This window comes from Vibrio qingdaonensis (genome assembly GCF_026191675.1).
GTDB lineage: Bacteria > Pseudomonadota > Gammaproteobacteria > Enterobacterales > Vibrionaceae > Vibrio > Vibrio qingdaonensis.
The window spans coordinates 1-50,935 of sequence record NZ_JAKRRY010000037.1; the positions used below are offsets into that span (position 1 = coordinate 1).

Here is a 50,935-nt window from a genome sequence, read left to right on the forward strand (position 1 = left end):
TGAATACGCACGTAACATCATTGAGATCTCTCGTGAGTGTGGCGTGCAACCTTTCCAATGTGACCTAGGCGGCGGTTGGCCACGTGAGCGTGAGCCAGAGTGTCGTAGCAAAGAGCACATGATGAACTCAAACACTATCGAAGACTACGCGAAAATCGTGTGTGCCGGTATGCTTGAAGAGTTCAACAAAGAAGGCTTTGAAGTCCCACAACTGTGGCTAGAGCCTGGCCGTTACATTGCAGGTAACATCGGTACGCTACTGACGTCTGTTTACGTAGTGAAAGATGACCAAGAGATGGACTACACGTACACCATGGTGGACGCGTCGACTTACCTAGCAACGCTAGTGGAATCTCAAGAGTCTAAAAACCCAGTGCTTCCAGCGAACAAGATGACACAACCGCTTGTTGATAGAACCACTGAAATCGCAGGCCCTATCTGCATCCCATCTATTTGGGAAAGCGGCGCACGCATGCCTAAGCTGGTACCAAACGACGTACTTGCTATCATGGATGTGGGTCACTACGCAGAGTCTCAAGCAAGCCAATTCAACTCACTGCCACGCCCTGCAACGGTACTGGTTAAAGACGGCGAAGCTGAGCTAATCAAACGTGCTGAAACAGTAGAAGACGTATTTGCCACGCAAATCCTTCCAGAGCGTTTTGTAAAAGCAAAAGCTGAGATTGAAAAGAAAATGGCGAAGCCAGCAGCGAAAAAAGCGCCATCTAAGCGCAAAGTAGCCAAAACGCCTAGCTATGCAAAAGCGGCAAAAGCAGCGAAAAAAACCAAGTAAGTCACTTAGCGATCAGTACTAACACGACGTACTGAACTTATGATAAAAAGCGCCCAATGGGCGCTTTTTTGCGTGTAGGTATTCAATGAAGAATGAGTTCACTCCGATAAGTCCCTTAGATTTTCCAAGTCAATACCTACATAGCAACACTTGTTAAAAATGAACATTTTTTACCACCAGCATACAACCAATCACTAACAAGAAAATATGAACAATTCGATGGTAATCAATTTTGTATTTATGCAGAAAGTGATAGCCAATCATGCCGCCCGTTAAACCAATGATAAACGCAGGCATTGCAGACATCACCAACGACAAAACTTCTGCGGTGATCAGCCCTTCATTCCAAAAACTGACATTGGCACCAATCATTTGCAACATAAAGAAAAACGCTAATGTTGATTTCGTCTGATCAGCCGTCCACGGCTGCATTGACGTATATGCGATAACGGGAGGACCTGACTCACCTACGCTTGCCCCCAAAACGCCAGAAGTAAAACCCGCTCCCACCGTCACTGGAATAGATGTCTTCTTAAACAAAGGTTTAGTGGAGAGCAATGAATGTAAGCTAGAAGCAACTAGCACCACTCCCATCGTTAAAAGAATGTAATGAGAAGGCATAGTGGCCAACAGTTTTGCGCCAACAAAAGATGCAGGCACAGAACCAGCAAAAAGAATTAGCCCTGTTTGTCTTTGGATAGAATGACGCATTTTCCACACGATCGGTAGCGTGACTAACCAGCCAAAAATCCCAGCAATTGGCACAGCAGTTTGCGCGCCAACGATAAAAGAGAGTAGTGGTACTGACACAAGTGCCGAACCAAACCCCGTCAATCCTTGAGTAAAGCCAGCCAATGCAATGATCAGCGAAACGAATAGTAAAGTGGTGTCCATATGTCCTATTACTTAGCGGAAGAAGGTTAAGCACACTATAAACTCCACAGATTAAATAACCATTATGCATGTCACATTTTGTTGTTTTATGTAAATTTACTTTCACACTTGTGATATTTTTCTCAGATATACTTAAAACCCTTCGTATAATGTAAGTATTCATACAAACACCAAACAATATGATTTGCACCTAGCTCACTTACCAATTTTAGATATTGTCCTAACGTAAGACCCTCCCATAGGCGGTTAATTTGGACCATTCCACTTAGATAATCAGCAAAAGCTTAGATAACCAGCAAGAGCTTAGGTAATCAGCAAGAAAGCCGTCGTCAATCTGGTCGCCCTTGGCTCAATTTGACCAAAGTATCCGCTTTTCTATCGAAACGGGTAACCAACAAACGACTCCAAGAATTTCATCATTTTCATACATTATTAACGCTTTAAAATTTGAGAGGTAAACAATGGAGAACTTCCAAGCAGGAAATGAAAGCATATTTAGCATAAAGGCAAGCGGTCATACTCTGGCAAAAGGAGTCGACGAGTTCGATAAGATCTATGGTTTGGGCTACAAGGTTGGACATGAAGACTGGTCTCCCTACCCTCGTGTCAATTATTTACGACAAACCTTCCTCAATCGATCCTACGATATTGACGTTGAAAGGCTTCGGTTGGTCACTGAAGCGTATAAAAGATACGAAGCAGTACCTCGTATACTCCAGTGCGCCTACGCGTTTGAAAACATTCTTCATCACAGTACCTTATACATTTACGAACAAGACTTAATCGCGGGTGAGATCGCGGCGCCCGCTAAGGCCTCTCCGATCTATCCCGAGTTTTCAGCGGACTGGATCATTGACGAGATCACGCATGCCCCGTTTGAGGAGCGCAGTAACGACCAGTTCTATATTCGCAATGATGAGGATCGAGCCGAAATCCTCGAGTTATGTGCGTATTGGAAAGGGAAAAGTGCCAACGAAATCATCACTGCACATTTGGATGAAGACCAAAAGAAAGGCTCCCATATGGGAGAGAAAGTATTTCAAACCAACAACTATCATTTTGCTGGCATCGGTCACTTTGCCATGGATTTCAAAAAGCTTATGACGCTGGGCTACGATGGGATCTTAGAGCAGACAAGAACGTCATTTTCCAAATTATCAAAACAAGACCCTGACTTCTGTGACAAGAGAGATTACTACAAAGCAACCATTATCACGCTTGAAGCAGCAAAAACGTACATTTCGCGTTATGCAAGTCTTGCCAACACGTTGGCTAAAGAAGAGTCCGACCCGATAAGAAAACAAGAACTAGAAACGATGTCAACGAACTGCTATCAGATTTCCGGAGGTGTTCCAAAGAGCTTTTGGCAGGCGGTCCAGCTATTTAACTTTGCAGTCACACTCACTCAAATTGAAGGGAATGGTCATTCCATTTCTTATGGTCGTATGGATCAGTGGTTATTGCCCTTTTATCAAAAAGACATCAACGAACGTGGTGTGCCAAAAGCCTTCATTCTCGAATTGATTGAAGTGCTTTATGTCAAAATGAACAACCCAACGAAGTTAAAAGACAAAGGCACGGTGAAAGTGCGTAATGGGCGTGGTTTTGGCGGAGAAAGTCTTACCATAGGCGGCGTTGACGAAGCCGGGCAAGACGCCACCAATGACCTAACCATGCTAATGCTAGAAGCTTCCGCGCATACCAGAATGATGAATCCCTGGGTTTGTTTGAGGATGCATGAAAACACGCCTTACGAGCTAAAAATCAAGACCATCGAGTGTATCCGTGCTGGTTACGGACACCCTAAGCTCTTCAATGACGGTCCAGCAATTAAAGCCATGCAGGGAAAAGGTGTCACATTACAAGAAGCTCGTGATTATGCCGTGGTCGGTTGTGTTGAACCTACCATTCCCGGTAAAGAGCACGGTTGGCTTGACGCGGGGTATGTCAACACCGCAAAAATGATGGAAATGGTCATCAATGGCGGCCGCATTCTTTCGGGCCCAAATGCAGGTATGCAGTTGGGGCCCGATACTGGCAGCTTGGAAACCTACAAGACATTTGATGAGGTATTGGCCAGTGTCGACAAGCAGTTCGCGTATTGGTGTGATCAGTTGTGTAGCTGTCTAAACGTCACTGACAAAATCCATCGAATGATCAAACCAACCCCCTACATTTCAGCGTTCTTCGAAGGCTGCATTGAGTCAGGGCGCGATATGACCGCTGGAGGTGCGAAATACAATGGTACGGCGCCACAAGCGGCTGGAATCGCGACCTGCGCCGATTCATTAGCCACAATTAAAAAGTTAGTTTTTGACGATAAGAAGTACACCGGCGCCCAACTTCTCGATGCGGTTAAACATAACTGGGTGGGCTACGAAAAGCTGTACGCGCTCATCAATAGCTCGAAGATCCCTCATTATGGCAACGATATTGATGAAGCGGACGCGCTATTTGCGTTTATGTTTGAGTGCTACTGTCGCCATATCAAAGGACGAGAGAACCCACGAGGCGGTAAATTTAGCCCAGGGGTGTATACCGTAAATGCCAATGTAGGGATGGGACTTTATACCAATGCCACGCTTGATGGCCGTAAAAACAAAGAGCCTATCTCTGACAACATGGGACCAGTTCATACCGCTGGAGGCTCTCATGATATTCACGGCCCGACCGCAATCGTGAATTCTGTGACCAAAGTTGATCACAGTCTCGCGACTAACGGCACGCTACTCAACCTCAGATTCCCTGAAGATGCGGTATCAGGCATTGAGGGGAGAGACATACTTGGCAGCTTTATTGACGAATACATATCCAAACAAGGCATGCACGTTCAGTTCAACATCATGAGCTCTGAGAAAATGAAATCAGCGCAAAAGAACCCTGAACTTTATCGAGATATGTTGGTTCGTGTCGCGGGATACAGCGCTTACTTCGTCGAACTTGGCAAACCACTGCAAGACGACTTAATTCAGCGAACAGAACTTAGGTTCTAGTCAACACACACTAATAGTGTCAATGAGGTGGGTGCTTTGCGCCCACCTACCCACGATACCGAGGTTATTTGTGTCAAACCTAGCAACCGTTCTAAACGTACAACGATTTACCCTGCACGATGGTCCGGGTATTCGCACTGAGTTTTTTCTCAAAGGATGTCCGCTGCGCTGTGATTGGTGTGGAAACCCCGAGAGCTTTAACCGACGCACCGAAGTCGGTGTTTTTCATAACAAATGCATCACCAGCCAGCACTGTGGTTCGTGTCTTGATGTCTGTCCTTCCCCTAATGCGCTTATCTTTTCCGATGCCAGCGTTCAAAAAGTAGCTCGAGACCAATGCTCGTCATGCCTTGCTTGTGCGGACGAATGCCCTTCAGAAGCCATCAAACAATGGGGGCAATCCATGTCCATTGATGAATGTATGCGACTGATCCGAAAAGACAAAGGGTTTTATCAACGTTCTGGAGGTGGCGTGACCGTTTCAGGCGGCGAGCCTCTATTACAAAGTAACTTTGTGTTAGAGCTCTTTAAGCTCTGTAAACAAGAAGGCATCCATACCTGTGTCGAATCGAGCTTCTTCGCCAATTGGAATCGAATTGAAAAACTACTGCCTTTTACCGACCTGTTTATTTCCGATATCAAGTTAATGGACAGTCAACGTCATAAACAGCACACAGGGGTCGATAATCGAAAGATACTCAACAACTTAAAAGCCCTGTCTCAATTCGATAAAGAGGTCATTTTAAGGATCCCAGTCATTCCATCGATAAACGATGACGATGACAATATGGAGGCCACTGCTGATTTCATCGTCAATGAATTGAATGGAAAAGTGAAAACGCTGCAACTTCTAAGCTTTATGCGCCTTGGCGAGGAAAAATATCATTCATTAGGGCTCACCTATCCAATGAAGGATCTGAAGTTTGAACGTCAAACCTTTCAAACACGGGTCAACCAGATCGCGGAGTATTTCATTCAACGAGGGGTCCATTGCACGGTAGGGACCAAAGAAAAAGGCGATTAATCTCCCGTTGTATAACGATAAGGCAAGTGATGAGACTTGTCGTTTCGCGTTTCACTCAACAACAATGGCATCAATAAAAAAGCCCAAACTGAAAAAGTTTGGGCTTTTCTCATTGCCAAGTTGCTCTAAGTACTAGGCACTAACAGCTTCAAGCGCACGAACGGTTTGCTTCAACGCTGGCAGCAAGGTTGAGCTGGCACTGAACTTACGAAGGCCAAGTGCCATCAACAACTGAGTCGCTTTGACGTCCCCCGCCATTTCTCCGCACATGCTGACTGAAATACCCGCTTTATTGGCTGACTGTATCGTCAATTCAATCGCCTTTAGTACCGCTGGCTCAAAATAGTTGACCAACTCAGACACCTCGGTATTCCCTCGGTCTGCCGCCATCACATATTGAGTCAGATCATTCGTACCAATAGAGAAGAAATCCACTTCCGCCGCCAATGCATCGGCATTAAATACTGCCGCAGGAACTTCAATCATGATACCAACGGATAGCCCCGCTTGCTCGACTCCTAACGCTTTACACTGTTTTGCAATTAACGCTTTTACCGCCCGAACTTCCGCGACAGTCGCAATCATTGGAATCATCAATTGGATGTTCGGCTGTGCTGCATGAGCTCTAATGAGCGCTCTCAATTGAGTTGCAAACAACGCTTCATGCTTTAGGCAGAGGCGAACACCGCGTTGACCTAAGAACGGGTTTTCCTCTTCAGGCATAGGGTATGCTGCCAAAGGCTTGTCACCGCCAACATCTAGGCTTCGAATCGTGATTGGATTGTCGCCAAACGCACGAGCAATTTGTGTGTAAACCGCATATTGCTCTTCTTCTGTCGGCAGTTCGGCTTTGTCTTGAAACAAGAACTCTGTGCGAAACAGCCCTACACCTTCAGCTCCATTTTCAAGCGCCGATTCTATATCTTCAGGTCCACCGATATTGGCAAGAGCTTGAATCTCAATACCATCTTGTGTCACAGCTTTGGTTTGTGCATGTTGCAATGCCAACTCTTGGGCCGCTAACCATTCATGTCGTTTGCCATTAAGCTCTTCTTGCACCGCCTTTGACGGCGCAAACCAAAGTAAGCCACTAAAGCCATCAATGGTTATTTCATCGCCCGCTTTTACCTGCTCCAGGCAACCTTGCACTTTGACAACGGCTGGAATACCCATAGCACGAGCAAGGATTGCACTGTGAGAGGTTTTCCCACCCTCACTTAAACAGATCGCCACCACTTTCGACTTATCCAGACCTGCCACATCAGAAGGCATCAAATCTCGAGCAAGAAGCACGCTAGGTTCGTTGATGGTAATCGCTTTAGGCTTTTCACCGGTTAAAACGATCATCACCTGGCGGCAGATGTCATAGACATCCGCTTCACGCTCACGCATGTACTGACTGTCAGCAGCCTGATACTGAGCAGCTAACGCCGTCATGACCTCTAACCAAGCTTGCTCAGCAATGACTTCAGCTGCGATTTTTGCCTCAACTTGCATCGCAATTTCTGGGTCGGCAAGCATCATGGCGTGGGCAGCAAAAATGTCACCGTGCGGAAATTTAGCCTGAGCTTCAAGGTGCTGATTAACCTCTGAAATTGCTCGTTCAACCTTGATAACTTCTTGCTCGGCGTTAACAAAATCGCGATTTGGAACATTGGGCATTTCCTGGATGAAGATAATCGCTGGTGCGGTCACAATGCCGCCGTTCACACTGATACCCGCCAGTGCCCCTTCGATATCAGTGTCGATGATTGGCTCCTCGCCAGACTCATTACTGTTATCGATCCCTTTTTCGACTTGCTCTGCTTCACCAAAATGTTGATTCGCCAGAACAACAAACGCATCTAATGCTTGTTGCGCCTCTGCGCCACTGGCGTAAAAGGTGATTTCGTCACCGCATCGCACACCAAGTTTAGCAATACTGTTAAGGCTCTTTGCACTCACTTGTTGCCCTGCTTTCTCTAACTGAACATCACAAGAGAATGGGGCAACACAACCTACAATGGCCGCGGCGGGTCGGGCATGAATACCGTGAGGGTTTTTCACAAGCCACTTAAAGGTCAACGCGTGAGTATCAGTCACGATGCAGTCAGGAACCCCAACCGCTTCAACGGCTATTATTTCTTCACCTAGGTGTTCTTTTTTCACATCTAGCGCACTGCTTGCTTCTGCGATAACCGCATCAATTGATAGCCCCGCAGCCGCAGCCACTGACGCAGCCATCGTCCCTTCAACAATCGGGGCTGAAACCAATGCGACTTTGTTGCGAATCTCATCATCTAGCAGTTCAAGTGCCATTTCTGTACTTAATAGTGCACTACCAAGATCCATCAGCACCACTACACCATTTTGGTCACACACTTCTTCAATGGCGCCCATTACCGCAATGGCATCTGTGCCGATTGGGTTTTCAGGATCATCGACCCCAGCTGCGATCGCGAGTTTAGCTTTGCCTTGCGTCATTTGAGTGGCCAATTCGGCCACTCCTTCGGCTAATAGGCGGCTATGCGATACGACTACAATGCCTACCATGCTTACTTCCCTGCTATTGCCTGTCTTAGTGCTTTGATCATGAGTAGTGAAGACGTTGCACCCGGGTCTTGATGACCAATGCTACGCTCACCTAGATAACTTGCGCGCCCTTTCCTCGCTTGCATTTCAATTGTTGAAGTTGCGCTCTTTTCTGCCACTTCAACCATTTCATCAAGTAAGTGGTCTGGGCTCGTGCCGTTTTCTAAAGACGTTTTCATCTCATTGAGCACGGGTAGCCAGACGTCACACATCGTCTTGTCGCCCTGCTCAGCTTTACCGCGAGAGATAACACCATCTACACCGCTCTTAAGATCATCAATCAGTTCTTGGAAGGTCAATGACTCGCGACTGCCCACAGAAGCTGCCGTGCGGATAAAGAGGGTACCGTACAATGGACCACTGGCACCGCCAACACTGGAAAGCAGCGTCATACCCGTGTTTTTCAAGATGGTTGAAATGTTTTGTTTTTCAACCTTTGGCAGGGTTTCTTTCACCTTCTTGAAGCCACGATTCATGTTTAAGCCATGGTCAGCGTCACCGATATCACGATCTAGATCCGTTAGAAAATCTTGATTCTCTTCATACGATACGGCGCAAAGCTCTAGCCAGTTGATAATGTGTTGTTTTTCAATTTGCATCTGTTTCTCCTCGACTACCACTTCATTGCTGCTGTATCTACCGGAGCGTCAAACAGCTCTAGCATCTCTTTGTCCGCTTTAAGAAGTGTGATAGAAACACCCTCCATGTTCAGCGATGTACAATAGTTACCAACCAGGTTACGGGCGATACGGTACCCTTCTTTCTCGCAGTTATAAGCCAGACGGTTGTAGACACCGTACAACTCAGATTCAGGCGTTGCACCAAGCCCATTGACAATAGCGATGTAGTCATGATTAGTAACGAAATCTTCAACCGTTGACTCAACTTCATCCCACTCGCCTTCCACACGATTCCAAAGACGTAAAGTGCGGCTGTATGAAATATTTTCTTTAAGTTCTAGGAACATTTTGTCAACCAGTTCATCAGCACTCGTGAATTTTATGCGCTCAATACCCGGCTCACCGTGAATGCCAACACCAAACTCCACTTCATCGTCAGCAAGCTGGAATGACGGTTTGCCTGCAGCTGGAACCACACACGCATCAAGGGCCACACCGAATGAGCGACAGTTATTATTAATACGATGTGCCAGCGCTTCACATTTCTCTAGCGAATCCCCTTTATCGGCAGCGGCACCTACGATCTTTTCAACCAGTACCGTACCAGCAACGCCACGACGTCCAGCGGTATAGAGGCTGTCTTTCACCGCTACATCGTCATCAATCAGCACTGAGCCAACTTTAATCCCATCAGAGTGAAGCAGCTCCACAGCTGTTTCAAAGTTCAATACATCGCCAGTGTAGTTTTTAATGAAGAACAATACGCCTTCGCCCGTGTTTACTTGATTGCCACACTCATACATTTGGTCTGGTGTTGGTGACGTAAACACCTCACCTGGACAAGCCCCCGTCAACATCCCTTTACCAATGAAGCCGGCGTGTAGAGGTTCATGACCTGCACCGCCACCTGAAACAAGGGCAACTTGCCCTGGGGTTTCTTCATGCCACATATAACGTGGTTCGTAGTTGGCTTTTAATTGCGGGCGAGAGGCAGCAAGCCCTTCCATTTGCTCTTTTACAACGTCTTCAACACTATTGATTAGCTTTTTCATACCTTTTTCTCTTTTGTAATTTTAATGTTCGTTTAATTGGATTTATGTAACTTTTAATACATCATATGAACAAAACAGTCGGCAACAACGAAAATAATTTATGTTTCACATTGAAACGTTTTACTTTTTTTATTGTTCCACTTTGAAACACAAACCCATATATTAAAAGCTTTTAGTGATCTACTCCAAGGTATAAATACCGACCATAATCTTGATAAACCACGCTTTGCTAGCTATGTCATAAAAACGACACTCACACTTGGGAATGGCTTAGTAAATGAAGATTTTCTACCTATTATGGGCTCAACGTTGAAACAAAAAATAACCATTAACAGAAGGTCTGAAAAAATGGACAAAATAATTATTAGCCCGAGCAAATATGTTCAGGGTGAAAACGTATTAGGCGCTATCGCTAGCTATGTAAAAGCACTCGGTGCAAACCCACTTGCTATCGCTGATGAATTCGTTACCGATCTAGTGGGTAACACAGTAAAAGAAAGTTTTTCTCAACAAGAGATGCCGCTCGCGATGGATGTGTTTAACGGTGAGTGTTCACGCGTTGAAATTGACCGACTGACTGATATCTGTGCCACTCAGAAAAACGACGTCATTATAGGTATTGGTGGTGGTAAAACTCTAGATACCGCTAAGTCGGTTGCTTTCTTCACCAAGATCCCTGTCGTCGTGGTACCGACGATCGCCTCTACAGACGCGCCAACGAGCGCACTGGCTGTCATCTACACGCCTGAAGGCGAGTTTGCAGAATACCTATTGTTCCCGAAAAACCCAGACATGGTGGTCATGGACACGAAAGTCATCGCGGGAGCTCCGGTTCGTCTACTCGTAGCAGGTATGGGTGACGCATTGTCAACTTACTTCGAAGCTCGTGCAAACATGACTTCTGGCAAACCAACAATGGCTGGTGGCGCACCCACACGCTCAGCTCAAGCGTTGGCAAAACTGTGTTACGAAACACTCCTAGAAGATGGTCTAAAAGCTAAAGTCGCGGTTGAGAATGGGGTAAGTACCACAGCCGTTGAGAATATCATTGAGGCAAACACTTATCTAAGTGGTATTGGTTTTGAAAGTTCGGGCCTTGCCGCGGCGCACGCTATTCATAATGGTTTGACGAAGCTTGAAGAATGTCATCACCTCTACCACGGTGAAAAAGTCGCGTTTGGTACTCTTGTGCAGCTTGTGCTCGAGAATGCACCGATGGAAGAAATCAATACGGTGCTCAACTTCTGTAAAGAAGTCGGTCTACCAACTAACCTATTCGACATGGGCGTGAAAGAAATCAACAAAAACAAGCTGTTCGAAGTCGCCGAAGGAGCAACAGCAGAGGGTGAGACGATTCACAACATGCCATTCCCGGTAACTGCGGACAGTGTGTTTGCCGCTATCTTGACTGCACACCAGTTAGGGCAGTAACCATGAATTGGTAACACGTAAAAGGCTAGCAAATGCTAGCCTTTATTCATGACACGAATAAGAATTAAAAATCTTTCAGAGATCATCCAGTCCATACTTCTGGACTTTTCTCCATAACGTTGTTCGACCGATATTTAAGGCCTTCGCCATATCCTGCATTTTGCCATCAAACATGTTCCACGCTTGAATAATGGCTTTTTTTTCCACGTCTTCTAGCGTCAATATGTGTTTGCCATTTTTAGCTGCACTGTCATTAGCACCCGACTTAATCTCTTCAGGAATATCGCCGAGGGTAATCATATTGGCACTACGATTAAGAAGAATTCGTTCCATTCGGCTTTTCAGTTCAGAGTTATTTCCTTTCCAATTAAACTGAACTAGAGCCTCCATCACGGTTCGCTCTATGGTAACGGCGACATTATGACGTTTTTCATAATTGCTGATCATCATCATCACCAAATGCTCAATGTCCTCTTTCCGCTTTCTAAGCGGTGGGATATTGAGCTCATTTGATGAGATTTCATAGTACAACTGGCGGCCAAAAGAGCGCTGGGCAACATACTCACTAATATCAGATGTCGTGCTGGTGAGCAGCTGAAAAGCCACTGGGATTAAGCGTTGGCTATCGCTTCGGCTTACCAAGCCGGTTTTAAGTAACTTTAGAATCACAGCCTGAAGCTCAGGGCTCATGTACTCAATCTTCTCCAGATACAAAGTGCCATTATGGGCGAGTTCAAATTTAGAAGGCAGCCCATGCCCATCTTCATCATCGTAGCCGAGCATCTCGCGAATCATGGCTTCTGAGGTCAAGGAACGACAGTTAATACTTATAAACGGCCCGTCTTTTTGATCACTTTCATTATGAATAGCCATGGCCAAATCGGACTTTCCTACCCCTTCTTCACCAGTAATAAGGATGGGAGACTTGGACTTTATAGCGCGCTTGGCAACCGTGATGATATGCTTCATACCTTTAGATTGAACGTTCAAGTTAGCAAAGGTATATTTGGCGCTCCCCCCGATTTGTTGCTGCGCCAGTTCTCTTATCTTATCAATCGGGTGCACAAACAATAATTTAGACCCATCCACAAGCGGCCGAAGAGTAATAATCGCTTCAACGAATTCACCGCTAATCTCTACCGTTGTTTGCTTACGACGAATAGTATTATTGTCTTCTATACTGCGCAAAATAGTGGGTGCAAAACGAACCACCGAAAAGATGTCTTTTTCAATCACATCCAACGTTTTGAATTTAAGCAAGCGCTCAGCCTGATGATTAGCCATCGTAATCCGATTTTCATCGTTCCAGGCCAACAATCCATCATCCATACACTCAAGCGTTGCATTGTGTGCATTGAGTAAACGATTCATGCTTTCTTGCTCGTTTTGAATATGAATTTGTAAGGCAATTTCTTTAGCACAGGAAGAAATAATCACGTGATTTTCTTTGCTGTATTCCTTTGCTCGTTTAAGTAATGAAATAGTGCCTCTCAAACGACCTAAGGTGTCAAAGATTGGCGCGGCGGTCGACGCATAAGGATGTAAATGGCGATTAAAATGCGCCGCAGCGTATACTTCTGCAGGCATATGCGTATTGAGTGTTAAGCTAATCGCGTTAGTGCCTACTTTACCTTCAGAAAAAAAGCAGCCTTTTTTAAAGCCTAACTCATTCACTTCACGCAGCAAATCATCATGCCCAATGGTAAACAACACACAGCCACTGTCATCTGTGACAAATAAAATGACCGCCTCGTCTCTAAGAAGATCATAAGTATCCTCAATGACGGTAGTGGCACAACTGATAACCCGCTCATTACGCTTGATTAAAGACTTTAATGTATACCCTGAAGCAACATGAGGTTTTGACCAATTATAGGGACTGGACTGTTTAGCACAGCGCTCCCACGACTCTAAGATGGGAGATAGCATAAATTCGGGAGACACCCAGTGGTGTTTCTGAAAAAACTCCCACTTCTTTTTATTATCTTCTATAGAAAGCATTGATGAACCAGAATTGTTCGTCTCGATAATCTGAGACAGAAATGAGTAGTGCGCATGATGTGCTGCATTGAGCAGATGACTTATTTTACTGACTTAAACCCGTTAGGAGAGTGATCGCATTCACAGCCTGAATGAGTAACAAAACTAATCTATATAACACTGATCTTGGTCAGAGTTGCTGTGTATTAACAGCAATTTGACCCTTAAGTATTACGCTGTGTGACCTAAGCAGCACTAGAATCTAGGATCATATAAAAAGGAAGGCTTTTAAATTTTTTACTGCGGAGAACAGAGAATTCGCACGTCCATGTGTGCGTGACGTTTAGTGTTAAACCCAAGCTAGAGAAAGTAATAGTAAAGGTACCGCTATCGATGCGGCCATTTTCACTAAAGATAAGGTTTCACGAAGAATAACTTTTGATTTTGAATCAATGATTTGTGCGGGCTGAGTTAACGTCATGGTTGCTGAGTTGTTCATTATAGTACCTTTTAATTTGCGTAATAACCTGTGATTTATGTCGCAATTTTGCACTCTTTTGTGAGCTTCGTCAACCACAAGCTGTCACTTTTTGTTGTTTATTGTCTACATATGTAACTTAAAACAAATCAAAAAAACCCTGCACTACGGCAGGGCTTCAAATTATATTCTAACTATAATGATAACTGTATTCTAACTAGTTGTAATTATAGACATTTAATCCCATCAAGTAATGGTCGATAAGAAGACTCCTGTCGATAAAATACTGCCGGTTTTCCAATCGGGGCATCAACGTCAACCCACCCACCTTCGAACACTTCACCGCTCCAAGCGTGAATCCACGTATCGTTTGGCAGATATAAGCGCTTCACGGTTTCACCTTGGTTATAGACAGGGGCAACAAGAATATCGCGGCCAAATAAATACTGGTACTTGATCTCGTAAGCCACATCATCTGCCTCATAGTGCATAAACAAAGGACGTTGAACAGGCACACCCTCTTGCGCGTTCAGCGCAACGGCATCCTTGATATAAGGCTTAAGATGAACAAATACGTTGGTCATCTTCGCCAAATGATTCATGGTTTCTGCGTCTGAGTCGTATTGATGATTATCGCCAGGACGGTTTCCTTCGTGACTTCTCATGATCGGCGTAAACGCCGCCATTTCAGCCCATCGTTGGAACAGCTCTTTCGTGCGCTTCATCCCATGTAATGTCGTATAGCCACCAATATCACTATGGTGGATCCCATTCCCCATCAAACCAGAAGAAAGTGCCGCTGGAATCACGGATGCTAGGCCATCATCAAGACACCAATCTACCGACTGGTCTCCGCCCCACAACGTATGGCAATAACCTTGGATACCGGTGCCACCAGCACGCATAAAGAACAGAATGTCATCCGTTTTACCGGCTTCCTCGATAGCCTCATGTTGAACTTTCGCCCAACGGTAAGGCCATTTATTATGCTCAATTTCAGCGCTCACCCCATTACTCAATGAACAGTCTGTAGGAAGATACTCGCCAAAGTCGCCCATCCAACCATCTAGGCCGAAGTCGATCATGTTGCTCTTAATAACACCTTTGTACCATTCACATGCTTCAGGACTCGTAAAATCAACCACACCGCAATAGAACTCACCAAAATCAACAACGTACTTCGACCCGTCTTCTTGCGTCGCTAAATACCCTTTCGCCTGCGCTTCATCATACAGCGGAAAATCTTCCAGGACATAGGGGTTAATGTAGCCAAGAAAACGCACTCCTTGCGCTTTTAACTCATGAATTCTGCTGTCCAGTTTAGGGTATAGGTCTTTATTCCATTGCCAATCCCATTGCAAGCGTTTGCCAAACGACGTCATCTTGATACCTTGCCAATCTTGACACCAAGCGCCGGCTACCTTAATACCTGCTTTCTTAGCCGCCTCAACTTTTGCTACGGTGATCTCTGTGCCACCTTGGATGCCAAGTATTACACCATCATGGACCCAATCTGGCATTTCAGGCTGTCGTCCAAATACCCCGGTAATGTTTGTCATCAATTGCGGGTAGTTATCCTCGGCATCAAACAAAATATACTGAGGAATATCCCATGCTTGCAGTTCATGGAAGTCCGAATTAGTAAAGTCAAAATCGGCATACGCTGTTGTTTCTAAATGGCAGAAGTACTTCTTGTCTGACACAAAAGTCGGCTGTGGGTAGTTTGTGGTGTAGTAATCGCCGCCGGCTTTGTCGTGTATATCAGCCTGCCACGTCACATAAGTATTCTTGTTACGACCCACACCCGGCTCCGACGACCAAAGTGGGAAATTTTTGCCGCGTAGATTTAGATACGTCAGCTGTTCACCACAACCAAATACACGCTCTTCTTCTGTTGCTGACACTCGCATCCAGAAACGGTTAAAGCGCTTGTCGATCGCTTCAAATTCTGCTTTCAGGCGTGACTCTTTTGTCTCGCCGACAATCATCTTGATGACTTCTTTGCCATCAAAGTAAAATCCAATGGAGTGACACTCTTTTCCTTCATTAGAGAAGGTTTCAACCTTAAATTGACGTAACGCTAAGCGTTCAGTCACATAATCTGTGATATCGAAGTTACCACGATACATATCAAAATTGCCTTCACCGATTCCCAGATAGATAGCGGGAGTTGATACGCTATGTTCAATAACGGTACGACCTTTGTGTTGCAAGGAAAAGCCTTGCTCTGTAACGATTAAATTCATCTCAGTTACCCATGTAATTCAAAAAGCCTGAACTAAAATAGTTTTAAGGAGGGCGCGATGGGGTTACCAAAGCGCCCTATTCTTTGTTCTTATTTATTAAGAAAATAAGGATTTACTTGAACTGAACTTTGTAATCAGCATCAATTTTCGCTTCACACGTTTTGATCTCGTTTTCAAAACGTTGCAGCCATTTCTCACCTTCTTTGCCAGCCGTCGTTAAGAAGTAATCCTTAACTGGGCCTGCGACTTTTCTGAATTCAGCGCGTTCTGCCGCTGTTGGGTTATAGATCGTACCATCAGCTTTGCGGAACTGTTCATATGCTTCAAATTCTTTATGTTTTGGATACGCGCGTAGGTACTGGTTTTGCGCGGCTACACCATCGATAAGAACGGCTTTTAGCTCATCAGACATGGATTTAAATTTCATATCGTTGAACACCCAAGCTCCCCCCATGTACGCGTGACCATCAAGGATGATGTAATCTAAACTTTCATGGAATTTGTTTTGAACAATATCAACAATGCCGTTTTTCGTGCCATCAACAACACCCGTCGAAAGTGCTGTATAGACTTCAGGCCAAGAGATTGGTGTTGGCGAGCCACCCAGCTCTTTAACCAGCTCTTGCTGGATTCGTGCAGGAACAGTACGAAGTTTTAACCCTTTAACATCATCAGGTGTGGTTACCTGCTTCTTGGTTGTCGCAATATTACGCCAACCACCAGAGTTCGATACCATCATTAGACGTACATTAGGTGCTCTTTTCAGCAGTTCACCACGAATATCGCTAACGAACGCTTCGTTATCGTACACACACTCAGCAACACGGTCATTTGGTAGCATGTAAGGTAAATCAAATGCGCCCACTGGTTGCCAAAAGTTCGCTAGTTCTGGAATAGTTGTTTGAAAGTAATCAAACATCCCTGCTTGAACCCCTGCAATACACTCTTTCGCGGTACCACACAGCTGACCTGAAGGATAGATATCAACTTCAATTGCACCGTTGGAGCGAGACTCTACAAAGTTTTTAAACACCAATAACGATTGATGGTTATAACTATCAAGGTTAGAAACATGAGGTACCGTCAATTTGTAGTCCGCTGAATAAGCGGCACTAGAAGCGAGTATGGCTGTGGCGGCAACGGCAAGTAGTGTTTTTTTCATTCTATATTCCTTTTATCTTTATAAGTTTTTATTTCACGTATTCTTTTAAATCAGCGCTACATCACGCCCAACAGCTTAGGTAGGCCTATTACTAATTCTGGGAAGAATGAGATTAAGAAGATGATCAAGAACTCCACAATCAAGAACGGAATGATCGCCTTTGAGATCTTTTGTAATGGCTCTCCAGACACCCCAGAGGCAACAAAGAGCACCAGCCCCATTGGCGGTGTAGCTAAACCAATAGACAAGTTCACACACATCACAACGCCAAAGTGAACAGGGTCAACGCCTGCATTAATCATGATTGGCGCAATAATAGGACCAAAGATTAGGATGGCAGGACCTGCATCTAAGAACATGCCAACGATGAATAAGAAAATGTTGATAATGAAGAACAACATTAATGGGTCACGAGTAATACTATTGAAGAACTCAGTCACCGTATTCGAAATACCAGAGAAACTGATTGCCGACGCAAAACCGCTCGCTGCAGCAACAATAATCAGTACGGCTGCCGCATTGACTGCCACTTTGGCAAACAATGCATACGTCGCTTTAATATTCGTTACCTTGATGACGTACACAGACAAGAAGATCGCATACGCTACAGCAACAGCTGCCGCTTCCGTTGGCGTAAAGATACCGCCATAGATACCGCCTAGAATAATGACAGGCGTAAGCAAAGGAAGAATGGCCAATTTCAAGCTTTGGCTGCGCTCAAGTTTTGTTGCACGAGGCAATGTTTGAACCTGTGGGTACTTACGAATTTGCATTCGGTTTACCAACATAAGGCCAACACAAAAGATGAACCCTGGGACAATACCTGCGATGAACATAGCCGCGACCGACGTATTCATGACAAATGCGTATAGCAGCATGAGTCCAGACGGTGGAATAATGTTACCCAATACAGTTGCTGCTGCCGTTAATGCTGCAGAGTAGCTTTTGTCGTATTTATATTTCGACATTTCAGGAATCAGCATGTTACCGATTGCCGATGTCGCCGCTACGGCAGAGCCAGTTAGCGCCCCAAACATGGTAGAAGCAAGAATAACAACGTGCCCTAGCCCACCACGCATGTGCTGAACGCGAGTCTGAGCAAAAGAAATAATACGTGGCGTAATACCGCCGCTCGACATGCACTCTCCGGCTAGCATAAAGAATGGCAGTGCTAGCAATAAGAAGTTATCCAAACCCGAGTACAAGCGCTGATACAGCATGTTGATGAATAGTACTTGGTCGTTTTGTATAAATGTGATGATTGGCGATAAACCTAAGGCCATCAACACAGGCACACCCATTAACAGGAATGCCATAAAATAAAGTAGGAAAATTGGGGAAACCATAACTTACCTCTACTCAGCAGCTTCAACCGCTGAACCACGATGTTCAGCAGGATCAAAATGAATAAGATTGTGTAATGCGCCAAGTAATTTTTGCAAAGCGAATAGACATGAGATTGCTAACATGACGGGTGGAATGGCATACACCACAAACATGGGAATTGGCAAACTATCCGCCATTACAGAGCCAGTTTTAAAGAACGCGTATCCGAAGTAGATCCATATACCGAATAGAATCAAGCTCGCAATATGACCAAACACAGCCAACAATTCGAAGATTCTAGTGCCCTTCAGCTTGTCTGTGACAAAAGTCATCGCGATGTTGCGCTCATCCAAATAGATAATGGGCAGGCATAGATAAGTCATGTAGATCATCAAGAAACGAGACGATTCATCTGTCCACCCCAACGGGGTGTTTAAAATGTAGCGAAAGGCTACTTGAACTAATACGATGACTGTCATCACTAGCAAAAAAAAGCCAGCTAAATTCGCAGTCCAGCGCGCTATAGGCGCATTAATCGTATTTAAAGCGTTTTCCATTGCTTTCAGCATAGAACCACCATAAAAAATAATAATTTTTGTTATATAAACGACATATTGTTCACTCTGTTTGTATTGATAACTCAGTTAGTAATTCTGAACCGTGAGTGTTTTCACACTGAGCAACAATATGTCGTTTTTTGTAGGGTTTATGTCACATAAGGGACATTGTGGTTGTTTTACGCTTTGCCATTTGAACCAAATAGGCGAATTTTGTGTTGCACAACTTCCATCATTGACGCGATACCGGTATTCATGACATCCGCTAAAATGAAGTCGTTCTCATTCTCTTTCCAGTGCGCCTGAACACCTTTAATAAAGCCTTGGCGCAGTTCAGTATCAACGTTGATCTTTGCAACACCACGCTTAACCGCTTCAACAACTTGGTCATCTGGCACGCCAGAACCACCATGAAGAACAATTGGCTTTTTCACTGCGTCTTTAATTTCAGTCAAACGGTCAAATTTAAGCTCTGGTGTCGTTTTATAAACACCATGCGCTGTACCGATTGAAACAGCCAAGTAGTCCACACCTGTACGCTCAGAAAAATCTAATGCCTCTTCTACTGTGGTGATCATCGCGTCTTTTTCATCAACAGTAATGTCGTCTTCAGTGCCACCAATCTTGCCAATTTCACCTTCTGCACCAAGACCCAGCGCATGTGCAACCTCAACAACAGCTCGGGTAATACGGATATTGTCTTCAAAAGGCAGTGCAGAGCCATCAAACATTAAAGATTGGAAGTCACGCGTCGCCGCTTCCATACATTGCTCGAACTTACGGCTGTGGTCTAAATGAATACATATTGGAACTGAAATCTGGTGATGTTGAATTAGTGAATCTACGGCATCACGTAATGGTTTCATGCCAATCTCGTTGATGGCCTTTTGACCAATTTGTAGCATGATCGGAGACTGTTCTTTTTGCGCTGCTAATAGCACAGCTTTGATTGTTTCTAAATTGTGAGCGGTGAACGCGCCGATTGCATAACCGTTGCTCCACGCTTCTTGAATCATTGTTTTTCCTGACATATAAGCCATTTTAAGTAATCCTCTGTGCTTGTTCGTTACTGTAGTAAATTACCAGCCATATCCGTCCATTTCTGTTAGTTAGTTATCACTTTATGACGAAAATAAACACAAATGGACAAAAGTGAGCTCTTGAGCACATCTTGGGACAATTAGAGCATTGACCTTGATTTAGAGCCAAATACAAAAAAGAGATGACGGCGCACGCCGTCATCTCTTCGAGATTATTTATCTATTTTTATTTAATTATTAGTTAGTTAACTTAGATTCCCATCCAAGAAACCTTTCGCTAAAGCAGGGGCAAGTCCAGGCGTCAGTGGCAGTCTTGGAATCACTAAACAGTGCATTAAGTGGTAAATATCCTGTTTACCGTCCCACACTTTACTTGTACCAGCTTGATTATTTGTGTCCAATTCTTGCCACCATGAGCAACCATCATAATCAATAAGATAAGTACGACAGTAATCCCACCAAGTACGATAATAATCTTCATACTTCTTATCGCCCGTTACTGTGTACAAGGCATAAGCGGTGCCTATTGCTTCCACTGGCGCCCAGCGAATACGTTCGCGAACAACAGGTTTTCCATCCCAGTCTACTGAATACACAAAACCTGGCGCACCATCCACATGCCATGCATCTCGCACTGTGGCATCAAACAGGCCAATCGCATCCTCTAACAGCCACTCTGGGCAGTCTTCACCGATCTCTAGCAACGTTGCACGTAAATGACAAATTAAACGTCCCCACTCTATCCAGTGACCTGGGGTACCACCGTACGCACGGAAGTGGCTCGCCGGGGTTTCTTTGTTGTAATCTGGGAGAGGTTTCCACTCGGAATCAAAGTGCTCATTCACACGGTAGCTCAGACCCTTAGCTGTTTTGTTGATCATAAACTCGGTGATGTTAAGCGCACGCTGTAACCACTTCTTATCCTGTGTTACATCGTAAACAATTAGGAAGGCTTCAACTGAATGCATGGCCATGTTACCGCCACGATAATCTTCCGTTTCAGTCCACGCTTGGTCCCAAGATTCATAGCACATCTGACGGTCTTCTACCCAGAAGTGTTTTTCATAAACCGCAATAGCTTCATCTAAAAGTGCCTGCGCTCGAGGGTGACCTGTAGTCACCGCACTGGCAGCACCCAAAAGTACAAATGCGTGTTGGTAGCCTTGCTTTGATGAATCAGCAATACCCTCACCTTCATTGTCGATGGTCGCATACCACCCACCATGAGTGTTATCTTTAAGCGGCCCTTCAAGAGCGGCAATACCATGCTCCACAAGATCGTAAGCACCAGGACGCCCCATCAGAGCCGCGAGCGAATAACAATGCAACATACGAGCGGTGATCCATAGGCGCGTACCCATTTCGTCACGTACATTGCCGTTATTACCAATCCAACCAAACCCATTTGGCACGACCGCGTTTCTGCCAAACTCGAAAATTCTGTCGGTTTCAATATCTAACCATGCGTTATGGGATCGGGTATTAATCCATTTCATTGGGCGTTTCCTCATTATTTTTTATTGCAAGTGACGTTATCAACCACTCGCATTGAATTCAGTGTTTTAATGATTAGTTTGTGATAGCCACACGAGACCATTAATCGCATTCTGCGATATATACAATGATGAGCTTTTCTTCTTTATTTCACACCAAAGCGATGGATCGTTTTTTCCTCAAAATGCTCACTCGGGTTTAACCTAACCGAAGGAAAATGAGGTTGATTAGGGCTATCTGGAAAGTGTTGCGTTTCTAAACACAATCCTGCACGGTTTTCGTACTTCCTTCCATGTCGGCCAATCCATGATTTATTGGCTAATTTAAAGCCGTTATAAAACTGAACCGCGGGTTGGGTGGTTAGCACATCCATCGTTCTGCCCGTGTCAGCATCGTATAATTCAGCCGCGTAGCAATAACCGCGTTCCATCTTGCCGTTATTAAGAACAAAGTTATGGTCAAACTCGCGCGCGCCCACTTTGTTGCACTCACTAAAATCCAGATCACTGTGAGTGACGGCTCGAATCTCCCCAGTCGGGATCATGCTCTCATCAACGGGAGTGTAAAACTCTGAGTAAAGTTTCAACTCGTGGTTATCCACCGTTCCGGAATCATGGCCACCAAGGTTATAGTAGCTATGGTTGACCAAGTTAATCACTGTTGGCTGATCCGTTACTGCTTTAAAGTTGAAGTGCACTTGATTCAGCTCGTCTAAACCTATGGTATGGCTGACCAAAAGCGTACCTCCAAACCCAGACTCCCCATGAGGGGAAACGCGGCTAAAATGCAGGTACGTCGCTTCACCTTGCTCTTCTATCGCAAAATTCCATACCTGTTTATCAAAACCTTTACTGCCACCATGCAGGTGTTGACCTGTAGGGATTTCATTCGTTTCCAACTGGAAAACCTCTCCATCCAGCTCGTAACGACCATCTTTGATTCTATTCGCATAGCGACCGGCAATAGCGCCAAAAAACGGATGACCCGCTAAGTATTTATCAAGACTCTCATAGCCCAAGACCACATCGGCAAGTTTACCGTCACGGTCGGGAGTTTCAATCGACGTCACGATACAACCATAGTTGGTCACACGAAGTTTCATGCCGTGATTGTTTTCTAACGTAAAGAGTTTGACTGGTACAGTTTGGCCATCAACTTTTCCCCAGTTTTCTACGGTTAGTTTCACGTTATTGCCTCTAGTTATTATTTAACTTTTGCTTCTAAACCAGATGTAACACGCAGTTGTTCAAATACTGCCGTCCAATCTTGGCGACCACGCCCTGCTGCACGGGCAATGCTATACAATTCACGAGATGCAGCGCCACACGGCATAGGAACGTTTACTTGATTAGCCAAGTCCAACGCAATACCCAGATCTTTATGTGCGAGATCTAACATAAATGCAGGGCTCAGATCTCCAGCCAGTACTTTGCCAGGCCACGTTGTTGTGAAGTGTCCTTTACCTGCTGGCGTACCACTCATTACCTTTAGTGCTGCATCAAAATTAAGGCCAATCGCTTCCGACAATGTTGCCGCTTCTGCGGACAGCGCATTCAAAGCAATACTCATATAATTGTTGATGATTTTGACACGAATCCCCTTACCAGGTCCGCCAGCATCAACGGTTTCTGAGCCCATGCAATCAAACAGAGGCTGCGCGGTGGTGATTTGTTGCAACGTACCGCCGGCAAGAATCAATAACTCCCCCTTAATCGCATGGTCTGACGTTCGGCCAACCGGCGCTTCCATCATTGAAAATCCCTTGTCTGACATCTCTTTAATCAGCGCATCGGTTTCAAAAGGATGAACCGTAGACATGTCGATAAGCAATGCTTGTTTATCCAATGTTTCCGTCACGCCATTCTCACCAAAAAGAGCATTTTTTACTAACGCGCCATTGGGTAGCATAGTAATCACAAATTCGACGTCTAACGCCGCATCCGCTGGGGATGTGGCTGCCGTAGCTCCTAACTCAACCATCTTCTCAACAGCAGTCTCGCTGATATCAAATACGCGTAATGAGTGACCACCTTTAATAAGGTTTGCTGCCATAGGGCTGCCCATTTGACCTAAACCGATAAATCCTACTGTTGACATGAAAAAGTCCTTAGTTCTATTGTTGAATTGCTAATTACTATAATCATTCGAGATTTTTTAACTACAACATTTGTCACATTTTGTTGTTTTGTGTCCATTTATCGTCTTTTTGTGAGAATACTCTCATCGGAATCTGTTTTTGTCCTTATAATGGAGCCATGAGCATCCAAAAGGCTCTCCGTTAACTGCGATGGTCTATACGGCTTAACGTAGAAAACAATTTCACCCCTATTTTCCAATGATGTTGAAATAATAAGAGATTAAAAATGGCGATAGCTTGTGTTGGTATAACTGTATTAGACCGAGTGCAATTGGTTTCCCAACTCCCAACGACTGGGGGTAAGTACGTTGCACACGATTATTTTGAGGTTGGCGGAGGGCCTGCTGCCACAGCATCAGTTGCGGTTGCGAAACTTGGTCATGATGTTGACTTTATTGGCCGCGTTGGCTGCGATGGCGTTGCTGATACCATGCTAACCGAATTAGCGGGTTACGGTGTTGGCGTTGAAGAAATGATAAAAATTGAAGGTGCATCTTCCGCTTTCTCTGCTGTCATCGTGGATAACGAAGGCGAACGAATGATAGTGAATTATCAAGACAAATCTCTATCTCTTGATGCCACCCCTCTAGAAAATGTTGACTTTTCGACATATTCCACAATTCTTACAGATGTTCGCTGGTTAGATGGCGCGAAATATGCACTAGAACAAGCAAGAAAATTGGGCATTCCGTCAGTATTAGATGCTGATATCACACCGGAACCCATTGATGAGCTTGTAAAACTTGCCGATCACGTTGCATTTAGTGAACCAGGTCTCGAAAAATTCACTGGAACTAACGACCCTGTTGAAGGTCTCAAAATCGCTCAGAAAAAGACATCAGGTCAAGTTTATGTTACAGTCGGTTCAAAAGGATGTTATTGGCTTGAAAACGGCAAACTCGCACATCAAGTAGGCGTAACAGTAGACGTTGTCGACACCACCGGTGCCGGAGATGTTTTCCATGGCGCACTTGCTGTCGCTGTTGCTGAGCGTATGGAAACTCGTCAGTCTATCGTCTTTTCTAATACCGTCGCTGCTCTTAAGTGTAAGAAGCTGGGTGGACGACAAGGTATTCCTAGCAGAAAAGAAGTGGATGACTATATAGCAAACAAATAATAAAAAAGAAGAAGGGTTATCGTGACTAATCCAAGACAAGATAAATTATTACAGTTCGTTAACGACAAAGGTTACTACACCGTCGAAGAACTCGCTGAAATGCTCGATGTTTCCACTCAAACGATTCGTCGAGATATTAAGAAGCTTAGTGGAGACCGACTTGTAATACGTCACCACGGTGGAGCCAGTTCTCCTGCAACCAAAACAAACTTAGACTATGAAGTTCGTAAGGTTTCAGAAACAGAACAAAAAAACGCCATCGCTAAACGTATTGCAGAGATTATTCCGGATAACTCAACGGTTTTCATTACCATTGGTACAACCGCAGAGGTGATCGCCAGCCACCTACTCAATAAGAGTAATTTGCAGGTAATTACCAATAGTTTACGTGTGGCAAATGTGCTTCACAGTAACAAATCATTTGACGTACTTATCCCTAGTGGCAAAGTTAAAGCGTTCAACGGTGGCATTGTAGGAACAGAAGCCTTAGATTTTATTTCTAACTTTCGTTTCGACTTTTTGATTACCAGTGCGGCATCCATTGATGTAGATGGGACCTTACTAGAGTACGACCTGAGTGAAACACTCATCACTCAAACGGCCATGAAATCAGCCCGTCATGTGATGGTCGCGCTTGATTCTAGTAAGTTCATTCCGAAAGGCTCTATTGAACTAGGCCCAATAGATCAAGTCAGTCACTTATTTACTGATAGTCCAATTACAAAAGAATTGGAAAAAGTCATCAATAAGGGCGATACGATCATCGAGATTTGTAAAGCCTAGCCGCAGTGATTCACAGCGCGATAACGCCACAATTTGCAACGTAGCCGATCATGCATTGGGCGCTACCCGTTGAGATATCTTTATCCACCCTAAGCCAGCTTGGCTTAGGGTGTTTTATTTAAATGGGTCTACCATTTTGAAGCTTCAAACCAATAAATATTCCAATCACCATACATAACGTCGTGACCATTCCTGCTGCAGATAACGCAGGTAAGGCCACTAATAACTGCGAATCGTTTCCGCCACTGGCCATTACTGCGCCAACTCCCATCAGTAGGCCTGCTAAAAAATGTTTGAACAGACGCGACAAACGCGAAAATTCAAATTGAAAGGATTTTGTCATCACTGCCGCAACGACCATCCCCAATACAAGGCATAAAAACAGATAGAAGCGTTCAGCACTAGGCCAACTCGCGTCATGGCCATTCCACACAGACAATCCCATCGATTTAAGTAAGCTGCTCGGAGTCCAATGTGGTTCATAAATAAAAACTAAGCCCGCCATAACACCAATGCCCAACATGGATAGCCACAGTTTGCGTATTTTGGCTTCACTTTTAAATGCCACAACCAGTAGCAATGCGGAAAGAATGATTAAAATCCCCATATGTAACACAGGTGATATGACGTACGCTTTGACCATGTGGCCACTAAGCAGATCAGCAAATAATAGCCATGACACCAGCCACCCCAACATGGTGGCAAACATCATTATTTTCCCTCGAGCAAAGCGACTGATCGTTGATACGCCGCATCCACCGTTAAAAGCCGCACCTAAACCAAAAATCAATCCTCCAACCGCAGACAGTAAAGTAGGATAATAACTGTCTAACCGAACGGGCTGCCCAAGCAAGTACGCCGCACCGACTGCCAACCAAACAAAGGCCCCACTCAAGAGGATTGAAATTAAAAATATTGGCTTACCGCCTGTCGCTTCTTTTACGCCCCGCACCATACAAAGCCCAGTGGTTTGGGCAAGAAAGCCAATGACTGCGATGAACAGAAGTGAGAGAAGCAGCATAGTTGTGCCTTTGAAGGTATTGAAACACGATATCAATAACTATAGTCAACGCGCTAAAAGCCAAGAATATTTTGGGAAAGGATGGCTAGAGTCGCGGTGAAAACCCAGCTCTGAAAGGGAAAAATGATCGGTATCGAATCAAAAGCCTTTAAACAGCATACCGCGATGGTGTTCCAAATAACGTTTATGCTGGCTAACAATTGGAAATGACATACACTCATTAAGACCAATGACTTCTGGTTTTTCAAGATATTTAGAGATCATCACCTTGCCTTGATTATCGAACGAGATAAAACCTAGGTCAAACGCCTTATCCAAGTTCGCAAGTAACAGTAATCCATTGTATTTATCCAAACGTTCCTCATTGTTTGAATCTCGCCAAGGTTTGATATGTGATGCGAGAAGAAGCTGGGTATTCTTATACCCTGTTAACGCACAACCGCCCCACATCTGGATCAACTGCGACCTAAAGTTGCCTTGCCCTACCCTTGTATTTACAAGTATAGTTTTTTCAGTTTCAGTTAACTTCTTATCTGACATCACCTGCCGTATATCCGCATTAACATCGACCTTGGCTAAGTCAGCCAAAAAGTTATTATAGTGAACCAGCGCAGCACTATACATGCCCTTACCTTTACTATCGCGTTGCTTAAAGGTTTCAAGCATTCGAGCTTTTTCGTCCAATCGTACGAACTCTCTATAAGATTTAACCTCAGTTAGAGGCTCACAAATCTCATTTGCATCCATTAGCCAGTTTGAAATTGAGCCCCGAACCGCCCCCAGATAATTACTCGCGGTTTTCTCCGATTTTCCGAGATCCAATAACCATTGATAGTAAAGAGACGCTATGTCGGATAAATTACTAACCAAAGCATCTTTTATCTCGTTTGATACGATGTGACTTTTCATAAAATCGAAAAGCTCATCATCTAGATAAACATAAGAAACTGCTTTTGAGGAATAACGTTTAGTGTTTTGCTCCGTCGCACCCTCACTATATTTAAGGTGCCAAAACCCTTCAGTTCTAAGATGAAAATACGGGTTTTCAGGTGTGTTTTTATCGTTACCTTGGGCAAGGGTATTAAAATGGTGAGTAAATCGATCTTTTAGGGCCTGGTTAAACTGAATTTTATTATTAGCAATACTACCCACATGAATAAGGTCTATTACCGCCAATAGCATGCACACCTTATGAGGGCTTTTCCTACCACCAGCATTGTTCATATTGAGATTTCTGAACTTTTCCAGATACAGTTCAAGCACCAGACACTCCTTCGCTCTTAATACATTATTTATTCAGCATGACAACAGTTTGCCAACTTACTTCTTGCCGACATTGCATGTCGTCACCATCAAACACGTCAACCAAAGTCAAGTTCGACTTACTCGCGAGTTCTTTTAACTCAGTCACCGATACTGGAAAAGATTCTCGGCGGTCCCTAAAAGGGCCATAGCGCAACGAAAGAACAATTATGCCATCACGTTTCAGAAGGCTTCCAAGTGTCTGGATCGCACTTTTTCGTAAATTAATGGGAATATGCATCCACACTGCAGACAATAAAATGACATCAAATGTCTGGCCTTGCTTCGAAATGCGATCAAGATTGGGCAACTTGTCATCGCTCCAATAGACATCCTTTCCAGTCAGCGCCTCGCCTATTTCACGCAACTTATTACACGGTTCACACGCTATAACCTGACATCCTCGCGTCGTCAGCCACAGGGAATCTCTTCCAGAACCAGCACCAATATCGAGTACATCATTGCCAGAACTTGGCCAATATTTTTCCCATACATGATGCACCATTGTTGGTGGTAAGGCGTTATATTGCCCTGCAAGACTCTCTGCATTTTCTTCATAGAAAGAGGATGTTATAGACATTTTTAAAACCTATGACTGAAGTAAAGTCATAGTATAGGGCTTGGTTGCATAATACTAGAAAGTGCTATAAAAGTATGGGGAGTTTTGATGTAACTCACTATTTTGGGAGTGCATTTTTTGATAGCCAGCGTTACGTTTATTGACGTTTCATACATGAAATTGATTCGCTGACCGACCTGCTAAACTCGATTGGCATTATCCCCACTACCGCAACCACTCCCTAAACTCCTCAACACTCGCAAACGTACTCACACTCTGCCCATTCATGCTAAGCAGTACCAATCTATTGGCTGGGTTTACCTCGAGGAAGTAACTCAAGTCATCAACCATAGTGCCGTATACCGCGAAGCGAAATTGAAAATGCTCTGGAAACACCTTTTTTACTGAGTAAGCAAAATCATCGGGTTCATGTTGGGTGACTACATTGATGCATGCCTCAAACAGGGTTTGCCGAGGGCAAGCAACCGGAGGCGTCGGATACTGGGTTTGGATGGCCGCAGAAGAGGTTTGCTTTAATGACTCGTTTAGGGCGCTTTCCAGCATTGCGATGCGCTTATTTTGCTGGTGTGCGAGGTACCCAAATAGCATACATAGGATCGCGATGGTGCCTAAGAGTAATGTTTCTAGTTCAGTCATAGTGGTGCAATCTCACTAAACCACTCATCGACACTCCAATTGTTGGTGTTTTGGCTGGTTCGTATGGTTACGCTCTGCCCTACTAGGTTTTGTGCTTTTTCATACACAACATCGGCGCTGTCTTTATAGCGTTTCACGCTCATTTTACGCACGTTCCCTGCACTATTTTCAATAAACACCATGGCGTCTGTTTTCTCTACTCGAGTTAACACACCAAATGCATTCCACTTAAAATTATTCACAGGCTACCCCTTACTCATTCATTAAAACTCACTGCGGACGGATTTAACTATACCGGCCGCAACAGCGCAAATGATGAGATGCTACAGATGGTTACTGGATGTAAATAAACAGAATTTTCTTACAGGCATAAAAAAAGACGCCCAAAGGCGTCTCTTTTTAAGAATGTGGCGGGAGTGAGACCTCAGACCTAAACTTATAAACAATTGATTTATAACAAATTAATTAATTACAACATATGCAAGTATTACCATAGGTATTACTTTTTGTTAAGCCTTGGCCAGATCAACTATTTGGATAAACTAATTAACTTTTCTCAAGCAGACTTTCGACGATAATGCGCTCTCAGTTGCACATGTCACATTAAAGTCAATTAAAAAACGATGCTCTCTACATTCAACTATGTGAGAGACATATACAACTGTAGCCCTATTACCATTGTCGTGACAAGGGGATTGAGGTAATCTGTTGATTGTATAAATAATTAACGGAACGAATCATATCTTTCAAGCGAGTCGTTCCAATATCATAAGTACACACTACCGTACGACAACGTCTAAAGGCTAAGAATGCTTACTGAAATTCTCTCAAACTTTTCAGAGGATGAACTCTTAGAATTCCTCCCAAAGAACTCCATTAATTTTGCATTAGAAATTGACGAATTCAATAGCAACTCAGAAAGCACATCTTACAATAAGAAACAATTGGCCAGAGTGGTTGCAAGTGTTAAGCAGGTAGACTTCGTTTTTGATAAATCGCTAAGAGATAAACTGATAGAACGCCTAAGCCCAAAGCTATTAGTCAATCTCTTCCCAAGTTTTGGTCTTCAGGCATCGCAAGTTATGGCTGCTCATTATGATGCAATTAGCGCTTGGTCAGAAGAAAACCTCGAACAATTTGCATCAACTATCGGCTTGTCAAACTTATACCAATGCCAACTACAACAAAGTGCCGAGTTTGAAAGCATCTCTTACATTGAACCTAATTACGGACTGTACCCTTACCAGCAAGATATCAGTCAACAAGTATTTTGTCGCCTTCGTAACAACCATGAAAGAGTATTGATTCACCTCCCAACAGGCGCTGGTAAAACTCGAACAGCTATGAATATTGCATCGGAGCATCTCAGAGAGTCTCCAAACAATGTTGTCTTATGGTTGGCAGATCGTGAAGAACTATGCTCACAAGCCTATGAAGAATTTGCGAAAGCATGGAAATCTCTTGGTAATCGCCCTACATCTTTGTACGGCTTCTATTCTTCATCTTCCGAAAGTTTAAGCGGTATAGACTCTGGGTTTGTGGTTGGAGGATTACACAAGTTTTTAAGCCTCAGAAAAACAAATTCGAAGCAACTACAACTACTCTACAAAGAGCTCTCTGAGAAAGTTACATTAGTTATCTTCGATGAAGCCCATAAAGCAGTAGCCCCAAAATTCCAGGAAGTTGTCCAAGATTTTATTGATAACAAGGCATTTCACGCTGACTTAATAGGTCTGACAGCAACTCCGGGGAGAAGCTATTCAGAGCTGGGGTTATCTCTTGAAGATCAAAGGCTCGCCGCATTTTTCTACAATAACAAGGTATCGATGAAAGTATCCGGATACTTATCCCCGATCGATTACTTAGTTGAGCAAGGGTATTTAGCCAAAGCAAATTTTAAATCCCTCAATTACGACCACTCCAATATTGCGGCATTCGAACTAAGAGATGCTGGTGGTATAGAAACTATGACCACCTTAGCCAACAACTTAGAACGTAACCGGAAAATCATAGAAACGATAATTGAGGAATGTAATCAAAACTCCCAAATTATTGTTTTTGCCTGTACGGTCGAGCACGGCATCAACCTAGCAACGGCACTGTCCTATCAAGGTATTAGAGCTGCATCTATTGATAGTAAAAATGATAGTTCTGAAAGTAGAAGAGCAAAGATAGCGCAGTATAAAGCCGGTGAGATTCAAGTATTAGTTAATTTTAATGTATTAACTGCTGGTTTTGACGCACCAAAAACTAACGTGACAATTATCGCCAAGCCAATGAACTCTCTCGTTCAATACTTGCAGATGGCTGGACGTGCTATGCGTGGCCATAAGAGTGGCGGTAACACGGAATGTCGAATTTATACAGTCATGGATGATATACCAGAATTTCAAAGCATCAGCCTTGCATTCGGTTACTGGAACGATATGTGGGCAGAGAAGGAAACTAATTAATGAGCAACAGATTTTTAAGTGCCGAAACCGTTATAGAGTCATTAAGAGATAACGGCTACAACAATACTGCCTATGCCCTCGCAGAGCTAATAGATAACAGCCTACAAGCTACAGCAACCCGAGTCGAAGTCGGCTTTATCGAAGAGCAGCTGGCTGCTAGGAAGAATTATACAGTCTCTGAAATATCTCTCTGGGATAACGGCGTTGGTATGGACTTAGATACACTTCGCATCGCGATGCAGTTTGGTGGAGGAACTCACCGAAAAGATACCAAGGGTATGGGTAAGTTTGGTATGGGCCTACCTAACTCATCCATATCTCAATGTCGACGTGTCGAAGTTTGGAGCTGGCAAGAAGGCGATGATCCTCACTACACCTATTTAGATGTAGATGAAATGAAAAGCGGTAAACTTGAAGAAGTGCCCATCCCGGTGGCTATGCCTATTCCTAGCAAATATGAGAAAGCATTTTTTACGAAAAGACCCGAATCTGGGACTCTTATTATTTGGTCGAAATTGGACCGACTCAGTTGGAAAACAGGTAAATCCATCTATCGTCATTGTGAGCATCTAGTTGGTAGAATGTACCGAAACTTTATTAGTGATGACAATATAAAAATCGAAAGTATTACTTACCGGAAGTCTGGCGAAGATCGTCTCGATGTATATGATCGTGAAACGTTTAAAGCCAATGATCCTATGTACCTGAAAAAGAAAACCTCATTGCCAGATTTACCAGGTAACTACAAGGGTGAAGCATTCTTTGAAAAGGTCGATGAAGAGGTTATTTCAGTAGAATACTTAGATGAAAATGGAGAACCAAAGCGGGATGATGTAACAATTACGACGTCAATGGTCAAAAAAAACGTCGCTAACAGAATTCTCAAAGAAACAGTGGGACGCTTAGGCGGAACAGCCTGGGGTAAGCACTGCGGAAAGAACGTGGGTGTATCCGTCATTCGTGCAAACAGAGAGCTTGTCTTGAGAGATTCTTTTCTCACATCCGCATTAAGAGAGAGTAAAGGACGTTTTATCGGTATCGAGGTGTCTTTCCCACCAACATTGGATGCAGTTTTCGGCGTAACCAACAACAAGCAAGATGCGGTAAAATTGATCCCGTATGAAATCAGGAACATATCTACTCAAGCAGGTTTCGACTCCGAGCAAGAGTACCTTCGTGATCTAGAAGAAAACTCAGACTCCCTACTACAAGTGCTTAAGGTTGTGGGTGCAATTAAGAAGCACGTAACAGACTTGACTAAAAAATTAGAAACTATCAACGTCGAAGGTAAAGCTGTTAAAGGAGAACAACCGAAGTCTACGTCTGAAGGCGCTGCATCAAAAGCAACGCAAGGTTCTGCTAATCGCGATAGCCACGGGCATAAAGCTAAAGAAACTCCACCTGAGAAGCTGGAGAAAAAAGATGTGGTTGACCACCTCAAAAAAGCGGGTGGCATGAGTGAAGAAGAAGCTGAAGAAAAAGCAGAACGTTTAATTCTGACAGGAAACCGATTCTTAATTGAAGATGTAGCGAGGGATTCTGAAGCATTCTTTGATGTATCGACAAGTAAAGGGCTAACTCTTGTATTGTTCAATACCAACCATGTCTTCTATCAAAAGCTTATTAGTAAACTAGGGCCTGAAGAACTCGAGGTAATGCAAACGACAATTGCTGGCTTTGCTCGAGTAATGAACGAAACTACCGACGATAGACGCTTGGCATACTTAAACTCGATTAGACGTGAATGGGGCTTAGTCATCAGTGAATTCTTAGAAGAGCCAACAGATGATGGAATGGACGAGTTTTAATGAGCGGGTTAATTTCTAGTACTGAGCTAACAGAAGAGTTAGAGACAATAATACCTAATTGCAAGAGCTTGAAAATCATTTCCGCCTTCATGACTCAACCAGCGACGCGCTGGTTGAGTCAGTTGGTTGAAGGAAGCCGCCCATCAGTGAAATTAGTCGGGCGTTTTGCACCATTAGATTTTATCCAAGGTTCAAGTGATTTTGGTGCTCTACGAGATTGCATCTCACAAGGGTTCCAAGTTAAGGCACTCACTAATTTGCACGCTAAAATCTTTCAAGTTGATGAAGAAACTATATTTAATGGCAGCGCCAACTTGACAGGCAAAGGGCTAGCTTTAGTCAATGATTGCAATTTCGAAGCCTGTAACAAAGTACAGGCTTCCTCCAGTTCTAAGGAGTTTATCGATAAAATTATCAGCTCCGCATCTGAGCTAACGTTGGAAATCATTGATGAAATGGAGCAGTACATACAAACTATCGATGGTACATGTAAACCTGAACTTCAACTGACGTGGCCCGAGCATGTGCTACCGCAGTCTAAAGAGCTTTTTGTATCTGACTTTCCGTTAGTAAAGCCTGGAGATTTTGCTAGAGAGTATGAACTCAATCCATCCCTTCAATTTGCTCAAATAGAAAGCGCAAGAGATGATAAAGAACTTGCCTCTGCTTTATTTAAACAGAGTAAAGCCTATCAATGGTTAAAGGTACAGGTTTGCAACAATCTTAGCGATCGCGATCTAGGGTTTGGGCAAATATCACGTTTACTGCACGATGCACTTGCTGATGATCCTGCACCTTACAGGCAAGAAGTAAAAGGGCTTCAAGAGAACCTATATTCGTATACCAAGTTATATGCAAAGGATGAACTTGAAGTCTATGTTCCGGGTAGAAGAAGTGAAGTTTTGCGATTGAAATAATGCGAGAGAATAATAATTCTCTAATTTAACACCATTCCTACACAGTACAAACGTTACTTAAAGAGAAAGCTAAACATATGGTCAGAAAGCAAGATTCGCTATCGTTTTCAAATGTTCGCTCTATGAGAGGAAAGTCGTTAAGAACAATAATCGCAAATCCAAATAAAGTACCCGATTATTCAGGAGTATATATTTGGAGATATTGGCCACAACCAAAAAGTTATACCAAGAATGATTTAGTCGATTTTCTAAAGAAAATAATTCAAGAATACCCTATTATAGAGAAAGCGCTTACTGTTAATAACGATAATATGACATATAGTCGCTATGCGTTGGGTAATAACAGCGAAAAACCCTTTAGCTCTTTAGGACTAACTGATAAAAAAATAATTCAACTTGAAACTTTGCTCGAACAGAAAGAAAAGATAGAGTCAATCAGCAATGTGTTTGAAATGATGCTCTATATGCTTCCTCCACTATATATTGGAAAAGCAAATGTGATCTCAAATCGTATCAACCAACATATAAAAAGAAGCTCGTCAACGCTACTTGATAAACTTGATAACGCAAATATAAGTCATGGTGATGTATATATCAGCTTCATACAGGATGAACTAAGTCTTCCAGACAAAGATATGTCAGATCTTATAGAAATAATTTTTCAAAGAGTCACTAACCCTGTTTTTACAGATAGACAAGGATAATACAATGGTAGAAAAGAAAAAAAAGAAGAAGAGCGGTAATCCCCCAAAAAAAATTAACTTCAATTTGTCTTCCGCTGTACCTTATACGAAAGCATTTTTTGGCCTAGAACACGAGCAAGTAGGGGTCTATTTTCTTGACATATCGGTCAATGACCTATTAAAAAACTTTAGAATATTTGAAGAGATGAATAATGTCGAAGTATGGCCTATAAGTACATTGATTCAAAGAGAGCTTGATCATGGGCGAGCAAAACAAATTGCGGTAGACTACCTGTTAAATTCTGGCGTTACTAAGTATTTCCCACCTCTAATTTCGGTAATGATCCCTACAGGAAAAGACTATCTTCCCTTAGATAATTTTCAAGATATAGACACGACTGCGTTCTCGACTAGTTTTGTTGATGGAAGTATAAAACATATAGATCCAGAAAAATACCAAGATTTTGATGACGACACTATTGAAATTGCAGGCGGCATCTTCGAAATTCCGTTCGATCAAAGTTCCGGCGATATTGTATGGGATAACAATCGGCTATCATCAGTCATAATTGATGGGCAACATAGATTCAAGGCTTTAAAAGAAGCCGCAGCTATAGACAAGGATATCTTCGATCTAAGAGTCACCGTAACTTTGATCGACCTACCTTCTTTATGCAAGAGAAATAAAAGAAAGCCTACGGAAATAGCACGCGACTTATTTGTAACCATAAACAATACTCCAGTCGAAGTAAATGAAACAAGACTTGTATTAATGGATGACAAAGATGTACTGGCTTGTTTTACACAGGCTCTAGTCGATGATGCCGATAAAACCTCCCCACCATCAATAAAGCCAGAAGTTGTCGATTGGGACTGCGAAGGAGGAAAGCACAATACTGACATTTCTTTATCTGGTGTCCTCACTATTAGACAAATCATACAGACATGTATTTTTGATGACAAAAAAGCTTCTAGTATTGATGACCGACAAAATCAAAGAAATATTCAACAATGGCTATCTAAACTAGATGCATGGGTTTCACCAGACGATGAAATAAAGAGACTCTTGAGCGAACAAGAAACGTTCAAACATAGGATGGATACCGCTAAACAGTCAACCGCTGATGATGACGAAGACGAAGAAAGCTCATTCTTGTACAGCTGGTCCCCTTCAGCTTCTAAAATAGCAAAGAAAGAATTTTCATCAAAATACAAAGAAGTATTTCGATATGTTTTTGATAATTTAGAACCCTTCAAAGAGTTTTATCAAATTGCTGGCACTCGCTCTGCATTTGACGAAGGTTCCGGCTTGAGAACTTATCTCAGATCATTTACAGGCAAGAGAAAAGAACTTGAAAAAGACTCTTCTACGTTAACAGTAAAATCAGTCAATGCGTTCAAAAAAGAGATATCCAACTTAACTTCAAATAATATTTGCTTTTCTGTTATGGGGCAGAAGTCAATTTTCAAGGCTTTGTTTGATGAATATTTGTCAGAAGTAGAAGATAAAAATAAATATAACTTGATGGTTGAGACTAAGAATTTCGTCAATGATTTCAACACCATGTATGAAGCATTCAATTCCTCTAGCGTTTCTGACGAAGTAGTATTTTCATTAGAATATAAAAACAAAAAATCCAAACCCAAGAGTGCCTATAAATCTCTAGAGCTTTATTTTTGGTCTGGTATTATTCGTAAAGCCAATGGCGAAATCGATTATAGTAAAAAGGCTATAGATATACTCTCTAAAGTTATCATTGACCTCATTTTAGCAAAAAAAGAAAGTAGTCTAACATCGTTTACATCCTCAAAAGATATAACGAATAGGCACATTAGTCAGCTGAAAAAGCTATTACCTGAGGAAGATGACGATTTTTACCCAAAAAATGCTAATAGAATTCTCTTATCTAAGTTACAGCACGTCATTTCAGTGCTATAACTAGCAACTATTATGAAGGGAAGGAGTGGTTACCCACTCCTATATTTTCATATCGCTTACTTATAACAAGTGATACAGGCGCCACCGCCTTCTTCTAGATCATACATTGCATCCATGTCTAACGTGTCGATTAGCATGCTTTCATCGACCATCGCATGCATGCCTAAACGACGTTTCTTTTCTCGTTGCTTTTTCTTTTCGAACCGAGCCTTTACCTTCTCGTGGTTTTCCTTGATTTGCTTGATGCGCTCAGGGTCTTCCAACGTTTCTAGTGGTTCATTAGGGCCCATCCAGAAGAAGGTTTCACCATTAGCACTGGTTTCAGCTCTTTTCTCGTAAGACTTAGCTTCCTCAAAGGCTTCTGGATGCTCTTCACGCAGTCGTACCCATTCTATCTTGCGTTGGAAAAAGCAGAACGTACAGCCTGAACGAGAGCGCCAGTCGTAGTACTTGGGTAAACCCAACCCGGCACTATCGAGAATGTCGAAGACTCCCTGTTTTTTTATGCCGTCTTCTGCAAACGGCATTTTAATGGTGAGGTACTTTTGGTTTTCATTCGGGCGGTAGCCATCTCGCCACGGTTCATCTGCGCGAATACCGACATAAGAGATGACTTCATAGCCATCATTCAGAAAAGGTCGAATCCATTTTTCAAAGGGTTCGAGCTTCATGCGGATCGTACACCACCGTTGCTGGCCCGCTGGTAGAAAATTATTGTGTTGCTCTAACCAATAATCGAACCCTTTCTTGTCATTGATGTGCAATATGGGCTTACCTAGTACAATTTCTAGTTGTTCTAGGTATTCATACACTTCGGGCAGTTCTTTGCCGGTATCGGTAAAGAAATACTCGATATCGAGTTCAGGATAGTTTCTAGCCATGTACACTGCGAGAGCAGCACTGTCCTTGCCTCCTGATAGGCCAAGGACATGTTTCACCTTGCGTTGATCACTCATTAATAATACCTGCGTGCTTTAACTTTGCGCTTCGAGCGATTTTCTCAGTAGTTGTTGTAGTAGATTGATTTTATGGAAATCATCAAGCTCTGAGAGCTGGCGTTCAATCGTGCTCATGGTACTTTGCAGCTCTTCTGTTTCTATTGCTCTGATTTCTCGTTTGAACGATGTCAGCTTGCCATCATCTCCTTCTAAAACAAGGGAGACCAGCTTTGTTTTGCCCGATTGTGAAGCTGTATCGCTGCCATTACGTTGGGACTTCACTACACTCAAAAAGTCTTGGGCGTAATCACTGATTTTATTTGATGCGGTCTGAAGGATACCCTCGTTCCAGTTCTGTTTTCCGCGCCCGATGACAATTTGAATTATGCTTTCCAGCCATTGTAGCAGTCCGGTGTCACTTTTCGCGAGTTCGCGTGCGAACGCCTTTAAGCGCAAGTCGCCGGAATTTTGCTCAACATACTGACACATGTCAGCAAGCTCTTCACCGCTTTCTGGGAAAATGGTTTTCACCTTAGTTTTAATAGCCGCAAGCATTTGCTCGTGCTTTTGTCTCAATGTCTTAAAGCAGTCTTCTAACACATCGATTTGACTCTCAAAATCGTCAGCGCCAAAGGCGACTAATTCTTTACACAAGTCTTTGATGAGTAGTGTATGAGGATCATTTGCTTGTAAAAATAGATCCCGGACCCTCAAGTAGGTTCTGTTACGCTCGTCATTGTCTGGGAGAATATGGTGCGCATTTTTCACCCAGTGCGGAAGGTTGTGCATTGTCGTCACTAACGGCGTTGCGACAGACAGGATGTTATTGGAGACATCGCGGTTTGTTTCAGACGCCGCGAAAATCGCGAGATGCTGCAACCACTCTTTCTCATCCTTCGCCAACACTATATATTTGACGGCAAGATTGCCCGTGGTCTTAATCAGCTTGTGCACATAGTCGGTATCGGGCTCTGCAATGAAGGCAAATTCACCAGACATATCTTTCTCGTAATAGGCGATTTGTTCACCCATCGACTTCAAAAACGCGAGCAAGAAGATGGGAATGACCCCCTTTGTCAAACCGAAAGGCGCGCTTGCCCAAAGCTCTGCGATTTCAGATAAATCGACCTCGTTACCCTTGCAATCTTTTAGGCGTTTTTCCGCAGCGGTGAATACGGCATTAAACTTTTTGTCTAGATGCTCTCTAAACCAATGCTGACCCTTTTCACCTACAGCTGAGTGAATATCAGTGTTTTTTAAGCAGCTAATATACATGGATTTCTCTGGTGGAAAGCCCTCAATACCTAAGTCCTCTTGATCTTCTTCATCAAGCATCGCTTCAAGCAGCTTTTTCAAAGCGGAAACAGCCGTACCAGAAAGTTTGTTGCGGTTAACGAGCTCGTTAAGAATTCTAGGAGTTTGATGGTATATGCTATCAGCGGCAAAGGTAGCGATTTCACTCATCGTTTCTTTGTCGTAGACCACGCCATTGTGTATCCATCGTGCGAAATTAAAGGCAGTCGTCAATGCGGCGTCTAAAGCCGACTGAGCGTTAAACGAGCGTGCTTTGTGCTCTTCTCGAGCGACCTTGTCGTGTGTCAGTGCGGCGCCGGTAGTTTTGTCGCTTTTGATGAGCTCTAGCGCGTACTTTTCATTGGCTAAGCTAATGATTTCATTTGCATTAGGTGCACATGCGATCATCAATGATTTATCATTGCGTGTCAACTCAAGTAGGCGCTCTTCTGGCTCATCTTTGAGTAATAACAAGAAATTTGCAAACTCGCCATTTCGTGAGCCTGTTAGGGTCGGCATATCGATATGGTTAAGTTGCATCGCTACAGTTTGAGCGGCCCATCTCAATGTACCAAATTCGTGATAGTGCCTTTTCGCAATCACTTGGGAGCTAAACTGGATACGTTCAATGGCTTCGTGGCTGTTATGTAGTTGTTCGACTTTTTCTTCCACTAAGCCGGCAATATCGAGATCGGAGCCTTCAAACACGACCCAAGCCGATAAATACTTTCTAAAAACGATGCATGAGGCTTCTTTAAGTTGTTGTAAGAACCCTTTAAGCTGCTTTTTATCAGTCATCTCGGTGGCGGTAAGAAGCACGCTCTCCGTCGCCGTTAGATTGGCAGATTTACCAAACAAGGTAATTAACGAGATCGCTTTAAGTAAGGCGATGCATTGTGGAGAAAAGTCTTGTTTGAGTGCTTTTCTTATCGCATCTGCCGCGGTTGCCCAACCATGCCCATCCGGAGAGCCTAATATAGCGTGTTCCATGTTGGCTTCAAGGTAGTCCCACAGGAGGCTAAGATCGTATCGCGCGTTTTGGTCACTCGTTTGTTGCAAGAAAAGTTGGAAACTGAATTGCTCGTGCGAGTTCAAAAAGCTGAACGTACTGCGTTCGTTTTGACTAAAGCGTCTCTTGGCAATAGGCCCTAAGAGCAAAGCTGTTAATGGGTGAAGGGGAACACATTGCTCGAGTCGCGTGAACAGCAACTCTTTACGCTGTTGTTTGTCTTCCAGTGCTGCGAGTACGCGTTGCACTAACTCATCACCACTGCGGTGTGGCGACGTTGTTTTAATTGAATTACTGATCAGCGCGACTGTTTCATCCGTCGATACATTGTACAGAATGTCGCTATAGCGGCCTTGAATTTTGGCCCATTCATCTTGCAGCTTAGTGCCGCGTTCTTTTGCATATTCACTAAATGCTTGGTGTAGCAAGCCTAAGAAGATGACCGGAGTATCAATGCGAGAGAGCTCTTCAGCGATGTCTTGAAACAAGTGTAAATCACCGCCACTTCGGTTAATGAACTCTAAGCTTTTTCCCATTTCATCAGCAATAATCAGCACGCCATCGACACAATGTGCTACATCGTCAAAGAGGGCCTTCCATGTGCTAATCAGTTCGCTATCACTCTCAACACTGGCTTTACGGTACTTGTTGAGCACTTTGGTATTATGCGTCTTAGGGTGCTCCTCAAGTGCTCTTAACGTGGCATTCCAAAAAGATTCGATCGGGCCAGTGACCCCGCCTACTGCTCGTATTTGTAGCCAGCCTTTTTGGTAAGGAGCACTCTCTTCTAATAGAGATTGTGATTCTGTGTTAATGGTGTCGATTGCGGCACTGCGAATACCTGAATCAGCGTGCAATAGGCCCGCCATAAGTAGCGCAACCGTCGATTTACCGGAACCGTAGGCGCCGGTTAATGTGTACGCACTTTGCCCTGTTTGGCCGTACTGGCGAAAGAGCGTTTCTAAGGACGCTTGTGCGGTGCCGTGATAAACCAAGCCAGGAAAGAAGTCGGTGCTCAAGTCACTATCTATACGTGTAGAGCGTTGATGGCGTGTAGCGATAGAGTATTGTTTACTGAGAGTCACGCTTATTTATCCTCTGGTTGGTAGTAGTGTTTAAGGTACTGGCTTGGGTCTGTGCTATCAATGTTGTCAAACGAGTGCTGTACTTGTCTTAAGCCTTGGGTATCGGTCCACGCAATTTTGCCATCAGTGAGTGTTTCGACTTGATCCAGCTTGTCACTAAGCCCTGCGGAAGATAGGCGGAAAACCCGGCCTGGGGAGCCTACATCATTTAGCAATGCATCAAAAGATAACGTGTTCACCTGGCTACCTTGATGCCTACGCTTCATATAGTCGATCAGTGCATAGGTGAAAATTTCGACCGGCAACGAAGGGCGACGAGCTAGCTCGGCAAGATAGCTCTTTGCGTCCTCTTGCTTGAGTAATGCGAGTTCTGTAAAAGGAGAGGCAAAGCTGTCTTCGTTGATTTTGTTCGACTGTAACGATTTGTGGGCATACATTTGCAAAAGACAATCGATGTCCTTATTCAGCGTTGCCTCTGTAAGTTCCTTTTCGTGATTCGCTAGAGCGTCTTTGGTTTCGGTCGCTAAAGAGTCTTTCTTTACTTTTATTCCATTGAAATAATTAAAGAAAAACCTGGAAGCATTGAGTTCGCCTTTACTAGGCTTGATAGATTGCAGCAGCCAATGTAAAAGCCAAGTAGTACCGATTTTATCGAGGTATTCGTCATAAGCTGATTGCTCGTTGTTGTGCGTAAACAACCGCTTAGCGAGAGGCGTCAGGCAATAAATCTGCTCTTTATTGTCAATACATGTCACCAAGTTCAGCGCACGGATCCAGTGCCGCACAGACAGCACCATATTTTTACCCATGCCCATCGATTGCATTTGTTGCTCGATGTTCGACTTACTAGAAAGGGACTCTCCTTTTACAACCTCTTGAATAATCTTGTAAATCCATCCATAACGGATAGGGAAAGTTTGATGTCCGGAGAATTTCAGTGTCGTAGATTCGATGCTCAATGTGCTTACCTTGCTGAATTGGAGATTTTATCCAAACAGTGATCTTACACATTAATGCCGGCAGGTCTAGGTGCTTTTGCTGAAAGTTGACAGAGGGTTGTTTTTTTATACAGTACTTTGATAAAAATGGGACTCTGAACAATAGAAAGCTCAAAAACGATTGTTCATTATATTTAAACAAATAGAAAACGCTAACACAAATATACAAGCACATGGAAAAAGAATAATATATGATAAAAATCAATAGCTTATAAATATCTCACCAATAATTCGCTTTAAGGTTCACCTCGATAGGTATAAGATGACAATGCTTCTTTTAAACTTCAAACCCTTCAGGGCTTTATGAATAACTACTTCGATTATGCAGCATCAACTCCGGTCTCTCAGCACATTTTAAATGCAATGAAACCTTGGGAGAACGAAAAGTTTGCGAACGCATCTTCAGCTCACCAAGCAGGGCGAGCCAGCGCACAGGCGATCCAGAGAGCAAGAGAGCTAATCGCGGACAAAATAGGAGCTCTTCCAAGTGAAATTATTTTCACCAGTGGTGCTAGTGAAGCGAATAACCTCGCTATAAAAGGTGTTGCTTTCAAACATCTTGATGGCAAAGGGCATATTATTACTTCAGAGATCGAACACAAGTGTATTCTCAATGCCTGTGCTTTTCTCGAGTCAATTGGCTTCGTAGTGACTTACCTCGCGCCAGATAAGAATGGCCGCATATCGCCGTCTTCTCTCGCAGAAGAAATACGAAGTGACACAATTCTGATTTCTATCCATCACGTCAATAATGAGCTTGGGACTATTCAATCCATAGAAGAATTTGGTGCGATAGCTTTTGAGCACAATATCCCCTTTCACACTGACGCCGCGCAGAGCTTTTGTAAGTGTGACATCGACGTAGACGATATGGATATAGACATGCTCTCTTTATCAGGTCACAAAATCTACGGTCCGAAAGGTATAGGTGCGCTTTACGTACGGGACGCCCGAGACTCTGAACTCGTCCCATTGATTCACGGTGGCGGCCAAGAAGCAGGGTTGCGAGGCGGCACCTCCCCTACCCCGTTGATAGTCGGACTCGCAGCTGCAGTAGAATCGTATCCAACAAAATCAGACCCTATCGAAAAGCAATTTCTCGACGTCATGACGCAGTTTGATTGTATAAGGAACGGCGGTGTGTCCGTAGTGCCGTCTACGTGGAGCGTTACATTCCACACTGATGAAGAAGTGACGCGCTTTACGAGCGATTATCCTTGGCTGATTTCTCAAGGTTCTGCGTGTAATGCACTCTCAAATGTGGCTTCACATGTCCTGTCAGCTATTGGGATGTCCGAAGAAGTTGCACGGCGCACTTATCGCATCAGTCTTCCTCCATATCAGCTTAGCGAGAGTTGAGCCTAAACCCTGAGACGGTTTTTCCTGTTTTAAGCAAGTAGTCTTCGAACATTTGCCGGTGCAAAATGACCTCATTTGTTGCCGTTGTCCCTAAGAGCTTTGATAACCGAATATCAAAGCGCTTTTGCTTTTCATACTGTTCACTCTTCTTATCAAGCAACAAGTGTTTATTGAGTAATGGTGGGCGGCGTGCTTCATCAACATAGTCAAAAAAATCGATATCTTGATCTGCCATCTTTATCTTAGTTCTTTCGACTAAATACGGAACTGATTTTTCGAAATCATCATAATGGGTCAAGGTAAGCTTACCGGAGTTGATATGAATTTTGACTAAGTCAATGGCGTCATCGAGTTCACCATACATCTGCAATGCAGCGCCAACATAAACACGTAAAAGGAGGGGTAACTTTTCTATATTGCTCTTATGGAAAATCAGAGAGTGCCCTTCATTGAGGATACTAGCCGGTAATTGATGGTGAGCTTTTACACACTGCTCTCCAATGAGCTCAGTATCTGCGATCGCAAAAAGCAGCTCTGTCGCGAGATTAATGGCCGTACGGTAATCATCGAACAAGGCTTTGATATCGCGCTTTAGGCTTTCAGGTTGTTGTGTGTAGGGCTTCCGTTTGTCAAACAGCCCCATAGAGAAAAAGACAAGCAGGTCTTCTTTTCGGGATTTCTCTGCATTGGCAAATTCCCGGGTATCGAACATTTCCTGAAGCAACCCAAACACTTTTTTATGAGAACCAATTAGACTTCTTACTTCTTCAGAGCGGTTAAATTCGTCATTAGCCGGCACCCGACCGAGTTCTAGGCATACGTTCCAAAAATCATCAAACAGAGTGCTGTTTTGGCTTATAACCAATTTGGCTTTATCTTTGCTCTCTACAGGCTGAGGCGACGTCAGCTGCTGCCAAGTATGGTGCCGTTGGTACTTACTTTGGAGGTAACGTTGTTCTTCTAACTTATCTTTGAATATGCAGAAGACGCCCGGTGCAACGGCAATGGCGTCCTCTTGTAAAGAGCGTTCTAGGTATCCCTTGAATTCTGATTGTGCATAGTATTTTTGGAAGGTATTTCTCGACGTAATAACCCCGTCTTTATAGGGCTGGAACTGCGCGATATAGGAATCATTAGCCAGCATAATAGAGACGACCAGTACTTTATTTGCGAGCTCCCAAGCGCTCAATAGTGCTTCAAGGCGCTCATCTTGGTCTTCGATAACATTCAGAACAAACCCCAGGTTAACTATGTCTGAATTGACTTTATCGTTATCAGGCGAGAAAACCGGGTCCCAGCCCAACACATCAAGACCGTGCGCTTCTAGCTCTCTCAGATCATCCCCTCGGCCACATCCGTAGTCGAAAATAGAAAACCGCCCATCTAGGTAACCTTGCTTAGCCAATGTCTTCATTGGGCCAGATAGCTCATGGCGTACAATGGCGGTTTTGTGGCGATCTATCCCGGGCTCTTGTTTGGCGTCACTCGATATGTCCCTCTCTGCTTTCAATAACCTCCCATCGACTAACCGGTATCCCTTTTTCTGGATCAAATTTAACCACGACTGTTTGAAGCCAATAGTGCGAGTGTTCTCGTATAGGCCCGCCTCCTCCCCTTCATTAGTCAGCGCGGTGAAGAGCTCAAAATGGTCACTGCCTGGTAGAACCATCGTCTCTTTTCGATGCAGGATCGGAGGGTTTTCTGAAGAGCGATAGCAAGTCAATTTATGACTAAGTTTGCTCAGATCTACATTCAGGCTCTGTTCTAGCGCTGGGTAGGAATCAGTGTAAAAGGTTGGGTAATTCAGTAAGGATAAACGGAATTCCTTTTTAAACAGCTTGATGAGGTTCCACTGATCGTCCGGTAAGTTCACTGCCTGAGCTACAGCAGGAATAAAACGCTGTAACTGTTCTGGAACTGCGTTGATTGCATCTCTATGAACATAGACTGAATCAGGAAGCTGTTTACCTACCTCAATCTGCTTGACCAACGAACTAAAAATATGAAAATCCATATGTCCCTTCTATAACCCACACAATACCATCAACACTTTAGCAAGTTTGTAGCTAGGCTACCAAGTCACACTTACGTTAGATCAACCATTGGGCAATTGATTACCTATACACTCGTTTAATAAGTTAACCACCGTGACGGACGTAAGCTCAGCCATAAACAACTTAAAGAACGCCAACGAGCTGAACGTGATACTTATCCTCAGAACCTTAGCCTACGTGTCCATCGCGCCTTGAGCTGGCTGAATAGGTCAGAACTTTGCGACGATGATGACTCTAAGTTTATTTTCCTGTGGATAGCGTTCAATTCAGCTTATGCGCAAGAGTTTGACCAGCGACACCACTATGGAGAGCAGGGACTGTATGGCACATTCTTGGAGAAACTCATCACTTGTGATCAGCGAGAGCAATTACACTATTTAGTTTGGGACGAGTACTCCAACACTATTCTAGTGATCTTGGTGTGATCTTGGTGTGATCTTGGATAACGAATTTATCCTCCAGGCATATTGGGATTATCATGCAGGAAGAATTACTGAAGATAGCTGGAAGAGCGAACGCAGCAAAGCTAAAGTCGCCGCTAACAAAGCACTGAGTCAAAATGATACGGCGAAAGTACTATCTATACTGTTTTCTCGCCTATACACCCTACGTAACCAACTAATCCATGGGGGAGCTACTTACTTGAGCTCGGCGAATAGGCAGCAGCTCAAAGACTGCTGCGGTATTCTAGAAAAACTGGTTCCGAGTATTATTGAAATCATGATGGACTCAGCAGACAAGATTTGGGGGGAAGCTGTTTATCCACTTATCAACAATAACTAGCTCATTGAGTAGTTAAAGCCCTTGAGAATCATCGTTACTAACAAACAGCTCGTTGATAATTGTGATATATCGCTCAGCCACTGTGCCAACCTCTCGATAGGCCATCTCGAGAATCATTGATACCTGTTCGTTGTTCTCAAGAGGTACGTAGTTTTTCTCGTCCATATAAGCTTCAATTGCCTTAATCTTGTCATCACGCCCTTCTAGAAACTCACGAAAATCTTTGCTTGCCTTTGCGCTATTACATTGTCTACAGCTAGGTACTAAGTTCCCAAGACGATGCTCTCCTAGATAAACCTTATTAATAGGGATTGCGTGCTCAATAACCAGTTCCTTTGACTCTCCACAATAAGCACATTGATGGTTGAAGTAGGCTTTGGTTGCCTGCCAATCCGCTTCAGAAAACTGCTCTGCCCCAAGGTTACTAAGGATATTTCGCACTAATAGGTTTTGAGCATTGCCTATCGCATTACCACGGTAGCGGCTATTATTTGCTCTGGCGGTTGGTGCTGATAACTTGCGCGAGAGTGTTATTCTTGATTCAAGTAACTCACTCTCCAACTGAGATTGGTCATAGTCGATACCGATCCGTTTTAAGTACTTAGTAAAGTAAACCGCATCTTTTTCAAACCACTGGCTACATGCGCGAACAGTTTGCCCACGTATCAAGTAAACTTTGGTCCAGTATCGTTTGGATAAACCCGAAGGAAGATTGCTGACTGGAACCAAAAGAGGAAAGTTGAGGTTAAAGGTGCGCTTGGAGTAATCAGCATCGCAAAGGCGCTCGAACTCGTTGTGACTTTTTTGCTCGCAATACTCCAGTACCTTGGGCACAAGCGCCTGTACTAACTTTCCAATTTTCATAACGGGTCCACTTTTTCCTAAACTGACGATACTAGTAAGTACATGCACTAGCTATTAAACAGGAAAAAACTTTGTAGCTTAATCGGTTAGGTTCTTTTGTATATAACGCACAACATCATAGGACTTGAAGTGTTCCGCAATATCCAAGCAGTCAATGGCTCTTTTAGGAAAAGCTCTACCAACCGGTACCGTATACGTTTTCTTCCAGTCTCCACCCTGTTCGATCATTTTATTGAACAATTGTAACTCGTTGAGCTCGGCAGCCAGCATCAGCGGCGTATAACGCATACCATTTTTTACCACTTCGGTATTTGGATTGGCACCAGCATTTAATAGGATTCGAGCAATCTGGCGCATAGATGAAGGTTTAGGGAAACGTGTCTTTACACGTTCAAATATGGCGTCCATCATAGCGAGGAACCTTTGGTCCTGCAGTTGAGCACTCAAATGAGAACCTAACTCGGTATTGAATGGTGAATTCGTCCCTGCGAATAAAGGCTTAAGCCGGTTCACAGCCTCTTCACTTGGCATCGACATAAAACTTTCCTTGAACTTACTCGGATTCTTGATCATTGCCAGCTTACCCAAACACGCATACAGCGGCGTTTGATATTCAATACTTCCCTTCAGATCGACAGTGATATCCTTGCTCATCGATAGCACCTTTTTCACGATCTCTGGACGACCAGTCTCAACCGCAGCAAACAAAGGAAAGTTCATTTTTCGTGTAGAGACTGAATTTAGAGTTTTCTCACTATGCGCATGCTCTGAGACAAGATTGAAAATTGAGTCGTCAAGTGGCGACGTCGGCTCACTATAATCAAGATTCGCTAGAGCAATCAATAACGGGGACTCGCCCACTTCCGAAAGAGCATTAACACTTGCAGCCGACTCAAGCAGCTTCTCAACTTTCTCAACGTCGTTATTTAGACAAGCATAGATAAGTGGTGTTGTCTTTCGCTTAGCTCCCCCTTCCAGACCAATTTCAATTTTATTTCGCTTAGAGTTGGTGTGTTCGGAAGAGTAGATCTCTTCTATAATATGACCGACTTTTTGCTCGTATACCGGCCATTTAATTCCTGGATAACAAAGTTCATCAGGGAAGTAACGCTTAAATTCAGAGCGATAAGCCTCCACTTCATTGTTAGCTAAAACCTGGTATTTTCCCGAATCTTCGGCTTGGTACCTTGCTGGCTTCAGCTCATTAAAAAAGTAAATTTGTGCCGTTTTTAATCTTTTGAGAAAAACTAAATCTGGCCTAGTTTGATGAGCGGCGACCAACAACGACTCCTTGATGATCTCTCCTAACACTGTATTTGAATGATCCCGGTACAAAGCCGCTGTAAACGCGTGCTGATAGTACTCGTTCGCTTCAGTTAGCTCCCCAGCCCAAACGGAATATCTAGCTTTGTACCAAAGTAGATGATGATACGCTTCTATCTGGCCAGGAAGTCCTTCAATCGCCAGCTCCAAGTTTGTTAACCGCTTTTCAAACTCGTTCTTGTCAGCCGCAGACTTTGAAGTATGACTGACTGCCTCGTACCACTGCTTCAATGAACTAAGCTGTTCGCAGAAATCATGATAATTTGTACTGCCATTCCTGTTAGCCTCCAGAAAGGCTTTTGCATGTAAAAATGATACGTTCGTAAATGTCGAACTTGTTTGGATATAGCGAACAAAACGCGAGCTAATGACACCCCACTTTATCATTCGCCATGATTCGTCCGATAAAGCGTGGTCAGCTGCGCTATCAATCCCCATCACAAAACGAAAAGAAGGCAGTTCAGTTCCATTCCACCACGTTCGTAGACGGTCCTTCATATCCTTATCATCAAAACAGCTTTGGAGTAATGGAAGCATGTCCGGATTGAATACTGTTAGCTCCATGTCATTTGGTAGACAGAGAGCTTGTCCAGCTTCCTCTTCATTCAAAAAGCAACTAAGTACAAGATTTTCAAAAAACCGCGTGCGCTCAAACAGTTCATTCGCCTGTTCAACAGAAAGACAGTCCAACGGATAATTTCTCATCCAATGAGCGTAACGTTTGAGTAAGTTAACCAAAAAGTTTTCTACTCTCGCTGATATCTCGTCATCAAAGTTTTGTCTTATTGGGTTCAGAATGTTCAACGACAATATCGCGTGATACTTGTCGATGCTTAGCTCTTCTACTTTGCAGCTATCATCAAGTTGCTTCGCTGCACGCCTGCTGTCATCTTCGTCACTAGCTGTTTTTACGTCAAATGCAATAGCGACCTCGCGAAGTAAATACTGAATAGTTGGATACGGCTTAGCTCGTTTTTTGTGAAGCAACTTCATTGCTGATTACCCTTAGAATGTCTTTCTTGAAGTTAATGTAAGCCCGTCGGTCACTGGGAGTGGAAGGTATGGTTATACGTTTACCTAAAGGCGATAACAATGCAATATGTTTGGTACCACGGACAGCGGTCCAGCAGCTCAATTTCACTAATGAACGCACAAACTTATTGATATCCTTATCTTTGCTCATTCTTCGCATATAAACACCTTCATAGGGCCGTAAACCGGCCCTACGTCAAAATGAATTATTTAGAACGCTTATCTACGACACTCTGAGCTTTGGCTGCAAAGCTGCCTTTAGGAATTTTGCCTCCATTGGCTTTCGCCGTAGCTGACTGTATGCGGCGAACATCAGTTTGAGTTAAAGGTTTCTTAGATTCCGTCATGGTATAGCTCCTGGTTGATTAAGACATTTACATCTTAGTAATCAGGACTATATAAATCTGCGAGGTGATTGGAGAGAATATTTTTAGATTGTTATTTGCTCTTGGAGCCTTCCAGTGATTCAAAATTCATCGTTGTTGTAAGCACTCCTCCATCCACTCATCTACCTCACTTTCCACCCAGGCCACGGCCCTATCCCCTAAGCTAATGGATTTTGGAAACTCATCATCATTCATCTTGCGGTAAATCGCGGAGCGGCTCAGAGCGGTCTTTTCCATTACTTCTTTTAGTTTTAAAAATCTCATGGGTTGGTTTCCTTGTTATTTCTCATAACAGGAGTCCGCCATTAATTTTTTACCCAGAAGGTCCCACTAAACTCCAACGACTGCCGCTCCGTCTCTACCGTAAGTACTAATCCCTCATTCAAAAACCTTTCAGATATATGTCATCAAAGTGAATCGGAACCACCGTTCACTTTAAGGAGACATACCATGCCAAGATACAACTACCCAGCCCACCAACCATCTAGCCTGAATGAATTGCTTGAAACGGCAGCAGAGGCGCTTGCACACAAGTTCAAGCGCGAAGGGACATTCACGAACCCGAATAATGTAAAGGAGTATTTGAAACTCAAGCTGGGATCTTACGACCGAGAAGTGTTTGCTCTGATGCTGCTCGATAACCAACACCAGCTGATACTATTTGAAGAGCTGTTCTTTGGCACCATCGATGCGGCAAGTGTTTATCCAAGAGAAGTAGTAAAGGCTGCCCTCAATGCCAATGCTGGCGCTGTGATCTTTGCTCATAACCATCCT

Annotated in this window: 40 protein-coding genes and 1 pseudogene; 14 read left to right on the top strand and 27 right to left on the bottom strand. The window is 43.6% G+C overall.

Annotation, left to right across the window (positions count from 1 at the left end; genetic code table 11):
* Window positions 1-793, top strand: a pseudogene (locus tag MD535_RS20545) (diaminopimelate decarboxylase family protein); the annotation flags it as partial.
* 153 nt (window positions 794-946) lie between these two features.
* On the opposite strand, the gene MD535_RS20550 reads toward MD535_RS20545, so the two are convergent.
* Complete coding sequence (locus MD535_RS20550) at window positions 947-1,687, bottom strand: sulfite exporter TauE/SafE family protein (RefSeq protein WP_265676893.1); 741 nt, start codon at window positions 1,685-1,687, stop codon at window positions 947-949.
* Between the two features lie 461 nt (window positions 1,688-2,148).
* Here MD535_RS20550 and hpfG point away from each other — a divergent pair, with 461 nt between their 5' ends.
* Window positions 2,149-4,680: a (2S)-3-sulfopropanediol dehydratase gene (hpfG, locus tag MD535_RS20555; RefSeq protein WP_265676894.1), complete on the top strand. Its 2,532-nt coding sequence runs from the start codon at window positions 2,149-2,151 to the stop codon at window positions 4,678-4,680.
* 70 nt (window positions 4,681-4,750) lie between these two features.
* Complete coding sequence (hpfH, locus tag MD535_RS20560; RefSeq protein WP_265676895.1) at window positions 4,751-5,704, top strand: (2S)-3-sulfopropanediol dehydratase activating enzyme; 954 nt, start codon at window positions 4,751-4,753, stop codon at window positions 5,702-5,704.
* A gap of 132 nt (window positions 5,705-5,836) precedes the next feature.
* On the opposite strand, the gene ptsP is transcribed toward hpfH, so the two are convergent.
* The 3 genes from ptsP to dhaK are packed head-to-tail and all read right to left on the bottom strand — an operon-like array spanning window position 5,837 to window position 9,947.
* The gene (gene ptsP, locus MD535_RS20565; protein ID WP_265676896.1) at window positions 5,837-8,236 is read right to left on the bottom strand and encodes a phosphoenolpyruvate--protein phosphotransferase; all 2,400 of its coding nucleotides are present in this window, start codon (window positions 8,234-8,236) and stop codon (window positions 5,837-5,839) included.
* Between the two features lie 2 nt (window positions 8,237-8,238).
* On the bottom strand, window positions 8,239-8,874 hold the full coding sequence (dhaL, locus tag MD535_RS20570) for a dihydroxyacetone kinase subunit DhaL (RefSeq protein ID WP_265676897.1): 636 nt from the start codon (window positions 8,872-8,874) through the stop codon (window positions 8,239-8,241).
* Between the two features lie 14 nt (window positions 8,875-8,888).
* Window positions 8,889-9,947, bottom strand: coding sequence for a dihydroxyacetone kinase subunit DhaK (dhaK, locus tag MD535_RS20575; RefSeq protein ID WP_265676898.1), 1,059 nt, complete (start codon window positions 9,945-9,947; stop codon window positions 8,889-8,891).
* Between the two features lie 348 nt (window positions 9,948-10,295).
* Here dhaK and MD535_RS20580 point away from each other — a divergent pair, with 348 nt between their 5' ends.
* The gene (locus MD535_RS20580; protein ID WP_265676899.1) at window positions 10,296-11,378 is read left to right on the top strand and encodes a glycerol dehydrogenase; all 1,083 of its coding nucleotides are present in this window, start codon (window positions 10,296-10,298) and stop codon (window positions 11,376-11,378) included.
* A gap of 75 nt (window positions 11,379-11,453) precedes the next feature.
* Here MD535_RS20580 and dhaR read toward each other — a convergent pair whose 3' ends face one another.
* The 10 genes from dhaR to yihU form a co-directional block, all read right to left on the bottom strand.
* Complete coding sequence (gene dhaR, locus MD535_RS20585) at window positions 11,454-13,379, bottom strand: dihydroxyacetone kinase operon transcriptional regulator DhaR (RefSeq protein WP_265676900.1); 1,926 nt, start codon at window positions 13,377-13,379, stop codon at window positions 11,454-11,456.
* Between the two features lie 328 nt (window positions 13,380-13,707).
* On the bottom strand, window positions 13,708-13,857 hold the full coding sequence (locus tag MD535_RS20590; protein ID WP_265676901.1) for a hypothetical protein: 150 nt from the start codon (window positions 13,855-13,857) through the stop codon (window positions 13,708-13,710).
* Window positions 13,858-14,063: 206 nt separating this feature from the next.
* On the bottom strand, window positions 14,064-16,082 hold the full coding sequence (locus MD535_RS20595) for an alpha-glucosidase (RefSeq protein WP_265676902.1): 2,019 nt from the start codon (window positions 16,080-16,082) through the stop codon (window positions 14,064-14,066).
* Window positions 16,083-16,194: 112 nt separating this feature from the next.
* Window positions 16,195-17,244: a TRAP transporter substrate-binding protein gene (locus MD535_RS20600; RefSeq protein WP_265676903.1), complete on the bottom strand. Its 1,050-nt coding sequence runs from the start codon at window positions 17,242-17,244 to the stop codon at window positions 16,195-16,197.
* Between the two features lie 56 nt (window positions 17,245-17,300).
* On the bottom strand, window positions 17,301-18,590 hold the full coding sequence (locus tag MD535_RS20605; protein ID WP_265676904.1) for a TRAP transporter large permease: 1,290 nt from the start codon (window positions 18,588-18,590) through the stop codon (window positions 17,301-17,303).
* 9 nt (window positions 18,591-18,599) lie between these two features.
* Window positions 18,600-19,139 (bottom strand): TRAP transporter small permease, encoded by a 540-nt coding sequence (locus MD535_RS20610; protein ID WP_265676905.1) that lies wholly within the window; start codon window positions 19,137-19,139, stop codon window positions 18,600-18,602.
* Window positions 19,140-19,306: 167 nt separating this feature from the next.
* The gene (locus MD535_RS20615; protein WP_265676906.1) at window positions 19,307-20,167 is read right to left on the bottom strand and encodes a class II fructose-bisphosphate aldolase; all 861 of its coding nucleotides are present in this window, start codon (window positions 20,165-20,167) and stop codon (window positions 19,307-19,309) included.
* Between the two features lie 245 nt (window positions 20,168-20,412).
* Complete coding sequence (locus tag MD535_RS20620) at window positions 20,413-21,663, bottom strand: AGE family epimerase/isomerase (RefSeq protein ID WP_265676907.1); 1,251 nt, start codon at window positions 21,661-21,663, stop codon at window positions 20,413-20,415.
* A gap of 143 nt (window positions 21,664-21,806) precedes the next feature.
* Window positions 21,807-22,847, bottom strand: a complete 1,041-nt coding sequence (locus MD535_RS20625) for an aldose epimerase family protein (RefSeq protein ID WP_265676908.1) — start codon at window positions 22,845-22,847, stop codon at window positions 21,807-21,809.
* Between the two features lie 17 nt (window positions 22,848-22,864).
* Entirely contained in the window at window positions 22,865-23,758 is an 894-nt protein-coding gene (gene yihU / locus MD535_RS20630; protein ID WP_265676909.1) for a sulfolactaldehyde 3-reductase, read from the bottom strand.
* Between the two features lie 266 nt (window positions 23,759-24,024).
* On the opposite strand from yihU, the gene MD535_RS20635 reads away from it, so the two are divergent.
* Window positions 24,025-24,915 carry a PfkB family carbohydrate kinase gene (locus tag MD535_RS20635; protein ID WP_265676910.1) on the top strand — a complete coding sequence of 297 codons (891 nt, stop codon included), beginning with the start codon at window positions 24,025-24,027 and terminating at the stop codon, window positions 24,913-24,915.
* A 21-nt stretch (window positions 24,916-24,936) separates the two neighbouring features.
* Window positions 24,937-25,698 carry a DeoR/GlpR family DNA-binding transcription regulator gene (locus MD535_RS20640; RefSeq protein ID WP_265676911.1) on the top strand — a complete coding sequence of 254 codons (762 nt, stop codon included), beginning with the start codon at window positions 24,937-24,939 and terminating at the stop codon, window positions 25,696-25,698.
* 118 nt (window positions 25,699-25,816) lie between these two features.
* Here the strand turns inward: MD535_RS20640 and MD535_RS20645 are convergent, their stop codons facing one another.
* The 5 genes from MD535_RS20645 to MD535_RS20665 form a co-directional block, all read right to left on the bottom strand.
* Window positions 25,817-26,719, bottom strand: coding sequence for a YeeE/YedE thiosulfate transporter family protein (locus MD535_RS20645; RefSeq protein ID WP_265676912.1), 903 nt, complete (start codon window positions 26,717-26,719; stop codon window positions 25,817-25,819).
* A 138-nt stretch (window positions 26,720-26,857) separates the two neighbouring features.
* Window positions 26,858-27,985, bottom strand: a complete 1,128-nt coding sequence (locus MD535_RS20650; RefSeq protein ID WP_265676932.1) for an HNH endonuclease — start codon at window positions 27,983-27,985, stop codon at window positions 26,858-26,860.
* Between the two features lie 22 nt (window positions 27,986-28,007).
* Complete coding sequence (locus MD535_RS20655) at window positions 28,008-28,601, bottom strand: class I SAM-dependent methyltransferase (protein ID WP_265676913.1); 594 nt, start codon at window positions 28,599-28,601, stop codon at window positions 28,008-28,010.
* Between the two features lie 204 nt (window positions 28,602-28,805).
* Window positions 28,806-29,237 carry a hypothetical protein gene (locus MD535_RS20660; RefSeq protein ID WP_265676914.1) on the bottom strand — a complete coding sequence of 144 codons (432 nt, stop codon included), beginning with the start codon at window positions 29,235-29,237 and terminating at the stop codon, window positions 28,806-28,808.
* Window positions 29,234-29,479, bottom strand: coding sequence for a hypothetical protein (locus MD535_RS20665; protein WP_265676915.1), 246 nt, complete (start codon window positions 29,477-29,479; stop codon window positions 29,234-29,236). The genes MD535_RS20660 and MD535_RS20665 overlap by 4 nt, the downstream gene beginning before the upstream one ends.
* 567 nt (window positions 29,480-30,046) lie before the next feature.
* Between MD535_RS20665 and MD535_RS20670 the strand changes: the two genes are divergently transcribed.
* The 5 genes from MD535_RS20670 to MD535_RS20690 all read left to right on the top strand — a co-directional run bounded on the left by MD535_RS20670 (window position 30,047) and on the right by MD535_RS20690 (window position 37,037).
* Window positions 30,047-31,690 carry a DEAD/DEAH box helicase gene (locus tag MD535_RS20670; protein WP_265676916.1) on the top strand — a complete coding sequence of 548 codons (1,644 nt, stop codon included), beginning with the start codon at window positions 30,047-30,049 and terminating at the stop codon, window positions 31,688-31,690.
* On the top strand, window positions 31,690-33,498 hold the full coding sequence (locus MD535_RS20675; protein ID WP_265676917.1) for an ATP-binding protein: 1,809 nt from the start codon (window positions 31,690-31,692) through the stop codon (window positions 33,496-33,498). The genes MD535_RS20670 and MD535_RS20675 overlap by 1 nt, the downstream gene beginning before the upstream one ends.
* Window positions 33,498-34,415 (top strand): phospholipase D-like domain-containing protein, encoded by a 918-nt coding sequence (locus tag MD535_RS20680; RefSeq protein ID WP_265676918.1) that lies wholly within the window; start codon window positions 33,498-33,500, stop codon window positions 34,413-34,415. Before MD535_RS20675 ends, MD535_RS20680 begins: the two co-directional genes overlap by 1 nt.
* 122 nt (window positions 34,416-34,537) lie before the next feature.
* A complete protein-coding gene (locus MD535_RS20685; RefSeq protein ID WP_265676919.1) occupies window positions 34,538-35,119 on the top strand; it encodes a hypothetical protein in 582 nt (193 codons plus the stop codon).
* Window positions 35,120-35,123: 4 nt separating this feature from the next.
* Window positions 35,124-37,037 (top strand): ParB N-terminal domain-containing protein, encoded by a 1,914-nt coding sequence (locus tag MD535_RS20690; protein WP_265676920.1) that lies wholly within the window; start codon window positions 35,124-35,126, stop codon window positions 37,035-37,037.
* Window positions 37,038-37,093: 56 nt separating this feature from the next.
* On the opposite strand, the gene MD535_RS20695 is transcribed toward MD535_RS20690, so the two are convergent.
* From MD535_RS20695 to MD535_RS20705, 3 genes are read right to left on the bottom strand one after another with little or no spacing between them, the layout of a single operon-like run.
* A complete protein-coding gene (locus MD535_RS20695; protein ID WP_265676921.1) occupies window positions 37,094-37,993 on the bottom strand; it encodes a phosphoadenosine phosphosulfate reductase family protein in 900 nt (299 codons plus the stop codon).
* 18 nt (window positions 37,994-38,011) lie between these two features.
* Window positions 38,012-41,362 (bottom strand): hypothetical protein, encoded by a 3,351-nt coding sequence (locus MD535_RS20700; RefSeq protein WP_265676922.1) that lies wholly within the window; start codon window positions 41,360-41,362, stop codon window positions 38,012-38,014.
* A 2-nt stretch (window positions 41,363-41,364) separates the two neighbouring features.
* A complete protein-coding gene (locus MD535_RS20705; protein ID WP_265676923.1) occupies window positions 41,365-42,321 on the bottom strand; it encodes a DUF4007 family protein in 957 nt (318 codons plus the stop codon).
* Between the two features lie 342 nt (window positions 42,322-42,663).
* Here MD535_RS20705 and MD535_RS20710 point away from each other — a divergent pair, with 342 nt between their 5' ends.
* A complete protein-coding gene (locus MD535_RS20710) occupies window positions 42,664-43,719 on the top strand; it encodes a cysteine desulfurase family protein (protein ID WP_265676924.1) in 1,056 nt (351 codons plus the stop codon).
* On the opposite strand, the gene MD535_RS20715 is transcribed toward MD535_RS20710, so the two are convergent.
* A complete protein-coding gene (locus MD535_RS20715) occupies window positions 43,706-45,733 on the bottom strand; it encodes a DNA phosphorothioation-associated putative methyltransferase (protein WP_265676925.1) in 2,028 nt (675 codons plus the stop codon). The two genes, MD535_RS20710 and MD535_RS20715, sit on opposite strands and share 14 nt — an antisense overlap.
* 478 nt (window positions 45,734-46,211) lie before the next feature.
* On the opposite strand from MD535_RS20715, the gene MD535_RS20725 reads away from it, so the two are divergent.
* A complete protein-coding gene (locus tag MD535_RS20725; RefSeq protein WP_265676927.1) occupies window positions 46,212-46,556 on the top strand; it encodes a hypothetical protein in 345 nt (114 codons plus the stop codon).
* A 12-nt stretch (window positions 46,557-46,568) separates the two neighbouring features.
* On the opposite strand, the gene MD535_RS20730 is transcribed toward MD535_RS20725, so the two are convergent.
* From MD535_RS20730 to MD535_RS20745, 4 genes are all read right to left on the bottom strand, one after another.
* Window positions 46,569-47,420 carry an HNH endonuclease gene (locus MD535_RS20730; protein WP_265676928.1) on the bottom strand — a complete coding sequence of 284 codons (852 nt, stop codon included), beginning with the start codon at window positions 47,418-47,420 and terminating at the stop codon, window positions 46,569-46,571.
* Between the two features lie 78 nt (window positions 47,421-47,498).
* Window positions 47,499-49,736 (bottom strand): ankyrin repeat domain-containing protein, encoded by a 2,238-nt coding sequence (locus tag MD535_RS20735; RefSeq protein ID WP_265676929.1) that lies wholly within the window; start codon window positions 49,734-49,736, stop codon window positions 47,499-47,501.
* A gap of 245 nt (window positions 49,737-49,981) precedes the next feature.
* Entirely contained in the window at window positions 49,982-50,122 is a 141-nt protein-coding gene (locus MD535_RS20740; protein ID WP_082957075.1) for a hypothetical protein, read from the bottom strand.
* A gap of 126 nt (window positions 50,123-50,248) precedes the next feature.
* Window positions 50,249-50,425, bottom strand: a complete 177-nt coding sequence (locus tag MD535_RS20745; RefSeq protein WP_265676930.1) for an AlpA family transcriptional regulator — start codon at window positions 50,423-50,425, stop codon at window positions 50,249-50,251.
* A 186-nt stretch (window positions 50,426-50,611) separates the two neighbouring features.
* Here MD535_RS20745 and MD535_RS20750 point away from each other — a divergent pair.
* Window positions 50,612-50,935, top strand: a 324-nt coding sequence (locus MD535_RS20750) for a JAB domain-containing protein (RefSeq protein ID WP_265676931.1), incomplete at its 3' end; no start/stop codon positions are given.

Excerpts from the sequence above, each read along its gene's own strand:
- MD535_RS20550 (WP_265676893.1), bottom strand. The coding sequence starts at position 1,687 with ATGGACACCACTTTACTATTCGTTTCGCTGATCATTGCATTGGCTGGC.
- hpfG (WP_265676894.1), top strand. The coding sequence starts at position 2,149 with ATGGAGAACTTCCAAGCAGGAAATGAAAGCATATTTAGCATAAAGGCA.
- ptsP (WP_265676896.1), bottom strand. The coding sequence starts at position 8,236 with ATGGTAGGCATTGTAGTCGTATCGCATAGCCGCCTATTAGCCGAAGGA.
- dhaL (WP_265676897.1), bottom strand. The coding sequence starts at position 8,874 with ATGCAAATTGAAAAACAACACATTATCAACTGGCTAGAGCTTTGCGCC.
- dhaK (WP_265676898.1), bottom strand. The coding sequence starts at position 9,947 with ATGAAAAAGCTAATCAATAGTGTTGAAGACGTTGTAAAAGAGCAAATG.
- MD535_RS20580 (WP_265676899.1), top strand. The coding sequence starts at position 10,296 with ATGGACAAAATAATTATTAGCCCGAGCAAATATGTTCAGGGTGAAAAC.
- dhaR (WP_265676900.1), bottom strand. The coding sequence starts at position 13,379 with ATGCTTTCTATAGAAGATAATAAAAAGAAGTGGGAGTTTTTTCAGAAA.
- MD535_RS20590 (WP_265676901.1), bottom strand. The coding sequence starts at position 13,857 with ATGAACAACTCAGCAACCATGACGTTAACTCAGCCCGCACAAATCATT.
- MD535_RS20595 (WP_265676902.1), bottom strand. The coding sequence starts at position 16,082 with ATGAATTTAATCGTTACAGAGCAAGGCTTTTCCTTGCAACACAAAGGT.
- MD535_RS20600 (WP_265676903.1), bottom strand. The coding sequence starts at position 17,244 with ATGAAAAAAACACTACTTGCCGTTGCCGCCACAGCCATACTCGCTTCT.
- MD535_RS20605 (WP_265676904.1), bottom strand. The coding sequence starts at position 18,590 with ATGGTTTCCCCAATTTTCCTACTTTATTTTATGGCATTCCTGTTAATG.
- MD535_RS20610 (WP_265676905.1), bottom strand. The coding sequence starts at position 19,139 with ATGCTGAAAGCAATGGAAAACGCTTTAAATACGATTAATGCGCCTATA.
- MD535_RS20615 (WP_265676906.1), bottom strand. The coding sequence starts at position 20,167 with ATGGCTTATATGTCAGGAAAAACAATGATTCAAGAAGCGTGGAGCAAC.
- MD535_RS20620 (WP_265676907.1), bottom strand. The coding sequence starts at position 21,663 with ATGAAATGGATTAATACCCGATCCCATAACGCATGGTTAGATATTGAA.
- yihU (WP_265676909.1), bottom strand. The coding sequence starts at position 23,758 with ATGTCAACAGTAGGATTTATCGGTTTAGGTCAAATGGGCAGCCCTATG.
- MD535_RS20635 (WP_265676910.1), top strand. The coding sequence starts at position 24,025 with ATGGCGATAGCTTGTGTTGGTATAACTGTATTAGACCGAGTGCAATTG.
- MD535_RS20645 (WP_265676912.1), bottom strand. The coding sequence starts at position 26,719 with ATGCTGCTTCTCTCACTTCTGTTCATCGCAGTCATTGGCTTTCTTGCC.
- MD535_RS20655 (WP_265676913.1), bottom strand. The coding sequence starts at position 28,601 with ATGTCTATAACATCCTCTTTCTATGAAGAAAATGCAGAGAGTCTTGCA.
- MD535_RS20660 (WP_265676914.1), bottom strand. The coding sequence starts at position 29,237 with ATGACTGAACTAGAAACATTACTCTTAGGCACCATCGCGATCCTATGT.
- MD535_RS20670 (WP_265676916.1), top strand. The coding sequence starts at position 30,047 with ATGCTTACTGAAATTCTCTCAAACTTTTCAGAGGATGAACTCTTAGAA.
- MD535_RS20675 (WP_265676917.1), top strand. The coding sequence starts at position 31,690 with ATGAGCAACAGATTTTTAAGTGCCGAAACCGTTATAGAGTCATTAAGA.
- MD535_RS20680 (WP_265676918.1), top strand. The coding sequence starts at position 33,498 with ATGAGCGGGTTAATTTCTAGTACTGAGCTAACAGAAGAGTTAGAGACA.
- MD535_RS20685 (WP_265676919.1), top strand. The coding sequence starts at position 34,538 with ATGAGAGGAAAGTCGTTAAGAACAATAATCGCAAATCCAAATAAAGTA.
- MD535_RS20690 (WP_265676920.1), top strand. The coding sequence starts at position 35,124 with ATGGTAGAAAAGAAAAAAAAGAAGAAGAGCGGTAATCCCCCAAAAAAA.
- MD535_RS20695 (WP_265676921.1), bottom strand. The coding sequence starts at position 37,993 with ATGAGTGATCAACGCAAGGTGAAACATGTCCTTGGCCTATCAGGAGGC.
- MD535_RS20710 (WP_265676924.1), top strand. The coding sequence starts at position 42,664 with ATGAATAACTACTTCGATTATGCAGCATCAACTCCGGTCTCTCAGCAC.
- MD535_RS20715 (WP_265676925.1), bottom strand. The coding sequence starts at position 45,733 with ATGGATTTTCATATTTTTAGTTCGTTGGTCAAGCAGATTGAGGTAGGT.
- MD535_RS20730 (WP_265676928.1), bottom strand. The coding sequence starts at position 47,420 with ATGAAAATTGGAAAGTTAGTACAGGCGCTTGTGCCCAAGGTACTGGAG.
- MD535_RS20735 (WP_265676929.1), bottom strand. The coding sequence starts at position 49,736 with ATGAAGTTGCTTCACAAAAAACGAGCTAAGCCGTATCCAACTATTCAG.
- MD535_RS20740 (WP_082957075.1), bottom strand. The coding sequence starts at position 50,122 with ATGACGGAATCTAAGAAACCTTTAACTCAAACTGATGTTCGCCGCATA.
- MD535_RS20745 (WP_265676930.1), bottom strand. The coding sequence starts at position 50,425 with ATGAGATTTTTAAAACTAAAAGAAGTAATGGAAAAGACCGCTCTGAGC.